The organism is Flavobacterium cyclinae, from assembly GCF_021172145.1.
Classification (GTDB): domain Bacteria; phylum Bacteroidota; class Bacteroidia; order Flavobacteriales; family Flavobacteriaceae; genus Flavobacterium; species Flavobacterium cyclinae.
The window spans coordinates 2304608-2362278 of record NZ_CP089095.1 but is presented as its reverse complement, the minus strand read 5'-3'; the positions used below and the strand labels follow the sequence as shown (position 1 = coordinate 2362278).

Here is a 57671-nt window from a genome sequence, read left to right as displayed (position 1 = left end):
AGTAGAGATCAATGGTTAGAATTGGCATCAAATTCTGATTTTTTTATAAATACGACCCATTTTGATAATACTCCTGTTAGTGTAATGGAGGCTATGGCAATTGGTTTGCCAGTTATTTCAACAAATGTTGGTGGAATTCCTTATTTGTTAACTCATAATCAAAATGCAATTTTAGTTAACGATGATGATGATGAACAAATGGCTAATGTAATAATTGATTTATTGTCGGATAGTTTAAAGTGTAGTTTGTTATCGTCAAATGGTAGAAAATGGATTGAACAATTGGATTGGGGAGTTGTCAAAAAGCAGTGGTTAAAGATGTTATATTAATTTTTATTATTGTATTAATATTATTTTTGTTTCTTTGCACCTAAATTTCCCCTAAAACTATGCAAGTACAAAAAAGAAAAATACATTTTGAAATTTCAGAACGTAAGATATTATTACGTTTTATAGATTTGTTTTTTCCAATAACTGTTTTGGCTTTTATTGGTCATTATTTTCAATTTGACTATTTTAAAGTATCTCAAACTAACTTTACATGGACAATTGTATTAGCGGTTTATTTGCTTCTTTTTGGGTCTATTTTTGAAATGTATAATTTACAAACGGCAAGTAATCGACTTCAAATTTCAAAAAGTATAATTTTAACTTCTTCAGTTACGGTATTAGTTTATTTATTAACACCCTTTTATACACCCGTTTTACCTTCAAATCGTTTACAAATTTTATTATTTTTCTTTTCCATCTTATTTTCTTTATCATTAGGAAGGTATCTTTATATTGTTTTATTTGCTTCTAATCGCTTTATGAAAAAAGTCTTGTTTGTTGCAAATAGCAAGGAAATTGATTTCATGGTTGCAGAATTATCAAAGTTTAATCCTCATTATCATGTTTTAGGATATATTGCAATAGGAGAATCTCATCATGAATCTAAAATAGAATTAGTTTCGGAAGAACATTTAGAGGAATTTGTAACTCGAAACTATATTTCTGAAATTGTAGTTATTAGTTCAAAAAATAAATTAACCTCATTAGATTTATACACTAAATTGCTTGGTTTATTAGAGAAAGGAATTGTTATTCGTAAATACAATCAAGTTTATGAGAGCAGTACTTATCGATTACCAATTCAATTTGAAGATAAAGAATTGTATAAATTTTTTCCATTTAGTAGAAGTAATCAAAACAAATTATATATCTATTTTAACCGTTTATTTGATATTTTATTGTCAATAGTAGGTTTACTAGGTTTTATGCTAATTTGTCCAATTATTTGGTTGATTAATCTATTTTTTAATAAAGGTAGTTTTTTTTATACACAGGAAAGAATTGGAAAAAATGGAGTTCCATTTACAATATATAAGTTGCGAACGATGGTTCAAAATGCTGAACAAAATGGAGCTGTTTTTGCAACTACGAATGATAGTCGAATTACTCCTTTTGGAAAATTTTTGCGTAAGACTAGATTAGATGAATTTCCTCAATTTATCAATGTATTGAAAGGGGATATGGCAATAATTGGACCTAGACCTGAACGAAAAGTATTTGTTGATGAAATATCAAGTGTAATTCCATTATATCAATCTCGCCATGTAATTAAGCCAGGATTAACAGGTTGGGCACAAGTAAATTATCCTTATGGAGCAAATCTTGAAGATAGTTTAATGAAGCTTCGATATGATTTGTATTACATTAAACATAGAAGTTTATTTCTTGATATTAATATTATTATCAAGACATTGAGCACTATTCTTTTCTTCAGAGGTCAATAAGAAGCTAGTTACTTACTTTTTTTATTTGTAAAATAATTTTTCCTATCCAATAAAAATGTAAGGCGATAAAAGGCCATACAATTTCAAAGTGAATTTTTGTAGTCATATAGGCTAAATACACTAACAATAAGGCTAAAATTACTTTCCCAAATAAAACAATTCTATCTTTAATTCCTTTTTTAAGATACCAAGCAAAAACTAATAAAAGCGGGTTAAATAATAATATGTTATAATTCCATAATACTTCTTCATGTAAGGAATACAAACCAACTAAAGAAAAGAATACACCTAAAATTCCAGCTAAAATAAAGTAGCTAATTTGTATCCATTTTTTGTTTAAAAATACTAAAATTAACAAAATGGTAATCAACGAATAAATAGAATTAAGCCAATTAAAAGGCAATTCTGATTGAGTAACTTTAAGAAGGGTTGTCTTGTTTTTTTCAATCAGATTTCCATTAACTTTTGTCGCAGAAATAGCATCTTTAAATTCGTATGGAAGAAATAAGCGGGTAGCAGGTTCATCTACTTTTGTACCAAAAATCAATTGTATTCCTAATTTCATGTAAAAATCAGTCATATAAGGATATAATATTTCCCGATACGATTGGTTAGTTGTGTTTGATTTTATGTATTCCTTTCCTAAAATGCCATTTATTTTATCCACAACCATAGTGGTGCAATTTCGATCAATGAACTTATAAGTGTAAAAACGCTCTTCACTAAAAACAGACTGATTTAATTGCTGATATAAATCACGAATTTGTAAAGGTGTAAGGTTTAATTCTTGTTCAATTATCTCTCTATTTTCGTATTGATAATTGTAATAGAAGTCGATGAAATTTCCATAAGTAACAAAATATTGTAAATCACCTTTTACAAATTTTCCAATAAAGTTTGGAGTGCTAAAATCAAATGCACCATAATTATAAACTATATCAATTCCTTTTAAACTGTCTTTAATTCGAATTCCAGTATGGCCATACATAGCATACGATTCAGGGCCTAGACCACAAGTTAAAATACTAACTTTTGCCTTTTCAGAAAGTGTGATGTTTTGGGAATAAGAAATTGTTGTTCCAAGGAAAAGAAATAGGAAAAGTAATTTTTTTATCATTCGAGTTCTATTATCTATGTTCTTTTGTCTTTTTTCTGATGAGAATTATCTAAACAATTCCCAATCCACTTTTAGTGAAAAGATATTGGAATATAAGGCAGCGCTTTGATCTCCTAAATCGGTTAAAGCATAGTCAACTTGAATTCCTTTGTATTTGAATCCTATTCCAATATTAGGTTGAAAACTTAATTTATTGGAATTGTCAATTTGAGTTATTTGTTGAAAATTTCCAACGCCAGCTCTAAGATAAACCAAATCAATGTAGCCAAATTCTAACCCTAAAGCTGGATCAATACTTACAGCGTTAGTTGAGATTAAATCATTTGTTCTAGCAAATTGCATGTTTAAATTAGTTGCTGCTAACAAACTATAATCATAACGAATAATCCATTTTTTAGACATTCCTAATTGCGCTTTAGGTAATGTAATTTCGCTAGTTTCAGGTAATTCTTGATTCTCTCCCGGAATAGCATCAGCAATTTCCTGATATTTTTCTTCATTAATGGTCCAAGTATTGTAAGTTGTTGTAATATCCCGAATCATTAAACCAAATTTCCAATCTTCATCATCACTGATATATTGTATTCCTAAATCCAATCCAAATCCCCAAGAATTTGCAAAATCTCCTATAACTCTTCGTATAACTTTTGCATTAACTCCATAATTTAAACCTTCAATAGGTAAACTTCTAGCGTATGAAACGGTTAATCCATAATCTGCAGCTGAAAAAAGAGAAATGCGGTTATAGTCGATGTTTCCTTCACTGTCGATAAGTTGCGTAGTGTTTAAAATGTCATCAACTCCAAAACGAATTATTGAAATTCCCACGGCGCTTCTGTCGTCTATTGGCATGGCAAAACCAGCATAATCATATTGCGCAATATTCGCAAAATAATTGGCATGCATAATCGCAAATTGCTTGTCTTCTAATTTTAATAACCCTGCCGGATTCCAATAGCCTGAATTAACATCACCTGTGTGTGAAACTACAGCGTTTGACATCCCTAAAGCCGCAGCATCTACACCAATATTTAAAAATTCATTGGAATACTTCCGAATGGATTGTCCATAAGCCATCCAACAAAAACAAATTAAAAAATATAAGGTGGTCTTTTTCAATGCCAATTTTTTTACAAAGATGAAATAAATTTCTCAAATACTAAACTCTAAAAGTATTAACTTATTGTATTACCTTTGCTCTAAATTTATAAAGTTTTGTAAGATTTTTTTAAAAATATAACTATGACAATTAAAAAACACATTCCTAACCTTATTACGTTATTAAACCTTTCTTCTGGTTTATTGGCAATTATTGCCATTTTTAGAGGTTATTTTGATGAAGCTTTTCTTTTTGTTTGCTTAGGAATATTCTTTGACTTTTGGGATGGTTTTTTTGCAAGAAAATTTAATGTAGCCGGACCTCTTGGAGTTCAGTTAGATTCTTTAGCGGATATGGTAACCTGTGGCGTTGTGCCAGGATTAATGATGTTTAGATTGTTTGAGGATATACAACAAACGCAACCTGCTTATATGCTAACTGAAGATACATTTTATATGGGATTTGTTCCTTATTTAGGGTTTTTAATTACCATAGCATCGTGTTATCGTTTGGCTAATTTTAATATAGATACACGACAAACCGATTCTTTCATTGGGTTACCAACACCTGCTAATGCTTTGGTAATTATGAGTATTCCAATGATACAATTTGCAAATGATTTTGAAACACTAACAAATATATTATACAACCCTTATGTGTTGTTAGTAATTACAATAGTAAGTGCTTATATTTTAAATGCCGAAATTCCACTTTTTTCATTGAAAATAAAAGAATTTACTTGGGCAAAATATAAAATGCAAATCTTGTTTTTATTAGGTTCTATTTTATCCTTTTTTGTATTAGGTTTTGTTGCTATTCCTTTGATTATCATTAGTTATGTTTTAGTTTCTGTGATTGCGAATAAAGTAAAAGCGTAATGACCTATAAAATTCAAAGGCATAAATCAATAACAAAAAGAAAATCAAACTCGAAAAGAAAATGGATTTTCTACCTGATTTCTTTAGTTCTTTTGTTATTTGTTGCGATTGGAATTTATAAGTTTCGAGATGGTTTTTTGTATTATTTGGGTTTTAAAACCAATAAAAATATAGCAACTTTATCCAAAGAAGAACGGAAATTAGCAGATATCCGCATTTATGAAGTGTTACACAAACACGATGACAAAGCCATAGGTTTTGATGTTTCAGAATATCAAAGCAAAATCGATTGGGAGCAAACTTATCATATTGATGAAGCTTTTGAGTTGTCATTTGTTTTTATTCGTGCTACGGCTGGAAAAAACAAAATTGATACCAGATTTAAAGAAAACTGGAAAGGGGCAAAAGAAAGGCAAATTATTCGAGGCGCTTATCATTATTATCGTCCCAATGAAAATTCATTGGAACAAGCAGAAAATTTTATTACTACGGTAAAATTACAAAAAGGGGATTTGCCACCCGTTTTGGATATTGAAAAATTACCAAAATCTCAATCAATTGATAGTCTAAAAGTAGGATTACGAAGATGGTTGAAAAAAGTGGAAAAGCACTATAAAGTAAAACCAATAATTTATTCTGGGGAGAGTTATTATACAGATTTCCTAAAAAAGGAATTTTCAGATTATCCACTTTGGATTGCCAATTATAATTTTTGGCGCAATGATTTAGAATCGGATTGGCTCTTTTGGCAATTTACTGAAAAAGCCCAAATTCAAGGCATTGAAGGAATGGTGGATATTAATATTTTTAATGGCGATACAAATAAATTGTTGCTGAAGTGTATTCGATAGTTGTTTAAACGTAAAGAAGTAAAGTTTTTTCGCAAAGGATGCAATTCATTAAAACACATAGAAACAGTTGTTTCACGTATTGTTGATTTAGTCCGAAGTGTCGCACATTGCACTTAGTATAATTCACATTAGACTATGCGCATAGCTTGTCTTGCTGCCAAGCATCCCTTGTTTAACAATCAGTACTATGATAAAAGAAATAAAGCTTTGTGCTAAAATCCGTGAAACTTTGTGCTACAAAAAAAACTATTCTTTATTCAAATTTAATTCTCCTTTACCATGAATAATGGTTGTTTTTGGAGCATCAAAATCAATTTTGGTTTTTCGTAACTCAAAATTTTGTCCTAGATAAACACGTCTAACCATTTCATCAGCTACCAATTCTTCTGGCTTTCCTGCTTTTAAAATGCCACCTTCAAACATTAAGTAGGTTTTGTCAGTAATAGCCAAAGTTTCTTGAACATTGTGGTCGGTAATAAGAATTCCGATGTTTTTGTTTTTTAATTGGGCTACAATTCGTTGAATATCTTCAACGGCTACAGGGTCAACTCCTGCAAAAGGTTCGTCCAAAAGAATGAATTTTGGATCAGTTGCTAATGCACGTGCAATTTCAGTTCTGCGGCGTTCTCCTCCAGAAAGCAAATCTCCACGATTAGTACGAATATGTTGTAAAGCAAATTCATCAATCAAGGCTTCCATTTTAGCTTCTTGTTCTGCTTTTGAAAGAGTAGTCAATTGCAAAACACTCATAATGTTATCTTCAATACTCAATTTTCTAAAAACAGAAGCTTCTTGAGCTAAATAACCAATACCGTTCTGTGCACGCTTATACATTGGATAATTTGTGATATCCATGTCATCTAAATAGATAGAACCGCTATTTGGTTTTACTAAACCTACAATCATGTAGAATGAAGTGGTTTTTCCGGCACCATTTGGACCCAATAAACCTACAATTTCTCCCTGATTTACTTCAACGGAAATCCCTTTTACTACACTTCTTTTTTTATAGGTTTTAACTAAATTTTCTGCTCTTAATTTCATTTTGTAATGTGTCAATTAGACAATGAGGCAATATGCCAATTAGCCAATTAGGCAATGTATCAATATGTCAATTAGCCAATTCGGCAATATGTCAATGTTTTAATATTTTGTAAAAATAAGAAATAATGTGTCAATTAGACAATTTGTTAATGTGCCAATTTATTGTTAATTGTATATTGGAACATTGACACATTAGCTCATTGGCTCATTCTCCAAAGCTTCCCAAAATTCATAAGCACGTCTCAAATGGGGAATTACGATAGTTCCACCAACTAAAGTGGCAATTCCCATAGCCTCCATCATTTCTTCTTTGTTTACTCCGTTTTTATAAGCTGTTTCTAAATGGTATTTTATACAATCGTCACAACGCAAAACTGCCGAAGCAACTAAGCCTAATAACTCTTTTGTTTTTACATCTAAAGCACCTTCCATGTAGGCATTGGTATCTACATTGAAAATTCTTTTAATAACTTTATTGTTATCGGCTAATAATTTTTCGTTCATTTTAGAACGATAATCATTGAATTCTTTTACTAAATCTGCCATTTTTTTATGCTTTTAATTTTTCTTTTTCTTGCGCTTTTACAACTAAAACACTAATCAAAATACTAGCCTCATATAAGATCATAATAGGAATAGCTACAATGATTTGACTAATAACGTCTGGTGGTGTAATAATTGCAGATAATATTAAAACAATTACTAAAGTGTATTTTCTGTATTTTCTTAAAAATTCTGGATTTACCAAACCTATTTTAGTTAAGAAGAAAATAATGATTGGTAATTCAAACAATAATCCACTTGCAATTGCTGATGTTTTCATTAAACTGATATACGAATCAATGTCTATAGAGTTATTGATTTCAGGGCTTACAATATAACTTGCAAAGAATTGAACAGATAATGGCGCTATTAAATAATAACCAAATAAAACACCAATAAAGAACAAAATGGATGAGATTATAATAAATGAAGCCGCATATTTTTTTTCGTTTTCATACAATGCTGGACTGATGAATTTCCAAATTTCCCACAACATGAATGGAAATGCGAAAATAAACCCAACAGTTATAGAGGTCCACATGTGCATCGAAAATTGTCCGCCCATTTCACGATTTTGAATGGGTAAATTGATTTCGGTTATACACATAGTATCTCCTAAATTAAATTGTTTTCCTAAATCGCAAAAAAACTGATACGTAATAAAATCGGGACTTTTAGGTCCAAAAATGATTTCGTTAAAAATAAAGTCGCTAAAAAAGAAAGCAACAACGGCACATAATAAAATGGCTGCCGAACTTCTAACTAATAACCAGCGTAATTCTTCGAGATGATCTAAAAATGACATCTCTTTTATGTTTTTTTCTGCCATTATACGATTCCTTCTTTTAAAATATCGTGTAAGTGAAGTATTCCTTTATATTCATTTTCATCAATTACCACTAATTGTGTAATGGAATTGTTTTCTAAAATATTTAAAGCTTCTGAAACCAAAATTGAAGAGTTGATGTGTTTTGGGTTTTTCGTCATGATATCTTTTGCTGACAAATCAGAAAACGTATCGCGATCGTTTAACATACGACGAATGTCTCCATCTGTAACAATTCCAACAACTTGATTGTTTTCAATAACTGCTGTTACTCCCAAGCGTTTTTCTGAAATCTCCATTATTACTTTCTTGATTGAGGCATCTGGAGTTACCATAGGTTTGTGAGTGGTATCTAACATATCTTTTACACGCAACAATAATTTTTTTCCTAAAGCACCGCCAGGATGATACACTGCAAAGTCTTCACTTTTAAAATTGCGCATTTCCATCAAACAAACCGCTAACGCATCTCCAAGTACTAATTGAGCAGTGGTACTATTGGTTGGTGCTAAGTTGTTTGGACATGCTTCATTTTCTACATAAGCATGCAAAATATAATGCGATTCTTTTCCTAAAAATGAATTTTTATCTGCGGTCATTCCGATAAGTGTATTGCCAAAACGCTTTAATAACGGAACTAATACTTTGATTTCTGGACTGTTACCGCTTTTAGAAATGCAAATAATGATGTCTTCTGGTTGTACCATACCTAAATCACCATGAACCGCCTCTGCTGCATGTAAAAACATTGAAGGTGTTCCTGTAGAATTTAAAGTAGCCACAATCTTTTGAGCGATTAATGCACTTTTACCAATTCCTGTTACTACTAATCTTCCTTTAGTATTGTAGATTTCTGAAACACTTTTGGCAAAGTCTTCATCAAGGTAATTAATTAAGTTTTCAATGCTCTTGCTCTCAGAAAGCAGTGTTCTTTTTGCAGTTGCTAAAATCGTATTTGTTGTGCTCAAAATAGATAGATTAAAAAATTTGTGTGTATTAAAGAAAATTGTATCTTTATGTTTGCAAATTTAGGTAAAATCATATTAATAGAGAATGAATCCAAACGAAATTGATTTACATAAAGAATTAAAGAGATATTTTGGTTTTAACCAATTCAAAGGTCTTCAAGAACAAGTGGTTAAAAGTATCATTACCGGAAATAATACTTTTGTAATTATGCCAACAGGCGGTGGTAAGTCACTTTGTTATCAATTGCCAGCATTAGTGTTAGACGGAACTGCAATTGTGGTTTCTCCATTAATTGCCTTAATGAAAAACCAAGTAGACGCAATACGAAGCTTGAGTTCTGAACCCGGTATTGCTCATGTTTTGAACTCTTCGTTAAATAAAACAGAAGTTAATCAGGTAAAAAAAGACATTACTTCTGGTATTACGAAATTGTTATATGTTGCTCCAGAATCTCTAACAAAAGAAGAATATATTGAGTTTTTAAATAGTGTAAAACTATCTTTTGTTGCTATAGACGAAGCCCATTGTATTTCAGAATGGGGACATGATTTCCGTCCAGAATATCGTAATCTAAGAAATATAGTGCGCCAATTAGGTGATGTGCCTATGATTGGTTTAACCGCAACAGCAACTCCAAAAGTTCAAGAAGATATCTTGAAAAACTTGGACATGCCAGATGCCAATACATTCAAAGCATCATTTAACCGTCCCAACTTATATTACGAAGTACGTACAAAAACTAAAAATGTAGAATCGGATATTATTCGATTCATCAAACAACATAAAGGAAAATCAGGTGTAATTTACTGTTTGAGCCGTAAAAAAGTGGAAGAAATTGCCCAAGTTTTACAGGTTAATGGTATTAGTGCTGTTCCATATCATGCGGGTTTAGATGCTAAAACACGTGCCAAACATCAAGATATGTTTTTGATGGAGGATGTTGAGGTTGTAGTGGCAACTATAGCCTTTGGTATGGGAATCGATAAACCCGATGTTCGTTATGTAATTCACCATGATATTCCAAAATCTTTAGAAAGTTACTACCAAGAAACAGGTCGTGCTGGTCGTGATGGTGGTGAAGGACATTGTTTAGCATACTATTCCTATAAAGATATTGAGAAGTTAGAAAAATTCCTCTCTGGAAAACCGGTTGCGGAACAAGAAATCGGTTTTGCTTTGTTACAAGAAGTGGTAGCGTATGCTGAAACTTCTATGTCTCGTCGTAAATTCTTATTGCATTATTTTGGTGAAGAATTCGACGATGTAAACGGTGAAGGGGCAGACATGGATGACAACGTTCGTAATCCGAAGAAGAAAGTTGAAGCGCAAGACCAAGTGGTTACTTTATTAAAGGTAGTTCAAGAAACCAAGCAATTATTTAAATCTAAAGAAGTGGTTTTAGCGTTAGTTGGCAAAATTAATGCGGTTATAAAAGCTCAAAAGATTGATGCTCTACCTTGTTTTGGATCAGGTGCCTCTTTTGATGAGAAATATTGGATGGCTTTAATTCGACAAGTTTTAGTGTCAGGATTGCTAACAAAAGATATTGAAACGTATGGCGTTTTGAAAATGGCTAAAAAAGGAGAAGAGTTCCTTAAAAAGCCAGAATCTTTTATGATGTCAGAAGATCATGAATACAATGAGGAAGAAGATGAAGCGATTGTAACTGCAGCAAAATCTTCTGGAACAGCAGACGAAGCCTTAATGGCTATGTTACGTGATTTACGTAAGAAAGAAGCTAAAAAATTAGGTGTGCCTCCATTTGTTATTTTCCAAGATCCTTCTTTGGAAGATATGGCGTTGAAATATCCAATTTCTATTGATGAGTTGAGTAATGTGCACGGAGTAGGAGAAGGGAAAGCCAAAAAATATGGAAAGCCATTTGTTGATTTGATCAGTCGATATGTTGAAGATAACGATATTATTCGTCCAGATGATTTAGTAGTGAAATCAACTGGGGCTAATTCTGGATTGAAGTTGTATATCATTCAGAATGTAGATAGAAAGTTGGGATTAGATGACATCGCTAAAGCAAAAGGGTTAGATATGGATGGTTTGTTGAAAGAGATGGAACAAATTGTTTATTCGGGAACCAAATTGAATATCAAATATTGGATTGACGAAATTTTAGATGAAGACCAACAAGAAGAAATTCACGATTATTTCATGGAATCCGAATCGGATAAAATTGATTTGGCGTTGAAAGAATTCGACGGTGATTACGATACTGAAGAATTACGTTTGATGCGAATTAAATTTATTAGCGAAGTAGCGAATTAATTCTTGATTTTAAAATATAAATCCAAACTCTATTTATAGAGTTTGGATTTTCTTTTTACACAGAATATTCTTTAAAAATATAAATCCAAATGATTCTAGAAAGTTTGATGTTGACTAAAGTTAAACTTAAAATCACCGTTCCAATTATTGGAATTATCCTTAAATCAAAAGTTTCTTCAAAAAATGGCATGCAGATAAAATAGGTAATTAAGGCTTCTGCCACACCTAGTGCATAACTCACAAACATGGCACCAAAGAAAAAACCGGGTTCTTTTTCAAATTTGGTTCCACAATTGGAGCAATTTTCATGCATTTTTGGGAAACGAAAACTGAAATGTAATAATCCTTTTTCAAAAATCTTTCCTTTGTTACAATTGGGACATTTATTCCCGAACATATTGATTAGTGTTGAAATCATAAATTAATTTGCATTATAAATTTCACCACGATGTGGTTTTAAAATGTCTCTAAATGTAATCATGTCTTTTTCTTCTACTACAATAAAAGCAATGGCATGCATCTCATTGATGATTTCAAAACCCGTTTTTTCTAATGTGATTTTTTCTTTTTCTAAGTATTCATTCAGATGAATATCATGGTGTTCGGCTGTTTTAGCTGCAGCTTCTCCTCTAAAATCCCAAATGAGTTTTATTTTTCGGTTCATGTTTTCAAATTAAAAATCAAAGGTAAGTTTTTAGTACATTTGAAAAAACTAAATAGATATGAAAGTTGTATTTGCCTTACTTTTTGTTGGAACTTTTGCGTTTTCTCAACAACTCACATTAGAACAAGCGAATCATTTGGCGAGTTTGCCAGTGAAATGTTTGCAACAAGAATATCCAAACAAACTCAACCAACTTTTATTGAATGAAACTGAATTATTGTCGCCAAAAGCTTTACATCCTGCGTTTTATGGTTGTTTTGATTGGCATTCTTCGGTGCATGGTCATTGGAGTTTGGTGTATTTGTTAACTAATTTTAAAGACATAAAAGATCGGGAGCAAATCATCGAAAAGTTACAAATCAATCTTTCAAAAGAAAATATTGCTCAAGAAATAGCCTATTTTGAAAAAACACATGAGAAATCCTTTGAGCGTACTTATGGATGGAATTGGTTACTCAAATTACAGCATGAGTTGGAACTTTCGAATGAACCTTTTGCCAAAGAATTAGCTCAAAATTTACATCCATTAACCGATTTAATTATAAAACGATATCTTGAGTTTTTGCCAAAATTACTTTATCCAATACGTGTGGGAACGCATTCAAATACAGCTTTTGGATTAACATTTGCTTGGGATTATGCAGTTTTTTCAAAGAATATAGAGTTGCAAGAAAGTATTCAAAAACATGCCAAACGCTTATTTTTAAATGATGAAAATTGTCCGTTTTATTGGGAACCTAGCGGAACCGATTTTTTATCACCTTGTATGGAAGAAATCGCGATTATGCAACGTATTTTACCTCAAAATGAATTTCTTCCTTGGTTGAAAAAATTTGCACCCCAATTGTTTTCAAAAAAATGGCAATGGGAAGTAGCGCGTGTATCTGATAGAACCGATGGTCATTTAGTGCATTTAGATGGTTTGAATTTCAGCCGAGCTTGGAATATCTACTTTTTAATTCAGCAGTATCCTCAACAATTTTCGCATTTGAAGCCTTTGGCAGATAAACATTTGTCTTTCTCATTACCTTCTATTGTAGATGGTAATTACGAAGGCGAACATTGGTTGGCTTCTTTTGCGTTGCGTGCTTTTGAGGAAAAATCGAAAATCAAGTAGTATATTTGCCGAAATATTTAGATTATGCCACGCGAATTACAATTTCAAGTTTCACCCGAAGTAGCAGCAAATGAAATTTTGTTAGCCCAACATGTTGCCAAGTTATTTCAGGTTAGCCCAAAAGAAATTCAGAAAGTGGTAGTTGTAAAACGTTCGATTGATGCCCGTCAGAAAGCAATAAAAATTAATATTAAAGCCAATATATTTTTAGTTGGCGAACCTTTTGTAGCCCAAAAAATTGAATTACCTGATTATCCTAATGTTTCGAATAAACAAGAAGTAATTGTTGTTGGTGCTGGTCCGGCGGGATTATTTGCTGCTTTGCAATTAATTGAATTAGGTTTAAAACCTATCGTTTTGGAGCGCGGAAAAGATGTTCGTGGTCGTCGTCGTGATTTGAAAGCAATTAATCGTGATGGTATCGTAAACGAAAATTCTAATTATTGTTTTGGTGAAGGTGGAGCCGGAACGTATTCTGATGGAAAATTATATACTCGTTCTAAAAAACGTGGAGATGTAGATCGAATTTTAGCTCTTTTAGTAGGATTTGGTGCAACACCTGATATTATGGTTGAAGCCCATCCGCATATTGGAACTAACAAATTACCCCAAATCATTCAAGATATTCGCGAAAAAATCATCGCATGTGGCGGACAAGTTTTGTTTGAAACTCGCGTTACTGATTTCGTTATTAAGAACAATGAAATGCAAGGTGTCGTTATTCAAAATGGTGATGTCATTTCGGCCAACAAAGTGATTTTAGCTACGGGACATTCCGCTCGTGATATTTTTGAACTATTACATAAAAAAGGGATTCATATCGAAGCAAAACCTTTTGCTTTAGGGGTTCGTGCTGAACATCCACAAGAATTGATAGACCAAATTCAATATTCATGTGATTTTCGTGGTGATTATTTACCGCCAGCGCCTTATTCGATTGTAAAACAAGTAAATGGTCGTGGTATGTATTCGTTTTGTATGTGTCCAGGTGGTGTAATTGCGCCTTGCGCTACAGCTCCAGGTGAAGTAGTTACCAACGGATGGTCACCTTCAAAACGTGACCAAGCAACTGCCAATTCTGGAATTGTGGTGGAATTAAAATTAGAAGATTTTAAACCATTTGAGAAATTTGGACCTTTAGCTGGAATGGAGTTTCAGAAAGCGATTGAACAAAAAGCTTGGGATTTGGCAGGAAAAACACAAAAAGTTCCAGCGCAACGAATGGTTGATTTTACGCAAAATAAAGTTTCTCAAGACATTCCAAAAACATCCTATGTTCCAGGAACTACTCCAGTAGAATTAGGACAAGTTTTTCCTAGATTTTTAACTCAAATCATGCGAGAAGGTTTTGTACAATTCGGAAAATCAATGAAAGGCTACATGACCAATGAAGCTATTTTACATGCTCCAGAGAGTAGAACTTCATCACCTGTACGAATTCCAAGAGATCACTTTTCTTTGGAACATGTTCAAATCAAAGGTTTGTATCCTTGTGGTGAAGGAGCAGGTTATGCAGGCGGAATTATTTCAGCAGCAATTGATGGTGAAAAATGTGCCTTGAAAATTGCTGAGAGTTTAGGGAAATAAAAAAATCACAGCTTGCACTGTGATTTAAAGAAATTTGGGATAAAAAGGGGGGAAATTATATTTTTTTAACGTTTACAGCATTCATGCCTTTAGCACCTTTTTCTAAATCGTAAGTTACTAAATTGCCTTCAATTACTTTATCAATTAAACCGCTAATATGAACAAAGTATTTTTCTCCAGTTTCAACTTCTTTTATAAAACCAAAACCTTTGGATTCGTTAAAGAAATCTACAGTTCCTCTTCTTTCAGTTGGCACTTCTTCACTTTCAGTTCTTCTAGAAACACCAATTTCAATACTTTCAATATCTACTTCAATTCTTTTTGTAGGGTCTGGTGGTGTGCTTGTTAAATGTCCATATTCATCAACATAAACATACAAATCATCACCTGATAATTTAGGATTAGCTTTACGAGCTTCTTTTTTTTCTTGCTTTTCTTTTCTTTTTTGTGCTTTTAATTTTTCTTGTTCTCGTTTGTTAAAAGTTTCTTGTGGTCTCGCCATTTAAATAAAAATATTAAAATTAATTTAAAAGTAAATAGATAAAAAAACACAAGCTAACTAAACAAGAATTTATAAAGTACTTTTAATCAAAGTATTGCAAGAAGAAATTCATATCATTACTAATGGCGCAAAGATAGTAAAAAAAAGTTATTGATTACTAATGTCATATGAATTTCTAATTTTATTCATAATATTCAATAATTCAACATACGTTAAACTTATCACAAACTTAAAAACGAATAATTAATCCTTTCTTTTTTTGTATTTTTGAAACGTATACGCAATGCTATGATAGAAGAACAAGTAATTTTAGTTAATGAAAGAGATGAGCCTATTGGGCTTATGAATAAGATGGAAGCACATGAAAAAGCGGTTTTACACAGGGCTTTTTCAGTGTTTGTTTTGAATGAAAAAAATGAAGTAATGTTGCAACAACGTGCGCATCACAAATATCATTCACCCCTTTTATGGACAAATACTTGTTGTAGTCATCAACGTGCTGGAGAAACCAATATTGAAGCTGGTAAGCGTCGCTTGTTTGAAGAAATGGGTTTTCAAACCAATTTAAAAGAATTATTTCATTTCATCTACAAAGCGCCATTTGATAATGGGTTAACCGAACACGAATTAGACCATGTGATGATTGGTTATTACAATGAAGCACCAATTATAAATCCAGAAGAAGTAGAAAACTGGAAATGGATGAGCATTGAAGCTATCAAAGAAGATATGATTTTAAATCCTGATACTTACACCGTTTGGTTTAAGATTATATTTGATGAATTTTATCATTATCTAGAAGATCATAAATTATAAATTTCATATTAAGGAACACAGATTAAAGAAATAGGATAAATTTTAAAAAAATAATTCATAGATCCTTTTAACCATTACCTAAAAACCAAATTATGAGAGTAACTGTTTCAAGAAAAGCCCATTTTAATGCAGCACATCGATTGTATCGTAAGGATTGGACTATGGAAAAAAATCAGGAGGTTTTTGGGAAATGTAATAATCCTAACTTTCACGGTCATAATTACGAACTAATTGTTTCGGTTACGGGAGAAGTGGATACAGATACGGGTTATGTGATTGATACTAAAGTCTTATCCGATTTAATCAAAGAGCATATTGAGGAAGCTTTTGATCATAAAAATTTAAACGAAGATGTTCCAGAGTTCAAAGATTTGAATCCTACTGCCGAGCATATTGCTTACATTATTTGGAATAAACTTCGTGTTTTGATTGATGCTGATAAAGAATTAGAGATTACCTTGTACGAAACTCCAAGAAATTTTGTAACTTATAAAGGTTTGTAATATGGCAATTCAAATTGGAGATAAATTACCAAGTTTTAAAGCTACAAAGCAAGACGGAACTGCTTTTGAAAGTCATGAAATACATGAAAAACCGGTAGTGATTTACTTTTATCCAAAAGATTTTACGCCAGGATGTACTACACAAGCTTGCAGTTTTAGGGATGCTTATCAAGATTTTCAAGATTTAGGTGCCGAAGTTATTGGTATTAGTGGCGATTCGGCTAGTTTACATCAAAATTTCCAACAGAAATATAAATTGCCGTTTATTTTACTTTCAGATGCGGATAGAAAATTACGTCGTTTGTTTGGGGTTCCAACCGCTTTGTTTGGATTATTACCTGGAAGGGTGACGTATGTTTTTGATGCTAAAGGGTATTGTATTTATATTTTTGATAGTATGAGTGCAAAAAATCATATTGAAAAAGCATTGAAAGCTATTCAAAAAGCGAAATAACTCATCCATATAATCTTAATTTTAGGATTTTAATACTTTTTTCGCATCTTTGTACATCACTATATAACTATGAAGTTTTATCCTTTAACGTTTACACCGATACTAAAAGACCGCATTTGGGGTGGAAGCAAGTTGAAAACCTATCTCAACAAACCGATAGTTTCTGAAACTACAGGTGAGAGTTGGGAAATTTCGACTGTTCCTGGCGAAATTAGTATAGTGAACACAGGTGTTTTTAAAGGAAAAAATATCAACGAAATTATCGATTTGTATCCTGAAGAAATTCTAGGAAAATCTGTAATTGCTCGTTTTGGAAAACAATTTCCATTGCTTTTTAAATTTATCGACGCTAAAGAAGATTTGTCTATTCAGTTGCATCCTAATGATGAATTGGCAAGAGAACGTCATAATTCCTTTGGGAAAACGGAAATGTGGTATGTAATGCAGTCCGATGAGTCGGCACGTTTGGTTGTTGGGTTTAAAAAAGATTCCAATCAGCAAGAATATTTAGCGCATTTAGAAAATAAAAATCTAATAGATTTACTTAACGAATATCCTGTTTCAAAAGGAGATGTATTCTTTTTAGAAACGGGCACTATTCATGCTATTGGAGCAGGAGTAGTGGTGGCAGAAATTCAACAAACGAGTGATGTTACGTATCGAATCTATGATTGGGATAGAGTAGATATTAACGGAAATGGAAGAGAATTGCATACTGAATTAGCTTTAGATGCTATTAATTATCACACAACACCTTCTAAAATTGACTACAAGGAAGAAGCAAATAAAAGTACTACTATAGTAGATTGCACCTACTTTGTTACGAATATCATAGCGTTACAAGAGACTTTTATTTGGAAACGTACCAAACAAGCTTTTACAGTTTTTATGTGTACCAATGGGCAATTTGAAATGATTGTTAACGGCGAAATAGTAAGTTATCGCATGGGAGATACTATTTTGATTCCAGCTTGTATGGAAAATCTAACTTTTAGAGGAAAGGCTACTTTGTTAGAAATTTCGATATAATGTATTGAGAACAAAATATATTATGTAATTTTGCATTAAATTTTAAATTTATACAAAATGGCAAGCGTTAAAAACTTGAAAAAAGAAATCAACTACGTTTTAGGAGATATTGTAAACATCGTTTACATTTGGGAAATGACTAATGGAGGAAAACCAACAGAAACTTCAGATGCATTAGTTGATGAAATCTACGAAACTTTTGATACTTTAATGACAAGAGCAAATCAAAAAGACGTTGAAAATAAAAAAGCGCATTTTAAACAAATCCGTAAAGATTACGAAGCGGCTGCAAATCAATTTGTTGCGAAAATAAACGAATTAAACTAAAAAATTGCGATAAAAAAGTGCAGATTTTTTTTGGAAATTTAAAATTCAGAACTATATTTGCACCGCAATAGAGTTGCCGGTGTAGCTCAGCTGGCTAGAGCAGCTGATTTGTAATCAGCAGGTCGTGGGTTCGAGTCCCTCCATCGGCTCTAAAGTAGAAACCATCACAGAAATGTGATGGTTTTTTTGTTTTGATCTCTTATTAATTTTTTTTACTCGATTTAGGAATCGAACTTACTTCATATTTGTTTAAATAAAGTATAAATAGTTTTTAGAATATTATTATTACACTATCGAGATTGTCGCGTATGCAGTATTTAAAATATATTTAAAATATGAATAAAAAAAGCGGGCATTACTGACCGCTTTAGTTGATTATTTCTGAACTTCAATTTCTTTTCGTTCCTTAACATATTCACTTAACATTTTCCCATATTTGGATTTAGCAACATCAGGTGTCATACTTTTTTGAATGGTATCTAAGTAAATAGTATTGATATCTGCAATTTCAGAAAGTGCTAAATAAGGCGCAATTTCTTTGTTTCCGTTCATAACTGCAAAATGCGCAGTGTAACGATATTTTCTTTTTAAAAGTTTTTGATACGCTTGCTCAATGCTGTCTGTGGTAACTGGATTTGGTTTTAATTCGTTCTTTAAACGTTTTGCCATTAAAGCTAAATTTTGATCTCTAAACTTGCTATTAATGCTGTCAAACTTTTTCCATAAGTCATGATTTTCTGATCCTGTTATTTTTGCATCTGCAAAGAAATGTTGTAATGTTGTTTCAACTTTAATATTTCCAGGTTCAGCAAAAAATGGCAAATTATTGTCAATTGAATTGGTTTGTCCTCTGTCTAAAAACAAGTACAACATTTCCGGACTTTCTAAATTTATGTGACTTTCAAATTTTGAATCGCCATTAATTAGAATACTATCTAAAATAATTAAGGTAGAATCTTGAATTCTTTGTACGTATAATTTTCCTTTACTTAATCCTTTAACGTCACCTGTAATGTGAACATTTGCATCTGAATTAACTTCTTCTTTACATGCTATAAGGGTAATAACGGCTATTACAGCTAGAACTATCTTCTTCATTTTGAGTTTTTAATTTGTGTTCGCAAAGTAAATAAAAAAATCCTCAAAATACTATGTACTTTGAGGATTTTCATGTGCAATATCAATTGTAAAAATTCAATTTCAAATTTTAAGCTCTTAACCAAGCATCACGAACCGCTTTTTTAGTGTCGTCTGTTGATTGGTAACCATCTTGTTTTTCTTTAGGCATTATCACTTTACCTTTAACCGTTTGCTCTTTACCATCTCTTTTAATTTTAACAGTAATAGCATCACCATCTTTCCAGTTCATGCTTTCCATTATTAAATCATAAATATTATCTAAGTTATAATTTTTGTCGTTGAAAGCTAAAAGTGTATCGTTATTTTTTAAACCTAAAGTGTTCATGAATTCATTCAATTCCATACCCGGTAAAATCATGATTTCTTTTGTACTTGGATTTACTGTGATATAAGGTTGACTTTGTCCTTTTAAAAACGGATTTCCAGTAACTTCTATTGAAGCTTCAGAAACTCCCATTTTAGCAAAATATTGTTCGTATGGAATTGGAGTTTCACCGGCAACGTGGTTTTTTAAGAATTCACCAACTGCAGGATAGGTTAAAGCTGTAATTTTATCAAATAATTCTTCGTCTTTGAATGCTTTAGTAGTTCCGTATTCTTTAGATAATTCTTGCATTAGGTTTAAAATTCCTTTTTGTCCGTTGCTGTTTTCTCTAATTAATATATCAACACACATTGCAATCAATGCTCCTTTTTGATATACGTTTAAATACTGATCTTTGTAAGGAGGGTTTAATACGTTTTTACTCATTTTAGTAAAACTCATATTGTCGTTCATTTGACGTGATTGTGCTATTTTACCAGCCATTCTTTCAAAGAATTCATTTTCGTCAATTAAGCCTTGATTTACTTGGAATAAATTAGCAAAATATTCTGTAACGCCCTCATACATCCATAAATGTTCTGACATTTGTGGGTTGTTAAAATCAAAATATTGGATTTCGTTTGAATGAATCGTTAAAGGGGTTACAATGTGGAAAAATTCGTGAGAAACTACATCTTTTAACTGCTCTTGTAGCATTTCTAATCCCATCATTTCTGGCATAACCACCGTAGTTGATGTTGGGTGTTCTAAAGCTCCAAATCCTTTTGCATCTTTCGCAGCCATATCTGATAAGTACAATAATATAGCATATTTTTTTGTTGTATTTATTGAACCCAAGAAACGTTTTTGCGCTTTCATCATGGTTTCCATATTTGGAGTAATTTGTTCAGCTGTATATTTACCTGTTGGAGAATATACGCTAATGATAATTTCCATATCATCCACCATAAACGAAGTAAAATCTGGTTTTGAATACATGATTGGCATTTCTACCAAGTTAGCATATTTTGGCATGTAAAAAACATCAGAAGTAGCGCTATTATCAGCATCTGTCATTGCAGAAGCGCCTAATAAAGTTTCAGGATGTGTAACCGTTAATTTATAAGGAGTTTCTTCTTTTCCTTTAAAATAACCAATAAATCCATGGGTATTCAACATGAAATTAACACCAGCATTAATGTTTGTTCCAGCCGGAGAAAACACATCTTCACTAGCTCCAAATCCTGCTCCTCCTTCAGTATCAAAGGTGTCATTAACGTAATAGGTAATTTTTGCTAATTTTTTAGCATCAGAAATTGAATAAGAGTTCTCATCAATTTTTGCTATTTTAAGCGAGTTCCCTTTAGCATCAAAAGCTTTTACATTTTCAATAAAACGACCGTAATCATCTTCTGAATAAGTCCCTGGAACTGTTTTAGGGAAATGGTAGGTTACAGTTTCAATAGTGAAAGTTGGAGGTGTAACGGTTACTTTTACTTTATCGTCTTTAACATTGATTAAATCAATAGTAACTGCAACATCATTTTGTTTATTAGTTGTTTGAGTTGGACTACAGCTCCATAAAAACCCTACTAAAGCTAGGGATAACATTATTTTTTTCATCTTATCTTAATTGAATTACCAATAAGTAGATAAAATGCATGTATTGTTACAATTAGCGTTTAGAAATTTTATTACCTGTAATTTGTCTTTGTAGTTTACATTTGAAACGGTCAATGCCGTTAGTGCGAAGTTTTGCATGTTTTGTGGCTCTTCCTTGAACACGTTCTCGCCACATTTTAAAGCTTGATGCTTTCATCTCGCGTCGCATAATTTCAATAGTTTCTTGTTCGGAAATTCCAAATTGAAAAGTTATAGCTTCAAAAGGTGTGCGGTCTTCCCAAGCCATTTCTATGATACGATCGATTTGTGATTCAGTAAATTGTTTTTCTTTCATAAAACAAAGTTCTGTATAAAATAAAAAAACTCTTGTTGAACAAGAGTTAAATTTTTTTAGTCGAATTTATTTTTGAAATAATATTTGCTGTCTAAGTCTTCATCTTCCAATTCGTTATACTTTATTGGTTTAGGTTTTGGCTTACTAGCAGTCACTTTCTTTTTCCAAAGTTCAAAATTATCTTTGGACAATCTTTTTCGCATTAATTCGGTAACTTCATTTTCTGAAACACCAAATTCTTCTTTTAAAACTTCAAAAGGTTTTTTTTCCTCTTGCGCCATAGCAACAACTCTATCTAATGTTTCGTTGTCGAATTCTGAAATTTTCTTCTTTTTCATGAAGTAAATACTATTTCTCTATAGTTTATTGGTTAATAATTCAATATTAGTAAAAAAATAAATTCAAAATATAGGCAGGTTGTTTTTTTTGAATTTTTTAAAATAATGAACCACTATTCCCTTTTTTTTGATGAATTTTTATAGAATTGTTCTAAAAGTTAAATTTATTCTTGGATTTTTAGATTGAGAAGCTTTTGGAATTTGGTGTTTATAATGTAGTTGACTTCCTTCTTTCATCAATAATAAACTTCCATGATTGAGATTTATATTCATTCTAATCTCAGGATTTAAGTTATGCTTCAGTTGAAATTTACGTTCTTCCCCAAAACTTACTGATGCAATTATGGGATTTCTGCCCAGTTCTTTTTCGTTGTCAGCGTGCCAACCGTTGCTGTCTTTTTCGTTTCTGTATAAATTGGCTAAAACTGTAGTAAAATTTTGTTGTGCAACTTGTTCTACTTTGTCTTTAATATATATCAATGTAGGATTCCAAAGTTGAGGTTGCATCGTTAATCCCGAATACGAATATGGTTTCCCTTCATTTCCAAATAAACAGGTTAATCTGGGTTGGGCTATTTTCTTTCCAAATATGGTAATATCGTCTTGTTGCCAAGGCGTTTCATTTATTAATTTGTTCCATAAAAGATTGGCTTCTTCTTTATTGAAGAAATTGGGATAAAACTCGAAAAGCGCATCGGGTAACGGTAAAATTATTTTTTCTTTTGGGAATAAATCGAGCATAAAAAAAGCGATGAATTACATCGCTAATTTATTTATTTTTTCTTGAATTGTATATTCATAATTACGATTGCGGTAATTATTAACAGAATTCCTATCCATTGAATGAATAACACTTGTTCGTTTAAAAGAAAATATGCCATCATTACCGAAACCGGTAATTCTAATGAAGATACAATACTTCCTAAACCAATTCCCGTATGAGGAAATCCTGCATTTAATAGCATAGGCGGAATTATTGTACCAAATAATGCCAATACAATTCCCCATTTTGCAAAAATTTCAAAGTTAAAAGGTGTAACTTGGGTATATAAACTAAAACCAAAAACGATAACAGCACCACCTAATAACATATACAAACTTCTTTGTGCTGATGAAATTCCTAGTGCTACTTTGTTAGCGGTAAACATCGTAGTTGTAAAGGACGCTGCCGCCAATAAACCCCAAAATAATCCGTTTGGCCAATCAATTGTTGGGTCATTAAAATCTATTTTAAAAATATTGATTGCTAAAGCTGTACCAATTAATACGATGATAACCGAAATTATTTTTTGAAATGAAGGTGCTTTTTTATCTAAAAACCATTCTAATAAAACACCCATCCAAACGGTTTGCATTAACAATACAATTCCAATAGAAACCGGGATGTATTTTACCGCTAAATAGTAAAAAACACTCGTCATTCCTAATGAAGTTCCAGCTAACATTAAATGGAAAATGTTTTTTGGTGTAGCTTTTACTGCGGTGTTTTTATTTTTGGTGCGTTGGAATAAGTTGATTAATATTATTCCAATTATCCCATAAATGAATTGAGAGGAAGTTACTTCTGCGGTTGTAAAGTTTTCTTTATAAGCTAATTTTACAAAAGTGGCTAACATTCCATAACTAGTTGCACCTAATGCAACTAAGAAAACGCCTTTTATTATATTGTTTTTTGACATGTACAAATTTTTTAGGGGGCGCAAAGATAAACGAAAAACAAAAAAGAGTATAGAAAAAGAAAAATAATTTTGTTTGGTATAATTTTAGCTGTATTGAAAAAATAAAATTTATTTGGCAATTGTATAAAACACCTTTTATGAAACACGTTCTATTATTAATTTCAATTTGCTTCTTGTGCTGTAATAATTCAGATAACAATTCAATTCGAATTAAAGATTACTCTTCTTATCATAAAGAAGCTTCTGAATTTTGTAAAGAGAATCAGTATAATGAAGAGTACTATTTTTTAGTTGATTTGGGCGTGCATTCTGGGAAAAACCGTTTTTTTATTTATGATTTTAAATCGAATAAAATTATTGATAAAAATTTAGTAACGCATGGAAGTTGTGATCAATTTGAAGATAATCCAGATAAATGGAAAAAGGTTAAGTTTGACAACAGAGTAAATAGTCATTGCTCTATGAAGGGAAAATATAAAATTGGTAATCGCGATTATAGTTCTTGGGGAATCAATGTAAAATATTGGCTACACGGATTAGAATCTACAAATAAAAGTGCGGTAAAAAGGGTAGTGGTATTGCATTCTTGGGATGCAGTAAAGAATTTTGAAATTTATCCAAGACATAGTCCGTTAAGTTGGGGTTGTCCTGCGGTTTCAGATGATTTTATGGAAAAACTAGACGAACGTTTACAACAAACAAAAAAGCCAGTTTTGCTATGGATTATTGAATAAAAAAATCTCGTTTATACTTAAACGAGATTTTTTTAAATTTAATTCTTAAATCTATCTTCTTCTTTTTGTTTTAATGACTGAAGTTTTGTTTCGGTTGTTTTTTTTAACAATAGTTGTTCCTTTTTTGTTTCGAATTACTAAAGTTGATTTGCTTCTTTTTGGTAAATATACTTTTCGTGCAACAGTAACCCTGCGTGTATTGGTTTTATGAAAGTATACTCTATGTGAAGCACAATTTTTATAAAAAATACTATATCTTATTGGTCTCCATGGTTTCCACCATTTTGGGTAATAGTTCCATCGATAAGGCGAAATCCATACTGTATATCTTGGAGAGTATAGAAAACGTACACTTGGCCAAAACCAAACATTAACAATTACTCGGTTTGTTGTTATTTCAGGAAAATTTGGTCCACCTTTAGATTTCACAAGTTCTTCCTCTACATCAAGAGGTTCAACTATGGTGTTTTCTGCAAATAAATCGGAATCACCTTCAATTTGAAGAATTGCTTCTTCATTTCCCGTTTTTTCAATACCTATTGTAGCAATATCTTGTTTTTCTTTTTCGTTTAGAAATGTACTCAAAACGATAACATGAGTATCATGGTCTTGGATATCTTGAACTACAATATAGTCAGTTTGACCATCATTATTTAAGTCGAGATTATTTACATTATTGCTTTCTAAATTGATTAGTTTCTCAAATTCTTCAAGTGAATTTGATTTTTTAAATAAAGCTAATGCACCTTCTAAACTAAAATTTTCTCCAGTATATTCTGGCAAGTCATTTTTTTCGTCTGTTTGTGCATATGATGTTGAAATTCCTAAAATCAACATCAATAAAAATATCGATTTTTTCATTTTTACTTTTTTTAATTTAACACAATGTCATAAACTACACCATTTGAATGTGTGTAAGTAGCAAAATAATCACAGGTATTATCACCATAATCTAAAATACCATCTAAAACACTACCTTGTAAATCTAATTGTCCTTGTGAAACATGAGCACAAGCATATTTTTTAATTAATGGCTCAACTACAGTTGCAGTTAAAGTAGCATTATTGTTTTTTGTAATAGTGTGGTTTCCAGTTGTTATTTCGTATACATTATCGAGTAATGCTAAAGTAGTAACACCTGCAATTTGTTTTACAGTTCGAGTACCAGAATGAGTATAAACATCTCCAGAGGTAGTAGTTGTTTTTCCATTTGTAATCGTTCTATTCCATTGCGGATAATTTACATCAGTAGTCGTGTTTTCATATACGATTGTACCTTCAACTTTTTTATTATTGATATAATAATTATCACCTCTTACAATTGTAGTAATACTTCCTGTGCTCATAATATAATTTGATATGGTAACCGTAATGCTTCCAGATCTCAAAATCCCATTTGAAATACAACCAGATCCAAAATCAATTGTGAATGTTTTAGGGAAAACTCCGGGTGTAGCATTGTCTACAGTTACTGTAGCGCATGAAGTTAATTCAGAATTTGATGCGGAATTTGTTCGGCTCGAAAATGAGCCATTATCACTAGAAGCTTCAATGCCTGAATTGAAATCTACATCACTACTAAATTCAATTTCTGCGTATGCACTTACTAATTCGCGATCAACAACAATATCTTCTTTACTGCAAGAAATTAATGTTAGCAAAATAGTTCCGATAATATAAAAATTCATTTTTTTCATATGCTATTTTTTTTAAGTTTATAGATTAGACTATATAGAATTCAAAAGGTTTAAATTTTAAAAATTAATTATTCAATATCATCAGATAAATCTTTTAAATGCACTCGTAAAGCATTAACAGAAATACTAATTTCCCAAAACGAAATGCCTAAAGAAATTAATAAACTTAACAAACTAGCTCCAAAAAGATATATTCCAATAGAATCTTGACCAATATACAATAGTAACATAGCAAAAACCGACAAGAATAAGCACATAACGCCAAAAAGTTGCATGTATCGAATGAGTGTGAGTCGTAAGTTTAGGTTTTTGATTTCTAAAAGTATATTTTTATTATGATTGTCGTCGTAGTTTTTCTTTAAACCGCGAACAATTTGGGCAATTGTTAAAAATCGATTCGTATAAGCTAAAAGAATTAGTGAAGTTGCTGAAAATAATAAAGCGGGAGTTTCGATTGAAAGTGTCATTATTTATGTTGTAATTAGTTTTTGTCTATTAGTTTTCTGCAATTTCTTTAATAATTGTTAAGCCTAATCCAAAAGTTTTATTATAATATTCAATATATTTTTCTAAAACATCAATTACAACAGAAATTTTTGTTTTACCATTTTCTTCGTTTAAAGAATAATTTTCAATTGCACCTGACCAAGCTTTAGATTCATCATCTATAGGCTGTTCCTTAAAGTTTTTTAGGTTTCCAATGTGCGTGAAGAACATTTTTTCATTTGGAACTAGAGTTGAAATTTCACTATACATTCCGTTTCCATTCGGATCAAGAAAATGAATTCGCTCTCCTTGTTTCCAAGTAGATTTTGTAGTTGAACCTTCGCAAAAGGCAGCAGTCCACTTTTTATAGTTTTCTTCTTTCCACATAGCATTCCAAACTTTATCGGCTGGAGCGCTTATTTCGATGTCGAAAGTTAGTTTTTTCATAGTTTACAGTTTTATAATCAAAGTTAACAAAAAAACCTGACAGGTTTCTCAAACCTGTCAGGTTTTAATTAAATTATAAAATCAAAAATTAATAAATTCAGAAAGACAATTAAGACTACTTCAACGTCTCAAAACTTCTCTTTACAAATGCCGTTAACTCTTCTCCTTTCAATAAACCTTGAGAAAGTTTTGCTAAATCTAAAGCTTGTTTTACCAAGTCTTTTTGTGCGTCTTCTGGGCTGTTTAATATAGTAGTCGCTAATTCTGAATTCGTGTTTACAACCAAATTATACATATCTGGGAAGTTACCCATGCCAAACATTCCACCACCGCCAGTTGCGCTCATTTCTTTCATTCTACGCATGAATTCGGGTTGGGTAATAATGAATGGTGCTGCATTGCTATCTAAGTTTTCTAATTGTACTGTGTAGTTTTCTTTTGGAACTACTGTTTCAATAGACGATTTCAGTTTTTCTTTTTCGTCATCCGATAATTTAGAAATTGTTTCTTCTTCTTTCTGAATTAATTTATCAATATGATCTGCATCTACACGAGCAAACGTTAGATTCTCATTATCCGCTTCTAATTTTTGAATCAAATGCGACACAATTGGTGAATCTAACAATAACACTTGATAACCTTTTTCTTTTGCGATATCAATGTAGCTGTGTTGTGCATCTTTGTTAGAGGCATAAAGCACTACTAATTTTCCGTTTTTGTCGGTTTGGTTGTCTTTTAATGCTTCTTTTAATTCGGCTAACGTGTAATATTTGTCTTCTGTTGTTGGATATAAAACGAAATCGCCTGCTTTTTCATAGAATTTTGGTTCCGAAAGCATTCCGTATTCTAAAACTACTTTGATGTCGTTCCATTTTTGTTGGAAATCTTCGCGGTTTTCGTTGAATAGTGATTTCAATTTATCTGCAACTTTACGAGTGATGTAGTTCGAAATTTTCTTTACATTGCCATCGGCTTGTAAGTACGAACGCGATACGTTTAATGGAATGTCTGGTGAATCTACTACACCTTTTAACATCATTAAGAATTCAGGAACAATTCCTTCTACATTATCAGTTACAAAAACCTGATTTTGGTACAATTGGATTTTGTCTTTCTGAATTTGTAAATCGGCAGATAATTTTGGAAAATATAAAATTCCAGTCAAATTGAACGGATAATCCACATTTAAGTGAATGTTAAATAATGGTTCGTCAAATTGCATTGGGTACAATTCGCGATAGAAATTTTTATAATCCTCTTCTGATAAATCACTCGGTTGTTTGGTCCAAGCCGGATTTGGATTATTAATAATGTTATCTACGTCAACGTATTCTGTTTTGTAATCTTCTGGAGCGTCTTCTGGTTTTGGAAGCGCTTCTTTTTTAGTTCCAAATTTAATCGGAATTGGCATGAATTTGTTGTATTTGGTCAACAATTCACGAATTTTGAATTCTTCTAAAAACTCTACTGAATCTTCTGCAATGTGAAGGATAATTTCGGTACCTCTTTCTGTTTTGTCATGAGAAGTTAAAGTAAATTCTGGACTTCCATCACATGTCCAATGTGCTGCCGGTTCGTCTTTGTATGATTTAGTAATGATTTCTACTTTAGAAGCTACCATGAAAGCCGAGTAAAATCCTAATCCAAAGTGTCCAATTACACCTGAATCTTTGGCAGAATCTTTATATTTTTCTAAGAATTCTTCTGCACCAGAGAAAGCGATTTGATTGATGTATTTTTCAACTTCTTCCGCCGTCATTCCTAAACCTTGGTCAATAATATGAAGTTTTTTAGCTTCTTTATCAATTTTTACTTCAATTTTAGGATTTCCATACTCCACTTTTGCTTCCCCAATGCTGGTTAGATGTTTTAATTTTAAAGTAGCGTCTGTTGCATTCGAAACTAATTCACGTAAGAAAATTTCGTGATCACTGTACAAGAATTTTTTGATTAAGGGAAAGATGTTTTCAACTGAAACATTAATTTTTCCTGATGCCATATTTAAAATTTTAAGTTAAACAATTTGATGTTTCACCTATTTCAAAATAAATACCAAAGTTGCATTGGTGACAAATTGACATAATTTTTAATCTTATCTTTGTAAAAAAAATAATCATGCTGTCGGTTCAAAATATTACTTTTTCTTATAACGAAATTCCAAATTTACATGCGATTTCTTTACAATTGCCAAAAGGTAGAAATTTGGCTTTAATAGGAGAAAGTGGTTGTGGAAAAAGTACGTTATTAAAATTGATTTATGGATTGTATGACTTAAATGAAGGGCAAATTTTTTGGAATGATATAGAAGTGTTGGGTCCAAAATATCATTTAATTCCAGGGATGCCTTTCATGAAATATTTGGCTCAAGATTTCGATTTGATGCCTTATATTACAGTTGCTGAAAATGTAGGGAAGTACCTATCTAATTTTTTTCCAGAAGATAAAAAAGCAAGAATAGCAGAACTCCTTGAAATTGTTGAAATGACAGCATTTGCAGATGTGAAGGCAAAATTATTAAGTGGTGGACAAATGCAACGCGTCGCCTTAGCTCGAGTTTTGGCTTTAGAACCTGAAGTTTTATTGTTAGACGAACCTTTTAGTCATATTGATAATTTTAGAAAAAATAGTTTAAGACGTAAACTATTTGGTTATTTAAAAGAAAAAGAAATTACGTGTATAGTGGCCACGCATGACAGTACAGATGTGTTATCTTTTGCTGACGAAGTAGTGATCATAAAAGAAGGTAAAATTGTAGCAAGTGGTATTCCAAAAGATATTTATGAGAATCCAAATCATAAATATGTAGCCTCATTATTTGGTGATGTTAACGAAATTGAAATTGAAGGAGAATTGAAATTTGTTTATCCGCATGAATTAAAAGCAACAGTAAATTCTGATTTTAAGGTTGAGGTTTTAAATTCTTATTTCAGAGGAAGTCATTATTTAATGGAAGCTAAGTATCAAAATCAAATTGTTTTTTTTGAACATGATTTTGAAATAGAAAAAGGGAAGACAGTTTCATTAGAATTTTCAAAATCTAATTAAATCATCACACAATTAATAATTTCGTATTTTTGTAGCTTAATTTAGATAGAAAAGTATGTATCATTCAAAAATTTCAGGTTTAGGTTATTACGTTCCTAATAATGTGGTAACAAACGATGATTTATCAAAAATAATGGATACTAACGACGAGTGGATTCAGGAACGTACTGGAATTCAAGAACGTCGTCATGTGATAAGAGGAGAAGATACCACCACTTCAATGGGGGTAAAAGCAGCACAAATTGCTATTGAACGTTCTGGCGTTGCTAAAGAAGATATCGATTTTGTCATCTTCGCAACTTTGAGTCCCGATTATTATTTTCCAGGACCAGGTGTTTTAGTGCAACGTGATTTAGGTTTAAGAACGGTTGGCGCATTAGATGTTCGTAATCAATGTTCAGGATTTGTATATGCGATTTCAATTGCTGACCAATACATCAAAACCGGAATGTATAAAAACGTTTTAGTAATTGGTTCTGAATTGCATTCAACTGGTTTAGATATGACTACTCGTGGAAGAGGTGTTTCAGTAATTTTTGGTGACGGTGCAGGAGCAGCTGTACTTTCAAGAGAAGAAGATTTATCTAAAGGAATTTTATCTACTCATTTACATTCTGAAGGGCAACATGCAGAAGAATTGTCATTAATTGCTCCAGGGATGGGCAAACGTTGGGTAACCGACATTATTGCAGATAACGATCCAAACGATGAAAGTTATTATCCATACATGAACGGACAATTTGTTTTCAAAAATGCAGTAGTTCGTTTTAGTGAAGTAATTAACGAAGGTTTGCAAGCGAATAATTTGCAAGTTTCCGATATTAATATGTTGGTGCCACATCAAGCGAATTTGAGAATTTCACAGTTCATTCAACAGAAATTCCGTTTAACAGATGACCAAGTGTTCAACAATATTCAAAAATACGGAAATACCACTGCAGCCTCTATTCCAATTGCTTTAACTGAAGCTTGGGAACAAGGTAAAATTAAATCAGGTGATTTAGTAGTTTTAGCTGCTTTTGGTTCTGGATTTACTTGGGGAAGTGTTATTATTAGATGGTAATTTTTAGAAAATTGAATAAAGAAAATAGAATATAGAAAAAAAACGCTCTGAATTTTCAGAGCGTTTTTGCTATTTACTAATCACTAACGACTAATTACTAAAATTAAAACATTCCACCACCACTTTGTGTTTCGTTAGCATCTCTTTGTTTTCTTGCTAAAGCACGGTTTTTTCCACCACCAAACATGTAATTGAATCCTACATAAAACGTTTGACTTTCCCAGTAAAAAGCACCTTGTTGTCTAAACGGAATGTTACCATCAAAAGCAAATCGCATATTTTCAAAAACGTCATTATAACGAGCTGTTATTGTACCTTTTCCTTTTAAGATGTTGTAAGTTGCTCCAAAATCCATTTTATACATTTCTTTTCTATCATATTGTAATCCACGATCTCTACCTCTATACATAGCAAATAATTGGAAACGTAAATTTTTTGTTGCTGTAAAACTGTTGTTAATTCTTGCATTAAATGTTGTTACATCCACTTCGGCATTTTCTAAAGCGTTTGTGTTGGCATTTTGTACCGTTCCTTTAGCAGTTTTGAAATAAACATCGGTACTTACATTAACAGACCACCATGCGGCGAATTTTAAATTTCCTGATGATTCAATTCCGTATGCATTATTATTTGAAAAATTGGCATAAGATAAGATGTTTCTATTTGGATTGTTAGGGTCGTTATAAACAGTTCTTGAAATCTCATCTGAAATGCTTCTATAAAACACACCGCTTGTAATGGATCCAATTTTAGTAGATCTTGTATAATTTACTTCAAACGAATTTGTAAATTGTGGAACTAAATCGGGATTTCCTCTTGATTCCATTAAAGGCGTTGTCCATTCTCTAATTGGGCTAATTTGTCCAATACTTGGACGGTCAACTCTTCTTGAATAATTAAAATTGAAAGAGTTTTTATCATTTGCAGTATACGTTAAAAAAGCCGATGGATAAGCTGTAAATAAATCATCACTTATTTTTTGGGCATCGCTAAAACTTGGATTTGTTTCATTGATGGCAAAATCTGCTTCTAAATCAAAATACTCTAATCGAACACCCAATTGACCACTCCATTTCCCTATTTGCTTTCCTAAATTAGCATAAGCTGAATAAATATTTCTTCCAAATTCAAACGAATTATTAGCACTTGTAAAACTAGGGTTGATATCATTAAAACGATTTCCTGAATTCTGAATTCTCGTCTCAACTCCTAATTCCAATTTAGAATTTTCTGTTATTGGATTTATATAATCAGCATTAAACTGAAAATAATCAGTTGTTCCTTTAACAATATTTCTTCTTTCAAAACTTTCTGATGGGTTTAAAATGGTTTCATCATAAAGTGTGTTTTCATCATTTACCGTATGAGAATAATTCAATTGAAGTTCTAAATTTTCATCTTTCTTTTCAAAGTCGTGCTTAAAAACCATGTCGTAGGTTTGGTTTTTATTATTTCCGTTACTACCAAAAAGCTGACTTGTATTTCTATTGCTAATTGGATCATCATAAGCAACGGTTGTCAATCCTGTGCCAGAACCATAAGTAAAACTTTGATTGGTGTAAGCAGATAGAGTATTTTTATCGTTAATGTAATAATCCATTCCAAATTTTAATAGGTGCGAATTGTTTTTGTTTTTGAATTGGAAATTTTGTAGGTTTTCTTGATTAGTTCTTTCACTATCAACAAATCCGTGATTTGCATTTATTCCGTGATTAAAGCCATAATTGGTGTAAAAATTTATTTTTCCTACGCGGTAATTCATGTTTAATGCCGAATTTGTCTTTGGTGTAATTCCAAAAGTAACTCCAGTGTTTAAAGAACCATTAAACCCGTCTTGCGAATTTTTATGCAAAATAATATTGATGATTCCGCTCATCCCTTCTGGATTATATTTTGCCGAAGGATTTGTAATCAATTCGATTTGTTTGATTGAAGCCGAAGGAATTTGTTGTAACAATTGTTCTACTGAAACATTTGAAGGTTTTCCATCAATTAGAACACGAACATTGCTGTTTCCTCTCATGCTAATTTCTTTCGTTTGAGGATCGATACTAACAGTAGGAATATTATTCATGATTTCTGACGCTGTAGTTCCTGATGCGATTAAATCTTTTCCAACATTAATCACTTTTCTGTCAATTTTTTGAACCATATTAGAACGTTCCGCAACAACTTCTACATCTTTTAATTCGGATACGTCTTCTGAAATAGTTATAGTTCCTAGGTTTAAATTTGATTCTGTTGTTAAATCAATATTTTTTACAACCGTTGTATATCCAATAAATTGAATTTCAACAATGTATTTTTGATTTCCTAATTTAGTGATGATGAAATTTCCTTCTTCTGTTGTAACGCCTCCCGTTACAATTTTGCTATTGTCTTTAACAATAATGTTTACATAAGGCAAAGGTTCATTGGTGTTTTTGTCAATTACTTTTCCTTTGATACTTCCTGAATTTTGTGCAAAACCAAAAGTCATAGCGAACAAAAAGCAGGTGATAATTAGTTTAAGTTTCATTTGTTTGTTTTTAATTAAATGATTGATGATTGTGGTTAATAGACTTCAACAATTGTTAAATGTTACAGTATTTTTGAAATATTTTTTTAATCGAAAAAAAACTAATCACTAATTACTAATCACTAATTACTATTTATTACCTTTGCACGTTCAAAAAAATAAGGTAAAATGACATTACATCACACACTAACAACACACATCCAAAAAGCAGTTCAAGAATTATTCAATATTTCTGTTGAAAAAGTTGAATTTCAAGCTACTAGGAAAGATTTTGAAGGTGATATAACGATGGTGGTTTTTCCTTTGGTAAAAGCATTAAAAGGCAACCCGGTTGAAATTGGAAATCAAATTGGAAATTTCCTTGTTTCACATGCACAAGAAGTAGCAAAGTTTAATGTGGTAGGTGGATTTTTAAATATTGTGATTTCGGATGCTTTTTATATAGAATTTTTCAATTCAATTAAAAACAACGAAACCTTTGGTTTTGTAACTCCTAAAGAAGGTGAAAAAGCGGTAATGGTAGAATATTCTTCGCCAAATACTAATAAACCTTTGCATTTAGGTCATATTAGAAATAATTTATTAGGTTATTCAGTTGCCGAAATCATTAAAGCTTCTGGGAAAAAAGTATATAAAACGCAAATCATCAACGATAGAGGAATTCACATCTGTAAATCAATGTTGGCTTGGCAAAAATTCGGAAACGGGCAAACTCCAGAATCATCAGGATTAAAAGGTGATAAATTGGTTGGGAATTTCTATGTAGAATTTGACAAACAGTATAAAAAAGAAATTTCTGAATTAGTTGCTCAAGGAAAAACAGAGGAAGAAGCAAAGAAATTAGCACCATCTATTTTAGAAGCTCAAGATATGCTACGCAAATGGGAAGCAGGTGATGAGGAAGTAGTAGCTCTTTGGAAAACCATGAACCAATGGGTGTATGATGGTTTTGCTCAAACGTACAAAAATCTTGGTGTTGATTTTGATAGTTATTATTACGAATCCAATACGTATTTACTTGGAAAAGAAGTAGTGCAATTTGGTTTAGAAAAAGGCATTTTTGAGAAAGATCCTGATGGTTCGGTTTGGATTGATTTAACGGCGGATGGTTTAGATAGAAAAATCGTACTTCGTTCTGATGGAACAGCGGTTTACATGACACAAGATATTGGAACCGCAATCCAACGTGTGAAAGATTTTCCAGATGTTGGAGGAATGGTTTATACGGTAGGGAATGAACAAGATTATCACTTCAAAGTATTATTCTTAATCTTGAAAAAGTTAGGATTTGACTGGGCAGATAGCTTGTATCATTTATCTTACGGAATGGTGGAATTGCCTTCTGGAAAAATGAAATCGCGTGAAGGAACGGTTGTAGATGCTGATGATTTAATGGCAGAAATGACTACAACAGCGCAGACAATTTCAGAAGAATTAGGAAAATTAGACGGATATAATGCTAAAGAAAAAGCGAAGCTGTATCAAGTTATAGGATTAGGTGCATTGAAATATTATATGTTGAAGGTTGATCCGAAAAAACAAATGATGTTCAATCCTGAAGAATCGGTTGATTTTAATGGAAATACCGGACCTTTTATTCAATACACTTATGCGCGAATTCAATCGATTTTAAGAAAAGCAGATTTTGATTTCAAAAATGTTGTTGTTTCAAGCGAAGTAGAATTACATGAGAAAGAGAAGGAATTAATTAAACAAGTACAATTGTTTCCAGAGATAATTCAAAGTGCAGCATCCAATCATAGTCCGGCATTAATTGCAAATTATACGTATGATTTGGTAAAAGAATTCAATTCGTTCTATCAACAAGTTTCCATTTTAGGAGAAGAAAATCACGATATAAAAGTCTTCCGTGTTCAATTATCAAAATCCGTTGGAAATACGATTAAAAATGCATTTCAGTTATTAGGAATTAATGTTCCGGAAAGAATGTAATAAGAGTATTGAGTTTGAAGTTACCCTTGATTTTTGAATTTGCTCTTGAACTTGAAATTTAATACATGAACACATCAAAATATTTTTTTCAAACTTTAATTGTGGTAATCGTTTCTGGATTGTCTTTTTTGGCATTCAAAACGTTCTTACCAAAAAAGTTATTTACCGATAGCAAGCTCGATTCTAAAAATGTTGTAGTAGATAGTTTGCTTTTGGAAGCTATTGCTGAAGATGAAGGAAAAGTGGTAGAAGATACATTGTCTAAAACAATTATTGATTTTAAAATTGCAAATGGGATTAAATTTCCACCAGAAACATTTGAAGAATATAAAGGAAATCAATATCTAGTGTCTTTTTTTGAAAAATTATTTCAATTAGAAACTAAAAAAGAAGGCAATGTTCGTATTGCTTATTTTGGTGATTCTATGACAGATGGTGACTTAATCGTTAAAGATTTTAGAACGTATTTGCAAGAAAAATTTGGAGGTCAAGGCGTTGGTTTTGTGAATATTACATCAGAATCAGCTGCTTCAAGAAGTTCTTTAACTCATGAATTTTCAGGAAATTGGAAAACCCAATCGTATTTAAAGGTTAAAAATCCTTCTCATCCTTTTGGTGTTAACGGACATGTATTTTATGCGAATGATACGGCAAATATTGTATGGGTAAAATACAAAGCAAATAAAACAAGATTTGCTTCTGAACTACCTCGACCAACATTATTTTATGGTAATTCAGCTAACAAAGAAGGGAAAATAAATTATATCATTGGTTCTGATACGATTTCAAAAAAATTAGCACCTAATGGATTAGTAAATACGCTAGTACTTTCTGAAAATAATTTGAAAAACATCAAAGTTAATTTCAAAAAAGCTGATTCCATTCCTATTTACGGATTTAATTTTGATGATGGGAAAGGAGTTCATGTAGATAATTTCTCGAATAGAGGAAATTCAGGTTTGCCAATAGGAAGTTTTGATATTGCTACCATGCGAGCGTTTCATTCGAAATTAGATTACGATTTAATTGTTTTACAGTATGGAGCTAATGTATTGAATTATGGTTCTTTAAATTATGGTTGGTACGAAAAACGAATGGCTAAAGTGGTTGCTCATTTGAAAGAATGTTTTCCAGGAGTTGCTATCTTAATTGTATCTACAGCAGATAAATCAACCAAATACGATTCAGAAATGAAAACGGATTCAGCTGTAGTTCCATTAAATACAGCACAAAAGCGATATGCCATTAAATCAGAATCGAGTTTTGTAAATATGTTTACCTTAATGGGTGGAGATGGTTCTATGATACAGTGGGTAGAAAAAGAGCCATCAAAAGCAAACAAAGATTACACGCATTTTAATCATAGAGGAGCTAAAGAAGCTGCGAATTTGATTTTTACCCAATTAAATCAAGGCTATGAAATGTATAAAGAATTGAGAAAAAAACGCAAAAAAGCAGCTGTACCCGTAAAGAAAGATAGTGTAATAACCAATAAAGATTCGGTTTATGAAGATTAGATTTTTGTTGTTTTTGTTGGGATTTTCAATCTTTGGATTTGCTCAAGATTCTTTATTAGTTCCTGTAGATTCAGTTGATATTGAAGTGGAAGTTGTAGATTCGGTTGAAGTTACTTTTTCTAGTAATGATTTTCATAATGTGAATGCTCTTTTGCCTTTTTATGAAAAAATGTATCAATTAGAGCAAAGTAAATCAGGTAAAATAAATATTGTTCATATAGGAGATTCTCATATTCAAGCTGATTTATTCACTGCAAAAATTCGAAATCTATTCCAACAATCATATGGAAATGCAGGTTTCGGATTTACATTTCCTTACAGTGTTGCTAAAACAAATAATAGTGCACCAATTCGATATTCTGCATCTGGAAATTTTCAGAGTTTTAGAAATTTATATGCCGATGTTAATCGACCTGTTGGTTTAAGTGGGATTTCTTTAGAAACAACATCTAGGGATTTTGCCATTCAATTGGTGGTGAAAGATCCTCAATATTATTTCACGAAACTTAAAGTAATTTCGCCTCAAAATGTAAATTTATTTGATGTTTCCGTTTCTAATAAAGATATTGTTATCGAAAGAAAAGTACCTAAAAGAATTACTCACAAAGTTAAGTCTGGTGAAGTTTTGGGAGGAATTGCAAACAAATACAACGTTTCTTTGAAAGTTTTAAAAAAAGCAAATGGATTAAAAAGTGATATGATTCGAGAAGGAAAAGTATTAACTATTCCAACAAAAGGAACACAATCTAAAAGTTCTATAAAAACAGAATATATTCCTATTGAATTACAACCTTCTTTGTTCTCAAATGATTATGTTGCAGAAACGCCTTTAGAAAAAATTGCTATTGTTCCAAATCAAGAAATTGATGATTTTGCATTAAACGGATTGGTTTTAGAAAACGAGAATTTTGGTGTTATTTATCACAGTATTGGGGTAAATGGAGCAAAAGCCTCTGATTTCAATAAATTTAGATTATTTAATGAGCAATTACCAGTTTTAAATCCAGACTTAGTGGTTATTTCTTTAGGAACAAATGAGAGTTTTGACAAACAATCAGAGGAGCAATATTTTGCGCATTTAGACCAAATGATTCAAGGAATTAAAGAAAATAATCCGCAAGCTTGTGTTTTAGTGATGACATCGCCACCTTCAATACTTCATAGAAAGTATAAAAATACATTCATTGAAAAATATGCCCAAATTATCGAAGATAATGCTCATGTTAAAAATTATGCAGTTTGGAATCTTTTGGATGTTTTTGGAGGTAATAAATCTATTAAACGTAATGTAGCTAAAGGGTATATGGCTAAAGATAAAGTACATTATTCAAAGGCAGGATATGAAAGACAAGGCGAATTGTTTTTTGAAGCTTTTAAGCAATCTTACGAATTATATAAATCGACAAAACAATAGTGAAAGCACTTTTTAGTATACAAAATTGGTTTCTTGAGCATGTAGGAAACATCGATTTGGAAACCATTACAAATTGGTTTGTTTATAATCCAAAACAGCCATTACTTTTTAATAGCGCCTTATTTTTAGGGTTGTTTGTAGTGTTTTATTCGATTTATATTTTGTCTCGAAAAACCCATTATTTCCGAATCACTTATGTGGTTTTGTTTTCGTTGTTTTTCTACTATAAATCAAGCGGTTTTTATTTTTGGATATTGTTGTTTTCATCTGTAGTAGATTATTCACTTTCTCGATTAATATTTGTTGAATCTCAAAAATTCTATCGTAAGTTTTATTTGATTTTAAGTTTGGTTATTAATTTAGGAATGCTGGCTTATTTTAAGTACACCAACTTCTTTATTGATAATTACAATACACTTTTTAGTGGAAATATGAAGTTTGAAGATATTATTCTTCCTGTCGGAATTTCTTTTTACACGTTTCAAACCTTAAGTTATACGATTGATGTTTACCGTAAAGAATTAGAACCAACAAAGAGTTTTATAGACTTCTTATTCTTTGTTTCGTTTTTTCCACAATTAGTAGCGGGACCAATCGTTAGAGCAAGTGATTTTATTCCTCAAATTTATGAGAAGTTAAAACTTACAAAAGAAGATTTTAATCGCGCTTTATTTTTGATTATTGGTGGTTTGTTAAAAAAAGCCGTGATTTCAGATTACATTTCATCCAATTTCGTAGACCGTGTTTTTGATGCGCCAAATAGCTATACTTCATTTGAAAACTTAATGGCTTCCTATGGATATGCTATTCAAATTTATTGTGACTTTTCGGGCTATTCCGATATTGCTATCGGTTTAGCGTTATTAATGGGATTTTGGTTGCCTGATAATTTTAGAACACCTTATCAATCGGGTTCGATTACTGAGTTTTGGAGAAGATGGCATATTTCGCTTTCAAGTTGGTTACGAGATTACTTATACATTTCATTAGGCGGAAACCGAAAAGGTAAAATCAGAACCTATTTCAACTTATTCATGACCATGTTATTAGGAGGTTTATGGCATGGTGCCTCTTGGAAATTTGTGGTTTGGGGAGTTTTACACGGAATGGCTTTAGTTGTAGAAAAATTCTTTGGTCAGTTTATAAAATTGCCTAAAAATATTTTTGTTAGAACCATTCAGGTTATTTTGACGTTTCATTTTGTAGTATTTTGTTGGTTGTTTTTTAGAGCAAAAGATTTTACTACGGCATTTCAAATTGCCGAAAATATAACAAAACTTACTTTCAATTTAAATCAATGGCATACTATTATACTAGGTTATAAAAATGTCTTTTTGTTAATTGCAATTGGAGTGATTTGGCATTTTATTCCAGTGAAAACATTAGCTGGAATGCAAAAAACCTTTACATCTTTACCCTTAGTTGCAAAAGCTATTATATTAGGATTGATTTATTGGGTAGTGTATGCAACCGCTTCTGCAGATACCCAACCATTTATCTATTTTCAGTTTTAGTAACTTATGTTACCTAATAGTTTGGTTTTGAATGGTAACTTTGTCATTTAAATAAAACATGAATAAAAAGGAAATTGCAATAACGGTAATTGGAATTATTCTCGGATGTATTTCTGGATATGCGTATTATCATTTTGTTGGCTGTGTCACAGGAACATGTTCAATAACCTCAAAACCTTTAAATAGTACTTTGTATGGAGGTGTTTTAGGTGGATTGTTATTTAATATGATTTATGATTTTTTCAAAAAGAAACAATCATAATTTATTGTGTAACAAATGTTACCAAGCCTATTTGTATTTTGTATATATTTGTTAAATGAAATTTTCAGTTCACATATTATGCGTTTATTTGTTGCTATTGGTGGCATTACCGTCAGTAAGAGCAATGAAAATGCTTACGAGTCAAAATTGTGAACAAACCTGTCATACATCAGGTTCTGAATCTTCGGGTTGTGAAAAAGGGAAAATTATTATGAGTTTAAACTTTAGTCCTGTTCAATTTGTAGGGGAATTAGACTTTAAACCTGAAATTACTTTTCCCGAATTTAAAATCGAAAAGGAACAATCCAATTACGAGAAAATTTTTATTTCTAGATACCAACACTCTATTTGGCATCCGCCTAAGTTTTTCATTTCCTAAATTAGAAAAAGTTGATTTTGATGTTTGTGTTAATTGCACAAGCTTAATTTATAATGGAATAAAATGAAAAATATTTTAATCGTGTTTTTGTTGGCTTTTTTTCAGTCAACAACAGCACAAAGTACCTTTGAATATGATGTGGTACTCACTCCAGTTGTTGTTTCGGGTTTACCCGGATTGCATTCGTATGCTTTTGGACAACATAATGGCAAATGGCTTATTATTGGTGGAAGAAAAGACGGAGTTCATGCACGCCAACCCTTTAATGCGTTTCCTGGAGCACAAAACAATACGGAAATGTATGTAGTAGATGTTGCTACTCAACAAACATGGTCTGCTTCTGTAAATTCGCTTCCTACAGGAATAAAAGAACAATTACAGTCCACTAATATGAATTTTTATCAAGATGGGGATGCATTATTTATCATTGGTGGTTATGCGTATTCTACAACTGCTGCGGATCATAAAACCTTTAATAATTTAACATCGATTGATGTGCCTAATTTGATAAATGCAATTGTAGCGGGAACTCCTATTACTTCTTATTTCAAACAAATATCAAATGATGTTTTTGCGATTACGGGAGGTCAATTAGGAAAAATTGGGAATACTTTTTATTTGGTGGGCGGACATCGTTTTGATGGAAGATACAATCCAATGAACAATCCAACCTTTACTCAAACGTATTCCAATTCCATCCGAAAATTTACTATTGATAATTCAGGTAGTAATTTGAGTTATGCCAATTATGAAGAAGTTGTAGATGCAGTTCATTTGCATCGACGCGATTATAATTTGTTGCCTCAAGTATTTCCTGATGGAGAATTAGGTTACACCATTTCTTCTGGTGTATTTCAAATTGCAGTAGATTTACCATTCTTATATCCAGTTGATATAAAAGTGGGAGGCTATTTTCCACAAACGCAATTCAATCAATATTTGAGTAATTATCATAGTGGTAAAGCTTGTTTGTATGATGCAACTAATAACAGAATGCATAATCTGTTTTTTGGAGGAATGAGTCAGTATTATTATCAAAATGGAACATTATTACAAGATGATACGGTTCCTTTTGTAAAAACGATAAGTCTTACTACTCGTTTTTCTGATGGAAATTTACTAGAATATCAATTACCTGTTGAAATGCCTAATCTAAAAGGTGCAGGAGCAGAGTTTATACCAAATGAGAATTTACCTCATTATACAAATGAAGTAATTCAGTTGTCTAATATTACAGATAATGAATTTGTAATTGGGCATTTATTTGGAGGCATTCAAAGTTCATCTGCATCTGCATTTACAGATAATCAAACTAATTTGACTAGTGCAGATCCTACGGTTTATGAAGTGAAGTTGGTTAAAAATACAACTTTAAGTACACCACAAATTGATGGTAAAAATCCGTTTTCATTTACGGTTTCTCCTAATCCAACTGTAAATGATACGGTTAGAGTAACATTTGAGATGCCATATGCTGCTAAACTAAATTACATGTTAACCAGTATAGATGGAAAAATTATTGAAGAAGGGGAAATAGAAGATACCAAAATGGGAAAAAATGCTATGAACTTTGATATTTCATTTCTTAATTCAAAAATGGTAATCCTTACTTTTATATTTGATGATAAATATTATGTGTCAAAAAGAATAATTAAAAAGTAATAAATGTTAAATTAATAAAAAATTAAGAGTACTGTTTCTAAATTTATATATATTTGTGATAGTACAAAACAAACAAAAGAATAAATAATAATTTAAAAAATAAATACAATGAAAAAATTAGTTTCTATTATGGCAGTGGCTGCTTTTATGTTATCAATGAATGTTAACGCTCAAGAGCCAAAGAAAAAAGCAAAAAAAGAAACAGCTAAAACTGAAAAATCTTGCTCAACTTCAGATAAAAAATCTTGTGGTTCAGAAGGAAAATCAGGTGGATGTTGTTCATCTAAAAAATCATCTGAGAAAAAAGCGGAATAATTTTATTCTAAATAAATTGAAAACGCCCCGATTTTTCGGGGCGTTTTTTTATGTAATAATTGTGGCTGAAATAAAAAATAGGGAATTGTAATTTTGAAATACAATTCATTAATAAGATTGATGATTGTTTTAGTTTTATTGGTTATTAAGAGCGTCTGTATTGGCGCTCTTTCTTTTTTGTAACAATAATTACAAAGTTGTGTAACTCTTGTTACCGACTACCTTTTTTTACGAATGTACATTTGTAACATAAAATATGAATAAAACTATACTATGAAAAAAGTCAAATTATTAATCGTATTAGGAATGGTAACTGGTGCAACTTTCGCACAAGATACTTTGACGATTTCAAAAAATGATTTATTGCAGAAAGTTACAGAAAATAACTTACAAATTAAAGTGGCAGAAAAATCATTTCAATCAGCAAGAGCTGATTATCGTCAGTCAAATGCACTTTTCTTGCCTAATGTAAATGTATCGCATACCGGAATTTTAACTACTAATCCATTGATGGCTTTTGGTTCTAAACTCAATCAAGAAATTTTAACGGCTTCCGATTTTAATCCGGCATTATTAAATGATCCTGATAAAACACAAAATTTTGCCACTAAAATAGAAGTTCAACAACCACTTATCAACTTAGATGGTTTGTATGGAAGACAAGCTGCAAAAGCTAAAATGGATGCTTTTCAATTGCAAACAGAGCGCACTAAAGAATATTTAGAACTTGAAGTTTCAAAAGCGTATATGCAATTACAATTAGCTTATAAAGCGGTACAAGTTTTGGAAAAAGCAAATACAACAGCACAAGGAAATTTAAAATTAGTAGACAACTATTTCAAAAACGGAATGTTGCAAAAAACCGATTTATTAAATGTGCAAGTTCGTGTAAATGAAATTGCGAATCAATTGCAATATGCTAAGTCCAATGTACAAAATGCTTCCGATTATTTAGCGTTTTTATTAAACGAAGATATGACCGGAAAAACCTTTAAACCGGCAGAAAATTTAGATAATGCAATTGCTATAGAAACTATAAATACCACAATTTCTGATTCCAGAAAAGATATTCAAGCGATGCAAAAATCGGCAGAAGCCTATCAAAAAATGTTTCAATCGTCTAAATTCGGATTCTTACCTCGATTAAATGCTTTTGGAAGTTACGAATTGTATGACCAACATCTTTTTCAAACTTCGGCTCAAGGATATTTAGTAGGGGCACAATTATCTTGGAATATTTTCGATGGATTTAAAAACGTTGGCAAAACACAAAAAGCAAAAGCTGATTTTGAAAAAGCAACGGTTGAAACCGAACAATACAAAAAGCAAAGTCAGTTAGAATTGAATAAAACCAATCGTCAATTGCTTGATGCAGAAAATAAAGTTAATTTATCAAAATTAGCTTTCGAACAATCGCAAGAAGCGTATAGAATTCGTCAAAACAGATTCACACAAGGTTTAGAAAAAACAACCGATTTATTAATGTCAGAAACGCAAATGGCACAAAAAGAATTAGAGCATTTACAAGCCGTTTTCGAATATAACTTTACCAAACAATACTTACAATTTTTAACCAAATAAAATTTCTTTACAGGATTGTCCCCTTGAGGTCCCGATAGCTATCGGGATTAGGGGTGTAAAAATCTCAAAATTTCTTAAAAACAAAGTTCCAAAAAATAAAATTTAAAAATAACAACATGAAAAAAATAATAACAATCATTACACTAACATCTTTAATCTTAACTTCTTGTGGAAGTGATAAAAAAGAAAATGTAGCAGATTTACCAGCAATTCCAGTAAAAGTAGCTGGAAATTCAGGAAGTTCTAATAGTTCATATGTTACGGCAAGCGGAAAAATAGAATCCGAAAATAGTGCGAATCTAAGTACTAGAATGATGGGGTATGTAACCAAAGTAAATGTAAAAGTGGGACAAAATGTTTCGGCTGGACAACTTTTGGTAAGCATCAATAATACTGACTTACAAGCAAAAAAAGCACAAGTGGATGCTTCTATCACACAAGCAACAGCAGCTTATAGCAATGCGAAAAAAGATTACGATCGTTTTGTGAACTTGTTTGCACAACAATCAGCTTCTCAAAAAGAATTGGACGATATGACTGCTCGCTACGAAATGGCAAAAGCAGGTTTAGAAGCAGCCAAACAAATGCGTAATGAAGTGATGGCGCAGTTTTCTTATTCGAATATCACCGCTCCATTTTCAGGAACGGTAACCAATACATTCGTAAAAGAAGGTGATATGGCGAATCCAGGAATGCCTTTAGTAAGTATTGAAGGAGCATCAAGATTACAAGTAACAGCAATGGTTTCAGAAAGTGATATTTCGAATGTAAAAAATGGAATGCCAGTTAAAATCAACGTGAAATCTTTAAATAAAGAAGTTGCTGGAAAAGTTTCGGAAGTGAGTTTGTCAGCTAAAAATACAGGTGGGCAATATTTGGTGAAAGTAACTTTAGACAAAATGGATAAAGAAATTTTATCAGGAATGTTCGTAAACGTGCAATTTCCATCGGCTAAAAAAGAAACAACAACTGTGAAATCAGATGTGGTTTTAGTTCCAGAAAGCGCTTTAGTAAAACAAGGACAATTGACAGGGATTTACACTATCGGAAGTGGTAATGTTGCTATTTTGAGATGGTTACGAGTTGGAAAAACATTCGGGAATCAAGTAGAAGTTTTATCAGGATTAGCAGCAAACGAACAATACATCGTTTCAGCTGACGGAAAATTATTCAATGGAGCTAAGGTTAGTCTTCAGTAATCAGTAATTAGTGTTCAGTAAAGGTTTTTAGTAGATAACTTGAAACCTGAAACTTTAAACTTTTAAACAAAAAATAACATGCAAGAAGGTATATCAGGTAAAATAGCCAATTTCTTTATCAACTCAAAATTAACCATTTTATTAATGGTGGCGTTGATGATTATTGGTACTTACAGTTCGTTCTTAATTCCTAGGGAAGAAGAACCGCAAATTAACGTTCCAATGGCCGATGTTATGGTCATGTATCCTGGCGCAAGTCCGTCTGAGATAGAAAGTAGAGTAGTAAAACCATTAGAAAAAATCATTGGAAACATCAAAGGAGTAGAGCACATTCACAGTATGGCGATGAATGGCTATTCGATGATGGTGGTGCAATTTTATGTGGGTGAAAACAGCGAAGATTCGTATGTAAAATTATACGACGAGTTGATGAAAAACCGCACCATGTTTCCAGAAGGAGTAATGCAACCTATCGTAAAAACACGTTCTATTGATGATGTTCCAATGTTGGGATTAACGCTTTGGAGTGAAAAATACGATGATTTCCAGTTACGTCAAATAGCAGAAGAAGTTACTTCGGAAATTGAAAAAGTAAAAGACGTTGCGATTACGAAAGAAATTGGAGGAAGAACACGCGAGCTAAAAGTAGTTTTAGACAAAGATAAAATGGCTGAAAACGGGGTGGATGCATTGAGCATTATGCAAATGATTCAAGCCAATAACGGAAGTTCACAATCGGGTAGTTTTGTGCAAAATGATGCGGAATATTTAGTGACTACGGGTAAGTTTTTATCAACTTCAGAAGATGTAGAAAACTTGGTAGTAGGTGTTAACAATAACATGCCAGTTTATTTAAAGCAAGTAGCAGCTATTCAAGACGGACCTCAAACACCTAAAAACTATGTGTCTTTTGGATATGGAAAAGCAAATGAGAAATTCTCCAAATTCAATTCGGAATATCCAGCGGTAACCATTTCAGTAGCCAAAGTTAAGGGTGCTGATGCGATGAAAATTTCTGAGAAAATATTAGAGCGAGTTGAAACTTTAAAGAAAAATATTATCCCAACCGATGTTCATGTTGAGGTTTCAAGAAATTACGGTGAAACAGCATCTCATAAAGTTGGAGAATTACTATTACACTTAGGTGTTGCCATTATTGCGGTAACGGTTTTAGTAATGTTAGCTATGGGCTGGAGAGGTGGATTAGTAGTTTTCTTTTCAGTTCCATTAACTTTTGCTTTAACTTTATTTAGTTACTATTTATTAGGATATACGTTAAATAGAATTACGCTTTTTGCTTTAGTGTTCGTAGTTGGTATTGTGGTGGATGATAGTATTATTATTGCCGAAAACATGCACCGTCATTTCAAAATGAAGCGACTGCCATTCAAACAAGCTGCGATTTATGCGATTAACGAAGTAGGAAATCCAACCATTTTAGCAACATTTACTGTAATTGCGGCTATTTTACCGATGGCTTTCGTGTCAGGAATGATGGGGCCTTACATGAGTCCGATGCCTATTGGAGCTTCTATTGCCATGATGTTATCATTATTTGTTGCTTTGACCGTTACACCTTATTTGGGATACCATTTATTACATGAAAAAGACGAGCAAGAACACAAAGAAGAACAAGGTTTAGAAACGTCTTGGATTTATAAAATCTATAAAAAAGTAGAGCAACCGCTTTTAGATAATTCTAAGAAACGAAATTTGATGTTCATAGTTACGATAGTACTATTATTGGGTTCAGTTCTGATGTTTTTTACGAAATCGGTAGCGGTTAAAATGTTACCTTTTGATAACAAAAACGAATTCCAAGTGGTAATTGATATGCCAGAAGGAACTACTTTAGAAAGAACAGCTGCGGTTACGAAAGAAATTGCGCAATATCTTTCAACTGTTCCAGAAGTAGTGGATTATCAGAATTATATTGGAGCTTCTGCACCCATAACTTTCAATGGTTTAGTACGTCATTACGATATGCGTGGTGGCAGTAATATGGCAGATATCCAAGTGAATTTATTACATAAAGAAGATCGCGATTTACAAAGTCACGATATCGCAAAAGTAGTGCGTCCAGAAGTACAAAAGATTGCTAAAAAATATGGTGCCAACGTAAAAATTGTAGAAGTTCCACCAGGACCACCCGTTTTATCAACTTTAGTTGCTGAGGTTTACGGACCTAATTACGAAGAGCAGATCAAAGTGGCGAATCAAGTGAAAACGATTTTGGAAACTACTTCTGATGTGGTTGATACGGATTGGATGGTAGAAGCTCCTCAAGTAGAATACAAATTAGAGGTTGACAGAGAAAAAGCCATGTTAAACGGAATCGCTCCTCAACAAGTTGTTGGTAATTTGACTTATTTGTTAAGAGAAATGCCGGTATCTAATTTGTATGATGAACGTTCGAATAATCCTGTTGGTATTACTCTTTCATTAGAAGATAAAGACAAAACTTCGATTAAAGATATTCAAAATTTGAAAATCAAAGGAAGTAGAGGAAATGTTGTTCCAGTGAGTGATTTAGTTAAAGTTACAACAGATACTTTACAAAACACGATTTACAGAAAAGATCAAAAACGTGTAGTTTATGTTTTAGCCGATATGGCGGGAGCATTAGAAAGTCCGGTGTATGCGATTTTAGGAATGAACGAAAAGTTAGAAAAAATGCAATTACCAAAAGGCTACAAAGTAAACGAATTGTACATGGACACACCATCTGATGAAAGTGACTTCACTGTGAAATGGGATGGAGAATGGCAAATTACCTTAGAAGTATTCCGTGATTTAGGAGCTGCATTTTTAGTGGTAATTATTATAATTTACATGTTAATTGTAGGTTGGTTCCAAAATTTCAAAACTCCAATTGTAATGATGGTTGCGATTCCACTTTCATTAGTCGGAATTGTATTAGGTCACTGGGTTTTAGGAGCATTCTTTACTGCTACTTCGTTCATTGGAATGATTGCGTTAGCAGGAGTTATGGTTCGAAATTCGGTCTTACTAATTGACTTTATTGAAATCCGATTAAATGATGGAATTCCAATGAAACAAGCTATTATCGAAGCTGGAGCTGTGAGAACGACACCAATTTTATTGACAACAGGAGCAGTAGTAATCGGAGCCTCAATCATCTTGTTCGACCCAATTTTCCAAGGATTAGCCATTTCGTTAGTAGCAGGAGCGATTGTTTCAACTTTACTTACTTTGATTGTAGTGCCATTAATTTACTACATCACGGAACGTAAAAAATGGGAGAATAATAAATAATAAAAATGTTTAATCATAAAAAAACTTACCTCGATAGTTTCCTCCCCAATTGGGGAGGTTAGGTGGGGCCAAAATATGAAATTAGTATTAATTACAGCCATAGCAGAATTTGAAAAAGATGTCAAAAAGATGCTAAAAGAAGCTAAAGTAAAATCCTATTCGTATCGTGATGTAAAAGGTTTTAGAGATGCTTCCGAAGAAAGTATGGAATCAAATTGGTTTGGTTCTGATATGAATGAAACAGATTCAGTAGTATTTTATGCCTTTATTCTACAACAAAATTTAGATATTTTGTTTGATGAGGTTACTCAATTTAATAAAAAACAAGAAACAATTTCTAAAGTACATTTAGCAGTGTTTTCAGTAGAAAAGTATAACTAAAAAAAAAATTATGATAAACAGATTAATTAGAGCAATTGCAGGAACATTTATAATTTTAAGTGTATTATTAGGTATGTATGTAAATGAAAATTGGTATTGGTTTACCATTTTTGTTGGAGCTAATTTGCTTCAATCATCTATTACCAAATGGTGTTTAATGGAAGATATTTTAAGAAAAGTTTTTAAGATTCAAGATTAGTTATACTTTTTTTTATAATTTAGCGTTAATTATAAAAAAATTAAAACCATGAAAAAGTTTAAACTAATCTCAGTTCTATCGTTGTTGTTTGTATTAAACGTTGCTTCAATGTGTAGTGACGATGACGATACTAACAATTCAGCAAACCCAACACCTGTTATTAATGCGGTAACTTCAGGTACTTGGAGAATTACATTTTATGAAGATTCAGGTGTTAATGAAACTACTAATTATTCCAATTACATTTTTACATTTGGACCCAATGGAGTTTTAACAGCTGCAAATACAAATACATACACAGGATCTTGGTCAGTTACAACAGATAATAGTACCGATGATAGTCCAAGTAATGATTTAGATTTTAATATTTTATTTACAACACCTGCACCAGCTACTTTTGTAGATGATTTGTCAGATGATTGGGATATTATTAGTTACACCCCAACTAAAATTGAATTAGTTGATGTTAGCGGCGGTAACGGAGGAACAGATTACCTAACCTTTGAAAAAATTTAACAATTTTTAAATTATAAGTAAGCCAGCTTTTTAGCTGGCTTTTTAAATTTTATTTCAATTTTAATTCATTTTTTTGATGATACTTACTGCGGTTCCGGTTACTGAAATGGCTACATAATTAGTAGCTGTAAGTTCAATATCAACCTGAATTCCAACAACAGCATTTGCATTTAATTTTTCAGCATTTACTTTAAGTTGTTCTAAAGCTTGTTCTTTAACTTCTGAAATACTTTCGCTAACTCCAGCATAATATTTTTGCATATTAAATGTCATTTTCATTTTTTGAACATTTACAGCTGTACCCGAAACAATTCCTCTGTACTCAGCAATTGTAAAACCATCTATAGAATTTGTAGTAGTTAAAATCATAGCATTAATTTTTAATTAATAAGTCTAATCAGTTGCTTTTTTGTTACATTTATGAACTTGTCATTTATTCAATTTCAACAAGTAAACTATTTTATACAATCTCTAAATACTACTTTGCGACTTTATAACTTTATCTTATCTTTGCACTTCATTAAACAAAATCAGAATCATGTTTGATAATTTAAGCGATAAGTTAGATAAAGCGTTTCATATATTAAAAGGACACGGTAAAATCACCGATGTTAACGTTGCTGATACTCTTAAAGAAGTTCGTAGAGCTTTATTAGATGCCGACGTAAATTTTAAAATTGCTAAAGATTTTACCACAAGAGTAAAAGAAAAAGCTATTGGTGAAAACGTATTAACTACATTACAACCAGGACAATTAATGGTTAAAATCGTTAAAGACGAGTTAACCGAATTAATGGGTGGTGATGCTGCAGGAATTAATCTTTCTGGAAATCCTTCTGTGATTTTAATGTCGGGTTTACAAGGTTCTGGTAAAACTACTTTTTCTGGAAAATTAGCTAACTTTTTAAAAACTAAAAAAAGCAAAAAACCTTTATTGGTGGCTTGTGATATCTATCGTCCTGCAGCAATTAATCAGTTGCATGTAGTGGGTGGACAAATTGGGGTTGAAGTTTATTCAGAACCAGAAAATAAAAATCCTGTTGAAATTGCTCAAAACGCCATCAAACATGCAAAAGCAAATGGTTTCAACGTTGTCATCATCGATACCGCTGGTCGTTTGGCTGTGGATGAAGAAATGATGAACGAAATCGCTAATGTTCACAAAGCAATTCAACCACAAGAAACCTTATTTGTGGTGGATGCAATGACCGGACAAGATGCGGTAAACACTGCAAAAGCGTTCAACGATAGATTGAATTTTGACGGAGTTATCTTAACAAAGTTAGATGGTGATACGCGTGGTGGAGCGGCAATTTCAATTAAATCGGTAGTAGATAAACCAATTAAATTCATCGGTACTGGTGAAAAAATGGAAGCTATCGATGTGTTTTATCCTTCTCGTATGGCAGATCGTATCTTGGGAATGGGAGACGTGGTTTCCTTAGTAGAAAGAGCACAAGAGCAATACGACGAAGAGGAAGCAAGAAAATTACAAAAGAAAATTGCTAAAAACGAATTTGGTTTTGACGATTTCTTAGTGCAAATTCAACAAATCAAGAAAATGGGGAACATGAAAGACCTTGTTGGAATGATTCCAGGTGCTGGAAAAGCATTAAAAGATGTTGAAATTCAAGATGATGCTTTCAAACATATTGAAGCCATTATTCACTCAATGACGCCAGCAGAAAGAAGCAAGCCTTCAATCATTGATGTAAAACGTAAAAATAGAATTGCAAAAGGTTCTGGTAGAAAAATTGAGGAAGTGAACCAATTGATGAAACAATTCGACCAAATGAGCAAAATGATGAAAATGATGCAAGGTGGTGCAGGTAAAAACCTGATGAAAGCCATGGGCGGAATGAAAGGCATGAGATAATCTGTAAAGACGCGATTCATCGCGTCTTTTTTATAACATATAAAACAACACAACAAACAAAAAACAAATGCAATTATTAGACGGAAAAAAAGTATCGGAAGATATTAAAAATGAGATCGCTGCTGAAGTAGCTCAAATGAAAGCCAAAGGTGAGAAAGTACCTCATTTAGCAGCTATCATTGTAGGTAACGATGGAGCAAGTTTAACATATGTAGGAAGCAAAGTAAAATCTTGCGAGCGTGTAGGTTTTGAATCGACTTTGATTAAAATGCCTAGCACAACTTCGGAAACAGAATTGTTGAAAAAAATCAAAGAATTGAATGAGAATGACGATATTGATGGATTCATTGTTCAGTTGCCGTTACCAAAACAAATCGATACTCAAAAAATCATTGAAGCTATTGATCCAAGTAAAGATGTAGATGGTTTTCATCCTGAAAATTTTGGAAAAATGGCTTTAGATATGTCTACTTTTATTCCGGCAACACCATTCGGAATTTTAGAATTATTAGAGCGATATAATGTACCAACTGATGGTAAACACACTGTAGTTATCGGAAGAAGTCATATCGTAGGTAGACCTATGGGAATTTTAATGGGAAGAAAAGGATTTCCAGGAAATTCAACCGTAACTGTTACGCACAGTCATTCAAAAAACATTAACCAAATAACGTCACAAGCCGATATCATTATATCAGCATTAGGAGTTCCTAATTTCTTAAAAGCAGAAATGGTAAAAGACGATGTAGTAGTAATCGACGTAGGAATTACAAGAGTAGAAGACGAAACTACTGAAAAAGGATATAGAATTGTAGGTGACGTAGATTACGAAAATGTATCTAAAAAAGCTTCATTCATCACGCCTGTACCTGGTGGAGTAGGACCTATGACCATTGCAATGTTGTTGAAAAACACATTGTTAGCAAGAGAGCAAAGAAGACATAAATAAAAAAAAACAAGCCATTTCAAACGAAATGGCTTTGTATTTATCTCTTCTGATAATCCGAAGTAAAGAATAATTCTACTGTTGGATATTTTTGTTGGGTCATTTGGATAGAGAAATCACTATCCGCTAAAAATACTAATTGCCCGTATTTGTCATGCCCTAAGAATTTTTGCTTTACACGTTTGAATTCTGCAAATTCTTCGTTTTTAGCATCTTGTGGTTTTACCCAACACGCTTTAAAAGCAGGGAAGTTTTCATACGTACATTTTGCACCATATTCATGCTCTAAACGGTATTGGATAACTTCGTATTGAAGCGCTCCCACCGTTCCAATTACTTTTCTTCCGTTCATTTCTAAAGTAAATAATTGGGCAACCCCTTCGTCCATTAATTGGTCAATTCCTTTTTCTAACTGTTTTGATTTTAAAGGATCAGCGTTGTTGATGTATCTAAAATGTTCTGGTGAGAAACTTGGGATTCCTTGGAAGTTCATTTGTTCTCCTTCGGTTAATGTGTCACCAATTTTAAAATTCCCAGTATCATGTAATCCTACAATGTCCCCTGGATAAGAAATATCAACAATCTCTTTTTTCTCAGCAAAAAATGCATTCGGACTCGAGAATTTCATGTTTTTTCCGTGTCTTACATGTAAATACGGTTTGTTTTTTTCAAATGTTCCCGAAACAATTTTAACGAAAGCCAAACGATCACGGTGTTTTGGATCCATGTTGGCGTGAATTTTAAATACAAATCCACTGAATTTAGTTTCATCAGGTTGTACCAATCTAGTGTCAGATTCTTTTGCTCTTGGTGTTGGCGCAATTTCTATAAAACAATCTAATAATTCACGAACTCCAAAATTATTCAAAGCTGAACCAAAGAAAACCGGTTGTAAATCTCCAGCTAAATATTCCTCTCTATCAAAAGGCGGATATACTTCGTCTATTAATTCTAATTCTTCTCTTAATCGAGTTGCTGGTTTTTCTCCAATAATTCCTTCTAGTTCCGGGCTGTTGATGTCGTTAAAAGCAATCGTTTCTTCAATGTTTTTTCGACTATCACCTTCAAAAAGATTGATGTTCTTTTCCCAAATGTTATAAATTCCTTGAAAATCGTATCCCATTCCAATAGGAAAACTTAATGGTGTTACACGAAGTTTTAGTTTTTTCTCTACTTCATCCATCAAATCGAAAGCATCTTTACCTTCACGGTCTAATTTGTTAATGAAAACAATCATTGGAATGTTTCGCATTCTACAAACTTCCACTAATTTTTCGGTTTGTTCCTCAACCCCTTTTGCAACATCGATAACTACGATTACACTATCAACAGCTGTTAAAGTTCTAAACGTATCTTCTGCAAAGTCTTTGTGACCTGGCGTATCTAAGATGTTGATTTTTTTGTTTTTATAATTAAAAGCTAAGACAGAAGTTGCTACCGAGATCCCTCTTTGTCTTTCAATTTCCATGAAATCGGAAGTAGCCCCTTTTTTAATTTTGTTACTTTTTACCGCTCCAGCTTCTTGAATAGCACCTCCAAACAACAATAATTTTTCAGTTAAAGTGGTTTTTCCGGCATCAGGATGGGAGATAATTCCAAAAGTTCGTCTTCTTGCTATTTCTTCTTTAAAACTCATTATTCAAAATTTTGTGCAAAAGTAACTTTTTTTGCAGAATTTTCTGTTAATAGTAGGTTATAAATGTTGTGAAATAGTGGCGAATTGTTATTTTTGTCGATTACAATCTAAAATGTATAAATAATTATGAAAATTAGTCGAATACTTATTTTTGTTTTCTTAATAGCACCGTATTTTTTAATAGCTCAAACTAAGGATGTTTTATTTACAATTGATGATAATCCTTATTATACAGATGAATTTATTAGAGTTTACAACAAGAATTTAGATCTAGTAAAAGATGATTCTCAAAAAGATTTAGACAAGTATTTAGAATTGTTTTTGGGATATAAATTAAAAGTTCAAAAAGCTAATAAAGTTGGGTTACAATATGGTACCAATTATCAAAACGAATTAAAATCATATAGAAATCAGCTTTCTAAGAATTATGTAAACGATTCAAAAGTTACTAATGAATTAGTAAAAGAAGCTTATGATAGATTACAACAAGAAATAAGAGCATCGCACATTTTAGTTTTATTAGATGAAGGAGCAACTCCAGAAGATACTTTAAAAGCGTATAATAAAATAGTAGATATAAAACGAAGATTAGATGCTGGAGAAGATTTTGTTACCGTTGCAAAACAAACTTCTGAAGATCCATCTGTAAAAGATAACAATGGCGATTTAGGTTATTTTTCGGCATTTAGAATGGTATATCCGTTTGAAAATGCAGCTTATAAAACGAATGTTGGTCAAGTGTCAAAACCATTTCGTACTCGTTTTGGATATCATATCGTAAAAGTGGTTGATAAAAGAATTAATAGAGGAGAAGTAACAGTTGCTCATATAATGATTCTTAAAAATACGGATGAAGCACAAAATGCAAAAGCAAAATCAACTATAGAAGATATTTATCAAAAAATTCAACAAGGAGAGTCTTTTGAAACTCTTGCACAACAGTTTTCTGAAGACAAATCATCAGCTCCAAAAGGTGGCGTTTTACAGCGTTTTGGTTCGGGGCAATTAAGTTCTGAAGAATTTGAAAATGTTGCATTCGAATTGAAAGATAAAAAACAAATTTCGAAACCTTTTGAGACTCAATTTGGATGGCACATCGTAAAATTGATTGATAAACATCCTGTTCGTACATATGATGAGATGAAGACAGAATTGGAGGAAAAAATCAGAAAAGATGAGCGTTCTTTATTGATAACAAATTCACTAGCGAAAAAATTAAGAAGTAAATATTCTATATTGAAAGATGTAAAGATTTTGGTTAAAATAAAAGCAGTTGTTACCGATGAGTTTTATGCTCAAACTTGGGATGTAAATGAAAAAACAAAAGCCATAAAAGGAGTTGTTTTAACCATTAATAAAGATAAAAAATTAAATGCAAATCAATTCATAGATTTTATTATTGGTAAGCAAAAATCAAATATAAAAACAAAACCAATTTCTAGATTGGTTGATGAGCTTTTTGAAAAGTTTATTGACGAACAATTGATTGCTTACTACAATGAAAATTTAGAAAACGAATTTCCAGATTTTAAAAACATTATGGAGGAATATCGAGATGGATTATTGTTGTTTGATTTAATGGAAAAAGAAATTTGGAATCGTGCTAAAAATGATACCATTGGCTTAAATGAATTTTTCAAAAACAACATCAGTAACTATCAGTGGAAAAAACGATACAATGTGGATATTTTATCTTCAACTGATGCGAAAATTATTGAAAAAGCTCAAAAATATTTGAAAAAAGGAAAATCGTTAGATTACATCAAAGAGCAATTAAATAAAGACGGAAAAGTTAATATTATGTCTAAATCAGGTTTGTATGAGGAAGATTATGATGTGTTGACTCAATATCAAAATGTATCAAAAGGAGTTACCTCAATTGTTTCTAAAGACAAATATTATTTTGTACTAAACATTATTGATGAAAAACCAGCTGGAGCTAAAGAGCTTTCAGAATGTAGAGGTAAAGTTATTAGTGATTATCAGCAATATCTAGAAAATCATTGGGTTGATGAATTGAAAAAAGAATTTTCAATACATATCAATCAAGAAGTGTTTTCTAAAGTTAAAAATCAATTAAAGAACTAAAATGCGATATTGGATTCAAATTGTTTTTCTTTCACTTATGCTTACTTCGTGTGATTATTTTAAAGCACCAAGAAAGCCTAAAGCTATTGCGCGAGTTGGTGAAAGCTTTCTTTTTGAGTCTGATATTCTAAGTTTAGTGCCAAAAGGAACTTCTAAACAAGATAGTATAGCTATTGTAAAGTCATTTATTGAAAGATGGGCTACCCAAAAAATACTTTTTGAAGCGGCAGAAAAAAATATTGGAAAAGATAAAATTGACGAATACAATGTTTTAATACAGCAATACAAAGTTGATTTATATACAAAAGCCTACTTAGAAAATTTAGTAATTAGACAAATTGATACAGTAGTTACTGAAAAAGAAATTGAAGAATATTACAATAACAACAAGCAATATTTTAAAAATTCTAATGAGTTAGTTAAGCTTAGATATATTAATTTAGTTAAAGAAAATCCAAAATTTGCAAAAATTAAATCAAAGTTTAGTTCCTTTACTGCGAAAGATAAAAAAGAGCTTGAACAAATGGCTGTAAAGTTTAAAAGCTATGCGTTTAATGATTCCATTTGGGTAGATATTAATCAAGTTTTTGAAAAAGTTCCGTTTATTAATTTAGAAAATAAACATAAATATATTGCTAGTGGTATGAATTTTCAATACCCAGATTCAACAACAATTTGGTTGGTAAAAGTTAATAAAGTGTTGCCAAAAGACAGTGCTACACCTTTAGAATTTTTGAAACCAACTATCAAACAAATTATTATAAACAATAGAAAACTAATATTAATTAACAAATTAGAAAAAGAGATTACTAATGATGCAATCAAAGATAATTATTATGAAATTTATTAAGAATAGAATATTTATAACCCTGCTTTTTTTAACATCAAGTTTGATGATTGCTCAGCCTAAAAAAGTAAAAGTTGATGGTGTGGTTGCTGTTGTAGGTGATTATGTAGTTTTAGATTCGGATATCGATTTAGATTATATTACATTAAAGGCTCAAGGAGTTGATGTAAGTCAAATTACACGTTGCGAATTATTTGGTAAGCAATTAGAGGATAAATTATATGCGCACCAAGCCATTCAAGATAGTATTGTTGTTACAGATGCTGAAGTAAACTCGTTTTTAAATGAGCAATTAGATGCTGCTGTGGAACAAATTGGTTC

The 57671-nt window shown here is 31.8% G+C and carries 57 protein-coding genes and 1 tRNA gene (2 of these 58 running past the window's edge); 35 read left to right on the top strand and 23 right to left on the bottom strand.

Features of this window, described 5'->3' with window-relative positions; genetic code table 11:
- Together LOS86_RS10990 and LOS86_RS10985 are read left to right on the top strand one after the other, a co-directional pair.
- A protein-coding gene (locus LOS86_RS10990; protein ID WP_231842148.1) for a glycosyltransferase family 4 protein crosses the window boundary here: on the top strand, positions 1-330 show its 3' end. Its footprint begins 678 nt before the window's first position; the window shows 330 of its 1008 coding nt (coding positions 679-1008); its start codon lies off the left edge, out of view; its stop codon occupies positions 328-330.
- Positions 331-389: 59 nt separating this feature from the next.
- A complete protein-coding gene (locus LOS86_RS10985) occupies positions 390-1775 on the top strand; it encodes an exopolysaccharide biosynthesis polyprenyl glycosylphosphotransferase (RefSeq protein WP_231842147.1) in 1386 nt (461 codons plus the stop codon).
- Positions 1776-1779: 4 nt separating this feature from the next.
- Here the strand turns inward: LOS86_RS10985 and LOS86_RS10980 are convergent, their stop codons facing one another.
- Positions 1780-2892, bottom strand: a complete 1113-nt coding sequence (locus LOS86_RS10980; protein WP_231842146.1) for a lipoprotein N-acyltransferase Lnb domain-containing protein — start codon at positions 2890-2892, stop codon at positions 1780-1782.
- Between the two features lie 45 nt (positions 2893-2937).
- Positions 2938-3969 carry a putative type IX sorting system protein PorV2 gene (locus LOS86_RS10975; protein WP_231843935.1) on the bottom strand — a complete coding sequence of 344 codons (1032 nt, stop codon included), beginning with the start codon at positions 3967-3969 and terminating at the stop codon, positions 2938-2940.
- A 165-nt stretch (positions 3970-4134) separates the two neighbouring features.
- Between LOS86_RS10975 and LOS86_RS10970 the strand changes: the two genes are divergently transcribed.
- Together LOS86_RS10970 and LOS86_RS10965 are read left to right on the top strand one after the other, a co-directional pair.
- Complete coding sequence (locus LOS86_RS10970) at positions 4135-4869, top strand: CDP-alcohol phosphatidyltransferase family protein (protein ID WP_231842145.1); 735 nt, start codon at positions 4135-4137, stop codon at positions 4867-4869.
- Complete coding sequence (locus LOS86_RS10965; RefSeq protein ID WP_231842144.1) at positions 4869-5720, top strand: glycoside hydrolase family 25 protein; 852 nt, start codon at positions 4869-4871, stop codon at positions 5718-5720. The genes LOS86_RS10970 and LOS86_RS10965 overlap by 1 nt, the downstream gene beginning before the upstream one ends.
- A 246-nt stretch (positions 5721-5966) precedes the next feature.
- Here the strand turns inward: LOS86_RS10965 and lptB are convergent, their stop codons facing one another.
- The 4 genes from lptB to LOS86_RS10945 all read right to left on the bottom strand — a co-directional run bounded on the left by lptB (position 5967) and on the right by LOS86_RS10945 (position 9101).
- Complete coding sequence (gene lptB / locus LOS86_RS10960) at positions 5967-6764, bottom strand: LPS export ABC transporter ATP-binding protein (protein ID WP_231842143.1); 798 nt, start codon at positions 6762-6764, stop codon at positions 5967-5969.
- A gap of 192 nt (positions 6765-6956) precedes the next feature.
- On the bottom strand, positions 6957-7310 hold the full coding sequence (locus LOS86_RS10955; protein ID WP_231842142.1) for a carboxymuconolactone decarboxylase family protein: 354 nt from the start codon (positions 7308-7310) through the stop codon (positions 6957-6959).
- A 4-nt stretch (positions 7311-7314) separates the two neighbouring features.
- Positions 7315-8112 (bottom strand): twin-arginine translocase subunit TatC, encoded by a 798-nt coding sequence (gene tatC, locus LOS86_RS10950; protein ID WP_231842141.1) that lies wholly within the window; start codon positions 8110-8112, stop codon positions 7315-7317.
- A 23-nt stretch (positions 8113-8135) separates the two neighbouring features.
- Positions 8136-9101 (bottom strand): KpsF/GutQ family sugar-phosphate isomerase, encoded by a 966-nt coding sequence (locus tag LOS86_RS10945; RefSeq protein ID WP_231842140.1) that lies wholly within the window; start codon positions 9099-9101, stop codon positions 8136-8138.
- 85 nt (positions 9102-9186) lie between these two features.
- Between LOS86_RS10945 and recQ the strand changes: the two genes are divergently transcribed.
- Positions 9187-11382: a DNA helicase RecQ gene (gene recQ / locus LOS86_RS10940; RefSeq protein ID WP_231842139.1), complete on the top strand. Its 2196-nt coding sequence runs from the start codon at positions 9187-9189 to the stop codon at positions 11380-11382.
- 55 nt (positions 11383-11437) lie between these two features.
- Here recQ and LOS86_RS10935 read toward each other — a convergent pair whose 3' ends face one another.
- The gene (locus tag LOS86_RS10935) at positions 11438-11800 is read right to left on the bottom strand and encodes a DUF983 domain-containing protein (RefSeq protein ID WP_231842138.1); all 363 of its coding nucleotides are present in this window, start codon (positions 11798-11800) and stop codon (positions 11438-11440) included.
- Between the two features lie 3 nt (positions 11801-11803).
- The gene (locus tag LOS86_RS10930; RefSeq protein ID WP_231842137.1) at positions 11804-12046 is read right to left on the bottom strand and encodes a hypothetical protein; all 243 of its coding nucleotides are present in this window, start codon (positions 12044-12046) and stop codon (positions 11804-11806) included.
- Between the two features lie 58 nt (positions 12047-12104).
- Between LOS86_RS10930 and LOS86_RS10925 the strand changes: the two genes are divergently transcribed.
- Positions 12105-13163, top strand: a complete 1059-nt coding sequence (locus LOS86_RS10925; protein ID WP_231842136.1) for a DUF2891 domain-containing protein — start codon at positions 12105-12107, stop codon at positions 13161-13163.
- Between the two features lie 24 nt (positions 13164-13187).
- Positions 13188-14750 carry an NAD(P)/FAD-dependent oxidoreductase gene (locus LOS86_RS10920; protein ID WP_231842135.1) on the top strand — a complete coding sequence of 521 codons (1563 nt, stop codon included), beginning with the start codon at positions 13188-13190 and terminating at the stop codon, positions 14748-14750.
- Between the two features lie 55 nt (positions 14751-14805).
- On the opposite strand, the gene LOS86_RS10915 is transcribed toward LOS86_RS10920, so the two are convergent.
- The gene (locus tag LOS86_RS10915) at positions 14806-15252 is read right to left on the bottom strand and encodes a cold-shock protein (RefSeq protein ID WP_231842134.1); all 447 of its coding nucleotides are present in this window, start codon (positions 15250-15252) and stop codon (positions 14806-14808) included.
- Positions 15253-15540: 288 nt separating this feature from the next.
- On the opposite strand from LOS86_RS10915, the gene idi reads away from it, so the two are divergent.
- The 6 genes from idi (at position 15541) to LOS86_RS10885 (ending at position 18530) form a co-directional block, all read left to right on the top strand.
- Complete coding sequence (idi, locus tag LOS86_RS10910; protein ID WP_231842133.1) at positions 15541-16068, top strand: isopentenyl-diphosphate Delta-isomerase; 528 nt, start codon at positions 15541-15543, stop codon at positions 16066-16068.
- Positions 16069-16160: 92 nt separating this feature from the next.
- Complete coding sequence (locus LOS86_RS10905) at positions 16161-16571, top strand: 6-pyruvoyl trahydropterin synthase family protein (protein WP_231842132.1); 411 nt, start codon at positions 16161-16163, stop codon at positions 16569-16571.
- A gap of 1 nt (position 16572) precedes the next feature.
- Positions 16573-17025, top strand: a complete 453-nt coding sequence (locus LOS86_RS10900; RefSeq protein WP_231842131.1) for a peroxiredoxin — start codon at positions 16573-16575, stop codon at positions 17023-17025.
- A gap of 69 nt (positions 17026-17094) precedes the next feature.
- Complete coding sequence (locus tag LOS86_RS10895; RefSeq protein WP_231842130.1) at positions 17095-18054, top strand: type I phosphomannose isomerase catalytic subunit; 960 nt, start codon at positions 17095-17097, stop codon at positions 18052-18054.
- 57 nt (positions 18055-18111) lie between these two features.
- Entirely contained in the window at positions 18112-18381 is a 270-nt protein-coding gene (locus tag LOS86_RS10890) for a hypothetical protein (protein ID WP_231842129.1), read from the top strand.
- Between the two features lie 75 nt (positions 18382-18456).
- Positions 18457-18530: transfer RNA gene (locus tag LOS86_RS10885), tRNA-Thr, on the top strand.
- A gap of 226 nt (positions 18531-18756) precedes the next feature.
- On the opposite strand, the gene LOS86_RS10880 is transcribed toward LOS86_RS10885, so the two are convergent.
- The 6 genes from LOS86_RS10880 to LOS86_RS10855 all read right to left on the bottom strand — a co-directional run bounded on the left by LOS86_RS10880 (position 18757) and on the right by LOS86_RS10855 (position 23799).
- Complete coding sequence (locus LOS86_RS10880; RefSeq protein ID WP_231842128.1) at positions 18757-19479, bottom strand: DUF4369 domain-containing protein; 723 nt, start codon at positions 19477-19479, stop codon at positions 18757-18759.
- Between the two features lie 109 nt (positions 19480-19588).
- The gene (locus LOS86_RS10875) at positions 19589-21448 is read right to left on the bottom strand and encodes a M61 family metallopeptidase (protein ID WP_231842127.1); all 1860 of its coding nucleotides are present in this window, start codon (positions 21446-21448) and stop codon (positions 19589-19591) included.
- Positions 21449-21500: 52 nt separating this feature from the next.
- On the bottom strand, positions 21501-21782 hold the full coding sequence (locus LOS86_RS10870) for a TIGR03643 family protein (protein ID WP_231842126.1): 282 nt from the start codon (positions 21780-21782) through the stop codon (positions 21501-21503).
- A 56-nt stretch (positions 21783-21838) separates the two neighbouring features.
- Positions 21839-22120, bottom strand: coding sequence for a TIGR03643 family protein (locus LOS86_RS10865; protein WP_231842125.1), 282 nt, complete (start codon positions 22118-22120; stop codon positions 21839-21841).
- Between the two features lie 138 nt (positions 22121-22258).
- Positions 22259-22861 carry an alpha-ketoglutarate-dependent dioxygenase AlkB family protein gene (locus LOS86_RS10860; RefSeq protein ID WP_231842124.1) on the bottom strand — a complete coding sequence of 201 codons (603 nt, stop codon included), beginning with the start codon at positions 22859-22861 and terminating at the stop codon, positions 22259-22261.
- 32 nt (positions 22862-22893) lie between these two features.
- A complete protein-coding gene (locus tag LOS86_RS10855) occupies positions 22894-23799 on the bottom strand; it encodes an EamA family transporter (RefSeq protein WP_231842123.1) in 906 nt (301 codons plus the stop codon).
- Positions 23800-23936: 137 nt separating this feature from the next.
- On the opposite strand from LOS86_RS10855, the gene LOS86_RS10850 reads away from it, so the two are divergent.
- Positions 23937-24533, top strand: coding sequence for a murein L,D-transpeptidase catalytic domain-containing protein (locus LOS86_RS10850; protein WP_231842122.1), 597 nt, complete (start codon positions 23937-23939; stop codon positions 24531-24533).
- 51 nt (positions 24534-24584) lie between these two features.
- Here the strand turns inward: LOS86_RS10850 and LOS86_RS10845 are convergent, their stop codons facing one another.
- From LOS86_RS10845 to htpG, 5 genes are all read right to left on the bottom strand, one after another.
- Entirely contained in the window at positions 24585-25394 is an 810-nt protein-coding gene (locus LOS86_RS10845) for a hypothetical protein (protein WP_231842121.1), read from the bottom strand.
- 11 nt (positions 25395-25405) lie between these two features.
- Entirely contained in the window at positions 25406-26230 is an 825-nt protein-coding gene (locus tag LOS86_RS10840) for a hypothetical protein (protein WP_231842120.1), read from the bottom strand.
- Between the two features lie 68 nt (positions 26231-26298).
- Positions 26299-26697: a DUF2721 domain-containing protein gene (locus LOS86_RS10835; protein WP_231842119.1), complete on the bottom strand. Its 399-nt coding sequence runs from the start codon at positions 26695-26697 to the stop codon at positions 26299-26301.
- A 28-nt stretch (positions 26698-26725) separates the two neighbouring features.
- Positions 26726-27163 carry an SRPBCC family protein gene (locus LOS86_RS10830; RefSeq protein WP_231842118.1) on the bottom strand — a complete coding sequence of 146 codons (438 nt, stop codon included), beginning with the start codon at positions 27161-27163 and terminating at the stop codon, positions 26726-26728.
- Between the two features lie 115 nt (positions 27164-27278).
- Positions 27279-29162, bottom strand: a complete 1884-nt coding sequence (gene htpG / locus LOS86_RS10825) for a molecular chaperone HtpG (RefSeq protein WP_231842117.1) — start codon at positions 29160-29162, stop codon at positions 27279-27281.
- Positions 29163-29278: 116 nt separating this feature from the next.
- On the opposite strand from htpG, the gene LOS86_RS10820 reads away from it, so the two are divergent.
- Together LOS86_RS10820 and LOS86_RS10815 are read left to right on the top strand one after the other, a co-directional pair.
- Entirely contained in the window at positions 29279-30208 is a 930-nt protein-coding gene (locus LOS86_RS10820) for an ABC transporter ATP-binding protein (RefSeq protein ID WP_231842116.1), read from the top strand.
- Between the two features lie 55 nt (positions 30209-30263).
- Positions 30264-31271 carry a 3-oxoacyl-ACP synthase III family protein gene (locus LOS86_RS10815; protein WP_231842115.1) on the top strand — a complete coding sequence of 336 codons (1008 nt, stop codon included), beginning with the start codon at positions 30264-30266 and terminating at the stop codon, positions 31269-31271.
- 103 nt (positions 31272-31374) lie between these two features.
- On the opposite strand, the gene LOS86_RS10810 is transcribed toward LOS86_RS10815, so the two are convergent.
- Complete coding sequence (locus LOS86_RS10810) at positions 31375-33789, bottom strand: TonB-dependent receptor (RefSeq protein WP_231842114.1); 2415 nt, start codon at positions 33787-33789, stop codon at positions 31375-31377.
- A 168-nt stretch (positions 33790-33957) separates the two neighbouring features.
- Between LOS86_RS10810 and argS the strand changes: the two genes are divergently transcribed.
- From argS to LOS86_RS10740, 14 genes are all read left to right on the top strand, one after another.
- Positions 33958-35742 carry an arginine--tRNA ligase gene (gene argS / locus LOS86_RS10805; protein ID WP_231842113.1) on the top strand — a complete coding sequence of 595 codons (1785 nt, stop codon included), beginning with the start codon at positions 33958-33960 and terminating at the stop codon, positions 35740-35742.
- Positions 35743-35807: 65 nt separating this feature from the next.
- Positions 35808-37259 carry an SGNH/GDSL hydrolase family protein gene (locus LOS86_RS10800; protein ID WP_231842112.1) on the top strand — a complete coding sequence of 484 codons (1452 nt, stop codon included), beginning with the start codon at positions 35808-35810 and terminating at the stop codon, positions 37257-37259.
- Positions 37249-38673 carry a GDSL-type esterase/lipase family protein gene (locus LOS86_RS10795; RefSeq protein WP_231842111.1) on the top strand — a complete coding sequence of 475 codons (1425 nt, stop codon included), beginning with the start codon at positions 37249-37251 and terminating at the stop codon, positions 38671-38673. Before LOS86_RS10800 ends, LOS86_RS10795 begins: the two co-directional genes overlap by 11 nt.
- Entirely contained in the window at positions 38673-40187 is a 1515-nt protein-coding gene (locus LOS86_RS10790) for an MBOAT family O-acyltransferase (protein ID WP_231842110.1), read from the top strand. Before LOS86_RS10795 ends, LOS86_RS10790 begins: the two co-directional genes overlap by 1 nt.
- Positions 40188-40245: 58 nt before the next feature.
- Positions 40246-40449, top strand: coding sequence for a DUF6132 family protein (locus LOS86_RS10785; protein ID WP_231842109.1), 204 nt, complete (start codon positions 40246-40248; stop codon positions 40447-40449).
- Between the two features lie 55 nt (positions 40450-40504).
- On the top strand, positions 40505-40828 hold the full coding sequence (locus LOS86_RS10780; protein ID WP_231842108.1) for a hypothetical protein: 324 nt from the start codon (positions 40505-40507) through the stop codon (positions 40826-40828).
- Positions 40829-40891: 63 nt separating this feature from the next.
- Entirely contained in the window at positions 40892-42490 is a 1599-nt protein-coding gene (locus tag LOS86_RS10775) for a hypothetical protein (RefSeq protein ID WP_231842107.1), read from the top strand.
- 108 nt (positions 42491-42598) lie between these two features.
- Complete coding sequence (locus LOS86_RS10770; protein WP_231842106.1) at positions 42599-42805, top strand: hypothetical protein; 207 nt, start codon at positions 42599-42601, stop codon at positions 42803-42805.
- A gap of 273 nt (positions 42806-43078) precedes the next feature.
- A complete protein-coding gene (locus tag LOS86_RS10765; RefSeq protein WP_231842105.1) occupies positions 43079-44386 on the top strand; it encodes a TolC family protein in 1308 nt (435 codons plus the stop codon).
- A gap of 116 nt (positions 44387-44502) precedes the next feature.
- A complete protein-coding gene (locus LOS86_RS10760) occupies positions 44503-45585 on the top strand; it encodes an efflux RND transporter periplasmic adaptor subunit (protein ID WP_231842104.1) in 1083 nt (360 codons plus the stop codon).
- Between the two features lie 78 nt (positions 45586-45663).
- Complete coding sequence (locus tag LOS86_RS10755; RefSeq protein ID WP_231842103.1) at positions 45664-48861, top strand: efflux RND transporter permease subunit; 3198 nt, start codon at positions 45664-45666, stop codon at positions 48859-48861.
- A gap of 75 nt (positions 48862-48936) precedes the next feature.
- Positions 48937-49242, top strand: coding sequence for a hypothetical protein (locus LOS86_RS10750; protein WP_231842102.1), 306 nt, complete (start codon positions 48937-48939; stop codon positions 49240-49242).
- A gap of 10 nt (positions 49243-49252) precedes the next feature.
- Positions 49253-49441: a YgaP family membrane protein gene (locus tag LOS86_RS10745; RefSeq protein ID WP_133609854.1), complete on the top strand. Its 189-nt coding sequence runs from the start codon at positions 49253-49255 to the stop codon at positions 49439-49441.
- A gap of 48 nt (positions 49442-49489) precedes the next feature.
- The gene (locus tag LOS86_RS10740) at positions 49490-49957 is read left to right on the top strand and encodes a hypothetical protein (protein ID WP_231842101.1); all 468 of its coding nucleotides are present in this window, start codon (positions 49490-49492) and stop codon (positions 49955-49957) included.
- 60 nt (positions 49958-50017) lie between these two features.
- Here the strand turns inward: LOS86_RS10740 and LOS86_RS10735 are convergent, their stop codons facing one another.
- Positions 50018-50326, bottom strand: a complete 309-nt coding sequence (locus tag LOS86_RS10735) for a YbjQ family protein (RefSeq protein ID WP_231842100.1) — start codon at positions 50324-50326, stop codon at positions 50018-50020.
- A 169-nt stretch (positions 50327-50495) separates the two neighbouring features.
- On the opposite strand from LOS86_RS10735, the gene ffh reads away from it, so the two are divergent.
- Positions 50496-51833: a signal recognition particle protein gene (gene ffh, locus LOS86_RS10730; RefSeq protein WP_231842099.1), complete on the top strand. Its 1338-nt coding sequence runs from the start codon at positions 50496-50498 to the stop codon at positions 51831-51833.
- Between the two features lie 67 nt (positions 51834-51900).
- Positions 51901-52782: a bifunctional 5,10-methylenetetrahydrofolate dehydrogenase/5,10-methenyltetrahydrofolate cyclohydrolase gene (locus LOS86_RS10725; RefSeq protein ID WP_231842098.1), complete on the top strand. Its 882-nt coding sequence runs from the start codon at positions 51901-51903 to the stop codon at positions 52780-52782.
- Positions 52783-52819: 37 nt separating this feature from the next.
- Here LOS86_RS10725 and LOS86_RS10720 read toward each other — a convergent pair whose 3' ends face one another.
- The gene (locus tag LOS86_RS10720) at positions 52820-54415 is read right to left on the bottom strand and encodes a peptide chain release factor 3 (protein WP_231842097.1); all 1596 of its coding nucleotides are present in this window, start codon (positions 54413-54415) and stop codon (positions 52820-52822) included.
- Positions 54416-54541: 126 nt separating this feature from the next.
- Between LOS86_RS10720 and LOS86_RS10715 the strand changes: the two genes are divergently transcribed.
- The 3 genes in view from LOS86_RS10715 to LOS86_RS10705 are tightly spaced (at most 1 nt apart) and all read left to right on the top strand, a layout consistent with a single transcriptional unit that may run on beyond the window.
- Positions 54542-56503 carry a peptidylprolyl isomerase gene (locus LOS86_RS10715; RefSeq protein ID WP_231842096.1) on the top strand — a complete coding sequence of 654 codons (1962 nt, stop codon included), beginning with the start codon at positions 54542-54544 and terminating at the stop codon, positions 56501-56503.
- 1 nt (position 56504) lies between these two features.
- Positions 56505-57353, top strand: coding sequence for a hypothetical protein (locus tag LOS86_RS10710; protein ID WP_231842095.1), 849 nt, complete (start codon positions 56505-56507; stop codon positions 57351-57353).
- Positions 57340-57671, top strand: the beginning of a protein-coding gene (locus LOS86_RS10705; protein WP_231842094.1) for a peptidylprolyl isomerase. 1024 nt of this gene lie beyond the right edge of the window; 332 of the gene's 1356 nt are visible here — the first part of the coding sequence; the start codon lies at positions 57340-57342; the stop codon falls past the right edge of the window. The genes LOS86_RS10710 and LOS86_RS10705 overlap by 14 nt, the downstream gene beginning before the upstream one ends.

Bases quoted from the DNA above. Each gene is read 5' to 3' on its own strand.
- LOS86_RS10985 (WP_231842147.1), top strand. From the start codon at position 390: ATGCAAGTACAAAAAAGAAAAATACATTTTGAAATTTCAGAACGTAAG.
- LOS86_RS10980 (WP_231842146.1), bottom strand. From the start codon at position 2,892: ATGATAAAAAAATTACTTTTCCTATTTCTTTTCCTTGGAACAACAATT.
- LOS86_RS10975 (WP_231843935.1), bottom strand. From the start codon at position 3,969: ATGGCTTATGGACAATCCATTCGGAAGTATTCCAATGAATTTTTAAAT.
- LOS86_RS10970 (WP_231842145.1), top strand. From the start codon at position 4,135: ATGACAATTAAAAAACACATTCCTAACCTTATTACGTTATTAAACCTT.
- LOS86_RS10965 (WP_231842144.1), top strand. From the start codon at position 4,869: ATGACCTATAAAATTCAAAGGCATAAATCAATAACAAAAAGAAAATCA.
- lptB (WP_231842143.1), bottom strand. From the start codon at position 6,764: ATGAAATTAAGAGCAGAAAATTTAGTTAAAACCTATAAAAAAAGAAGT.
- LOS86_RS10955 (WP_231842142.1), bottom strand. From the start codon at position 7,310: ATGGCAGATTTAGTAAAAGAATTCAATGATTATCGTTCTAAAATGAAC.
- tatC (WP_231842141.1), bottom strand. From the start codon at position 8,112: ATGTCATTTTTAGATCATCTCGAAGAATTACGCTGGTTATTAGTTAGA.
- recQ (WP_231842139.1), top strand. From the start codon at position 9,187: ATGAATCCAAACGAAATTGATTTACATAAAGAATTAAAGAGATATTTT.
- LOS86_RS10935 (WP_231842138.1), bottom strand. From the start codon at position 11,800: ATGATTTCAACACTAATCAATATGTTCGGGAATAAATGTCCCAATTGT.
- LOS86_RS10930 (WP_231842137.1), bottom strand. From the start codon at position 12,046: ATGAACCGAAAAATAAAACTCATTTGGGATTTTAGAGGAGAAGCTGCA.
- LOS86_RS10925 (WP_231842136.1), top strand. From the start codon at position 12,105: ATGAAAGTTGTATTTGCCTTACTTTTTGTTGGAACTTTTGCGTTTTCT.
- LOS86_RS10920 (WP_231842135.1), top strand. From the start codon at position 13,188: ATGCCACGCGAATTACAATTTCAAGTTTCACCCGAAGTAGCAGCAAAT.
- LOS86_RS10915 (WP_231842134.1), bottom strand. From the start codon at position 15,252: ATGGCGAGACCACAAGAAACTTTTAACAAACGAGAACAAGAAAAATTA.
- idi (WP_231842133.1), top strand. From the start codon at position 15,541: ATGATAGAAGAACAAGTAATTTTAGTTAATGAAAGAGATGAGCCTATT.
- LOS86_RS10905 (WP_231842132.1), top strand. From the start codon at position 16,161: ATGAGAGTAACTGTTTCAAGAAAAGCCCATTTTAATGCAGCACATCGA.
- LOS86_RS10900 (WP_231842131.1), top strand. From the start codon at position 16,573: ATGGCAATTCAAATTGGAGATAAATTACCAAGTTTTAAAGCTACAAAG.
- LOS86_RS10895 (WP_231842130.1), top strand. From the start codon at position 17,095: ATGAAGTTTTATCCTTTAACGTTTACACCGATACTAAAAGACCGCATT.
- LOS86_RS10890 (WP_231842129.1), top strand. From the start codon at position 18,112: ATGGCAAGCGTTAAAAACTTGAAAAAAGAAATCAACTACGTTTTAGGA.
- LOS86_RS10880 (WP_231842128.1), bottom strand. From the start codon at position 19,479: ATGAAGAAGATAGTTCTAGCTGTAATAGCCGTTATTACCCTTATAGCA.
- LOS86_RS10875 (WP_231842127.1), bottom strand. From the start codon at position 21,448: ATGAAAAAAATAATGTTATCCCTAGCTTTAGTAGGGTTTTTATGGAGC.
- LOS86_RS10870 (WP_231842126.1), bottom strand. From the start codon at position 21,782: ATGAAAGAAAAACAATTTACTGAATCACAAATCGATCGTATCATAGAA.
- LOS86_RS10865 (WP_231842125.1), bottom strand. From the start codon at position 22,120: ATGAAAAAGAAGAAAATTTCAGAATTCGACAACGAAACATTAGATAGA.
- LOS86_RS10860 (WP_231842124.1), bottom strand. From the start codon at position 22,861: ATGCTCGATTTATTCCCAAAAGAAAAAATAATTTTACCGTTACCCGAT.
- LOS86_RS10855 (WP_231842123.1), bottom strand. From the start codon at position 23,799: ATGTCAAAAAACAATATAATAAAAGGCGTTTTCTTAGTTGCATTAGGT.
- LOS86_RS10850 (WP_231842122.1), top strand. From the start codon at position 23,937: ATGAAACACGTTCTATTATTAATTTCAATTTGCTTCTTGTGCTGTAAT.
- LOS86_RS10845 (WP_231842121.1), bottom strand. From the start codon at position 25,394: ATGAAAAAATCGATATTTTTATTGATGTTGATTTTAGGAATTTCAACA.
- LOS86_RS10840 (WP_231842120.1), bottom strand. From the start codon at position 26,230: ATGAAAAAAATGAATTTTTATATTATCGGAACTATTTTGCTAACATTA.
- LOS86_RS10835 (WP_231842119.1), bottom strand. From the start codon at position 26,697: ATGACACTTTCAATCGAAACTCCCGCTTTATTATTTTCAGCAACTTCA.
- LOS86_RS10830 (WP_231842118.1), bottom strand. From the start codon at position 27,163: ATGAAAAAACTAACTTTCGACATCGAAATAAGCGCTCCAGCCGATAAA.
- htpG (WP_231842117.1), bottom strand. From the start codon at position 29,162: ATGGCATCAGGAAAAATTAATGTTTCAGTTGAAAACATCTTTCCCTTA.
- LOS86_RS10820 (WP_231842116.1), top strand. From the start codon at position 29,279: ATGCTGTCGGTTCAAAATATTACTTTTTCTTATAACGAAATTCCAAAT.
- LOS86_RS10815 (WP_231842115.1), top strand. From the start codon at position 30,264: ATGTATCATTCAAAAATTTCAGGTTTAGGTTATTACGTTCCTAATAAT.
- LOS86_RS10810 (WP_231842114.1), bottom strand. From the start codon at position 33,789: ATGAAACTTAAACTAATTATCACCTGCTTTTTGTTCGCTATGACTTTT.
- argS (WP_231842113.1), top strand. From the start codon at position 33,958: ATGACATTACATCACACACTAACAACACACATCCAAAAAGCAGTTCAA.
- LOS86_RS10800 (WP_231842112.1), top strand. From the start codon at position 35,808: ATGAACACATCAAAATATTTTTTTCAAACTTTAATTGTGGTAATCGTT.
- LOS86_RS10795 (WP_231842111.1), top strand. From the start codon at position 37,249: ATGAAGATTAGATTTTTGTTGTTTTTGTTGGGATTTTCAATCTTTGGA.
- LOS86_RS10785 (WP_231842109.1), top strand. From the start codon at position 40,246: ATGAATAAAAAGGAAATTGCAATAACGGTAATTGGAATTATTCTCGGA.
- LOS86_RS10780 (WP_231842108.1), top strand. From the start codon at position 40,505: ATGAAATTTTCAGTTCACATATTATGCGTTTATTTGTTGCTATTGGTG.
- LOS86_RS10775 (WP_231842107.1), top strand. From the start codon at position 40,892: ATGAAAAATATTTTAATCGTGTTTTTGTTGGCTTTTTTTCAGTCAACA.
- LOS86_RS10770 (WP_231842106.1), top strand. From the start codon at position 42,599: ATGAAAAAATTAGTTTCTATTATGGCAGTGGCTGCTTTTATGTTATCA.
- LOS86_RS10765 (WP_231842105.1), top strand. From the start codon at position 43,079: ATGAAAAAAGTCAAATTATTAATCGTATTAGGAATGGTAACTGGTGCA.
- LOS86_RS10760 (WP_231842104.1), top strand. From the start codon at position 44,503: ATGAAAAAAATAATAACAATCATTACACTAACATCTTTAATCTTAACT.
- LOS86_RS10755 (WP_231842103.1), top strand. From the start codon at position 45,664: ATGCAAGAAGGTATATCAGGTAAAATAGCCAATTTCTTTATCAACTCA.
- LOS86_RS10750 (WP_231842102.1), top strand. From the start codon at position 48,937: ATGAAATTAGTATTAATTACAGCCATAGCAGAATTTGAAAAAGATGTC.
- LOS86_RS10745 (WP_133609854.1), top strand. From the start codon at position 49,253: ATGATAAACAGATTAATTAGAGCAATTGCAGGAACATTTATAATTTTA.
- LOS86_RS10740 (WP_231842101.1), top strand. From the start codon at position 49,490: ATGAAAAAGTTTAAACTAATCTCAGTTCTATCGTTGTTGTTTGTATTA.
- LOS86_RS10735 (WP_231842100.1), bottom strand. From the start codon at position 50,326: ATGATTTTAACTACTACAAATTCTATAGATGGTTTTACAATTGCTGAG.
- ffh (WP_231842099.1), top strand. From the start codon at position 50,496: ATGTTTGATAATTTAAGCGATAAGTTAGATAAAGCGTTTCATATATTA.
- LOS86_RS10725 (WP_231842098.1), top strand. From the start codon at position 51,901: ATGCAATTATTAGACGGAAAAAAAGTATCGGAAGATATTAAAAATGAG.
- LOS86_RS10720 (WP_231842097.1), bottom strand. From the start codon at position 54,415: ATGAGTTTTAAAGAAGAAATAGCAAGAAGACGAACTTTTGGAATTATC.
- LOS86_RS10715 (WP_231842096.1), top strand. From the start codon at position 54,542: ATGAAAATTAGTCGAATACTTATTTTTGTTTTCTTAATAGCACCGTAT.
- LOS86_RS10710 (WP_231842095.1), top strand. From the start codon at position 56,505: ATGCGATATTGGATTCAAATTGTTTTTCTTTCACTTATGCTTACTTCG.